The sequence below is a fragment of the Streptomyces poonensis genome (assembly GCF_014650915.1).
GTDB lineage: Bacteria > Actinomycetota > Actinomycetes > Streptomycetales > Streptomycetaceae > Streptomyces > Streptomyces poonensis.
Genome location: NZ_BMVW01000017.1, coordinates 166,306 through 212,793, shown reverse-complemented (window position 1 = coordinate 212,793; position 46,488 = coordinate 166,306). Strand labels below are relative to the sequence as shown.

At 70.9% G+C, this 46,488-nt stretch carries 46 protein-coding genes and 3 pseudogenes (1 of these 49 only partly in view); 20 read left to right on the top strand and 29 right to left on the bottom strand.

The genetic code is table 11. The features are described 5' to 3' along the window. Positions 1–316: 316 nt before the first annotated feature. A pseudogene (locus tag IE242_RS31460) lies at positions 317–718 on the bottom strand (DNA-3-methyladenine glycosylase); the annotation flags it as partial. 58 nt (positions 719–776) lie between these two features. Here IE242_RS31460 and IE242_RS38170 point away from each other — a divergent pair. Together IE242_RS38170 and IE242_RS38165 are read left to right on the top strand one after the other, a co-directional pair. Continuing rightward, positions 777–1,469 carry a recombinase family protein gene (locus IE242_RS38170; protein WP_229859687.1) on the top strand — a complete coding sequence of 231 codons (693 nt, stop codon included), beginning with the start codon at positions 777–779 and terminating at the stop codon, positions 1,467–1,469. After that, positions 1,361–2,242 carry a recombinase family protein gene (locus tag IE242_RS38165; protein ID WP_308436796.1) on the top strand — a complete coding sequence of 294 codons (882 nt, stop codon included), beginning with the start codon at positions 1,361–1,363 and terminating at the stop codon, positions 2,240–2,242. The genes IE242_RS38170 and IE242_RS38165 overlap by 109 nt, the downstream gene beginning before the upstream one ends. Before the next feature lie 14 nt (positions 2,243–2,256). Here IE242_RS38165 and IE242_RS31450 read toward each other — a convergent pair whose 3' ends face one another. The 5 genes and pseudogenes from IE242_RS31450 to IE242_RS31435 all read right to left on the bottom strand — a co-directional run. Next, positions 2,257–2,931 (bottom strand): recombinase family protein, encoded by a 675-nt coding sequence (locus IE242_RS31450; RefSeq protein WP_229859685.1) that lies wholly within the window; start codon positions 2,929–2,931, stop codon positions 2,257–2,259. 119 nt (positions 2,932–3,050) lie between these two features. Continuing rightward, positions 3,051–3,173 carry a hypothetical protein gene (locus IE242_RS38705; RefSeq protein WP_268249514.1) on the bottom strand — a complete coding sequence of 41 codons (123 nt, stop codon included), beginning with the start codon at positions 3,171–3,173 and terminating at the stop codon, positions 3,051–3,053. A gap of 1,083 nt (positions 3,174–4,256) precedes the next feature. Continuing rightward, a complete protein-coding gene (locus IE242_RS38160) occupies positions 4,257–4,607 on the bottom strand; it encodes a hypothetical protein (protein ID WP_229859683.1) in 351 nt (116 codons plus the stop codon). Between the two features lie 418 nt (positions 4,608–5,025). After that, positions 5,026–5,637 carry a DNA-3-methyladenine glycosylase gene (locus IE242_RS31440; RefSeq protein WP_189865392.1) on the bottom strand — a complete coding sequence of 204 codons (612 nt, stop codon included), beginning with the start codon at positions 5,635–5,637 and terminating at the stop codon, positions 5,026–5,028. 14 nt (positions 5,638–5,651) lie between these two features. Beyond that, a pseudogene (locus IE242_RS31435) lies at positions 5,652–5,909 on the bottom strand (DNA-3-methyladenine glycosylase); the annotation flags it as partial. A 185-nt stretch (positions 5,910–6,094) separates the two neighbouring features. Between IE242_RS31435 and IE242_RS31430 the strand changes: the two are divergent. The 3 genes from IE242_RS31430 (at position 6,095) to IE242_RS31420 (ending at position 8,155) form a co-directional block, all read left to right on the top strand. Then, complete coding sequence (locus IE242_RS31430) at positions 6,095–6,877, top strand: sporulation protein (RefSeq protein ID WP_189865390.1); 783 nt, start codon at positions 6,095–6,097, stop codon at positions 6,875–6,877. Positions 6,878–6,922: 45 nt separating this feature from the next. Then, positions 6,923–7,462 (top strand): YbhB/YbcL family Raf kinase inhibitor-like protein, encoded by a 540-nt coding sequence (locus IE242_RS31425; protein WP_189865388.1) that lies wholly within the window; start codon positions 6,923–6,925, stop codon positions 7,460–7,462. A 186-nt stretch (positions 7,463–7,648) separates the two neighbouring features. Beyond that, complete coding sequence (locus IE242_RS31420) at positions 7,649–8,155, top strand: HNH endonuclease (RefSeq protein ID WP_189865386.1); 507 nt, start codon at positions 7,649–7,651, stop codon at positions 8,153–8,155. 89 nt (positions 8,156–8,244) lie between these two features. Here the strand turns inward: IE242_RS31420 and IE242_RS31415 are convergent, their stop codons facing one another. From IE242_RS31415 to IE242_RS31405, 3 genes are all read right to left on the bottom strand, one after another. Continuing rightward, positions 8,245–9,192, bottom strand: coding sequence for an SPFH domain-containing protein (locus IE242_RS31415; protein WP_189865384.1), 948 nt, complete (start codon positions 9,190–9,192; stop codon positions 8,245–8,247). Between the two features lie 139 nt (positions 9,193–9,331). Continuing rightward, positions 9,332–9,763, bottom strand: coding sequence for an NfeD family protein (locus tag IE242_RS31410; protein WP_189865382.1), 432 nt, complete (start codon positions 9,761–9,763; stop codon positions 9,332–9,334). A gap of 119 nt (positions 9,764–9,882) precedes the next feature. Then, complete coding sequence (locus IE242_RS31405) at positions 9,883–10,680, bottom strand: ABC transporter ATP-binding protein (RefSeq protein WP_189865380.1); 798 nt, start codon at positions 10,678–10,680, stop codon at positions 9,883–9,885. A 150-nt stretch (positions 10,681–10,830) separates the two neighbouring features. On the opposite strand from IE242_RS31405, the gene IE242_RS31400 reads away from it, so the two are divergent. Then, entirely contained in the window at positions 10,831–11,619 is a 789-nt protein-coding gene (locus IE242_RS31400) for an Rv1486c family protein (protein ID WP_189865378.1), read from the top strand. A gap of 152 nt (positions 11,620–11,771) precedes the next feature. Here the strand turns inward: IE242_RS31400 and IE242_RS31395 are convergent, their stop codons facing one another. The 3 genes from IE242_RS31395 to IE242_RS31385 all read right to left on the bottom strand — a co-directional run bounded on the left by IE242_RS31395 (position 11,772) and on the right by IE242_RS31385 (position 13,981). Then, on the bottom strand, positions 11,772–12,011 hold the full coding sequence (locus IE242_RS31395) for a chaplin (RefSeq protein WP_189865376.1): 240 nt from the start codon (positions 12,009–12,011) through the stop codon (positions 11,772–11,774). A gap of 190 nt (positions 12,012–12,201) precedes the next feature. After that, positions 12,202–12,843: a response regulator gene (locus tag IE242_RS31390; RefSeq protein ID WP_189865374.1), complete on the bottom strand. Its 642-nt coding sequence runs from the start codon at positions 12,841–12,843 to the stop codon at positions 12,202–12,204. Continuing rightward, entirely contained in the window at positions 12,836–13,981 is a 1,146-nt protein-coding gene (locus IE242_RS31385) for a GAF domain-containing sensor histidine kinase (protein ID WP_189865372.1), read from the bottom strand. Before IE242_RS31385 ends, IE242_RS31390 begins: the two co-directional genes overlap by 8 nt. A gap of 243 nt (positions 13,982–14,224) precedes the next feature. On the opposite strand from IE242_RS31385, the gene IE242_RS31380 reads away from it, so the two are divergent. From IE242_RS31380 to IE242_RS31370, 3 genes are all read left to right on the top strand, one after another. After that, positions 14,225–14,920, top strand: a complete 696-nt coding sequence (locus IE242_RS31380; RefSeq protein WP_189865370.1) for an SDR family NAD(P)-dependent oxidoreductase — start codon at positions 14,225–14,227, stop codon at positions 14,918–14,920. Then, on the top strand, positions 14,917–16,047 hold the full coding sequence (locus IE242_RS31375) for an S-adenosylmethionine:tRNA ribosyltransferase-isomerase (RefSeq protein ID WP_189865345.1): 1,131 nt from the start codon (positions 14,917–14,919) through the stop codon (positions 16,045–16,047). The genes IE242_RS31380 and IE242_RS31375 overlap by 4 nt, the downstream gene beginning before the upstream one ends. A 361-nt stretch (positions 16,048–16,408) precedes the next feature. Further along, on the top strand, positions 16,409–17,122 hold the full coding sequence (locus IE242_RS31370; protein ID WP_189865343.1) for a transglycosylase SLT domain-containing protein: 714 nt from the start codon (positions 16,409–16,411) through the stop codon (positions 17,120–17,122). 106 nt (positions 17,123–17,228) lie between these two features. Here the strand turns inward: IE242_RS31370 and IE242_RS31365 are convergent, their stop codons facing one another. Further along, positions 17,229–19,832, bottom strand: a complete 2,604-nt coding sequence (locus IE242_RS31365; protein WP_189865341.1) for an FHA domain-containing protein — start codon at positions 19,830–19,832, stop codon at positions 17,229–17,231. A gap of 261 nt (positions 19,833–20,093) precedes the next feature. On the opposite strand from IE242_RS31365, the gene IE242_RS31360 reads away from it, so the two are divergent. Both IE242_RS31360 and serB read left to right on the top strand, forming a co-directional pair. Further along, entirely contained in the window at positions 20,094–21,983 is a 1,890-nt protein-coding gene (locus IE242_RS31360) for a streptophobe family protein (RefSeq protein WP_189865339.1), read from the top strand. Positions 21,984–22,168: 185 nt separating this feature from the next. Further along, on the top strand, positions 22,169–23,377 hold the full coding sequence (gene serB, locus IE242_RS31355; RefSeq protein WP_189865337.1) for a phosphoserine phosphatase SerB: 1,209 nt from the start codon (positions 22,169–22,171) through the stop codon (positions 23,375–23,377). Between the two features lie 115 nt (positions 23,378–23,492). Here serB and IE242_RS31350 read toward each other — a convergent pair whose 3' ends face one another. The 4 genes from IE242_RS31350 to IE242_RS31340 all read right to left on the bottom strand — a co-directional run bounded on the left by IE242_RS31350 (position 23,493) and on the right by IE242_RS31340 (position 26,313). After that, positions 23,493–24,011 carry a SixA phosphatase family protein gene (locus tag IE242_RS31350; protein ID WP_189865335.1) on the bottom strand — a complete coding sequence of 173 codons (519 nt, stop codon included), beginning with the start codon at positions 24,009–24,011 and terminating at the stop codon, positions 23,493–23,495. 128 nt (positions 24,012–24,139) lie between these two features. Beyond that, positions 24,140–24,361, bottom strand: coding sequence for a hypothetical protein (locus IE242_RS31345; protein WP_189865334.1), 222 nt, complete (start codon positions 24,359–24,361; stop codon positions 24,140–24,142). 161 nt (positions 24,362–24,522) lie between these two features. After that, entirely contained in the window at positions 24,523–24,639 is a 117-nt protein-coding gene (locus IE242_RS38700) for an SGM_5486 family transporter-associated protein (protein ID WP_268249513.1), read from the bottom strand. A 216-nt stretch (positions 24,640–24,855) separates the two neighbouring features. Beyond that, the gene (locus IE242_RS31340; RefSeq protein ID WP_373299630.1) at positions 24,856–26,313 is read right to left on the bottom strand and encodes a CynX/NimT family MFS transporter; all 1,458 of its coding nucleotides are present in this window, start codon (positions 26,311–26,313) and stop codon (positions 24,856–24,858) included. A gap of 70 nt (positions 26,314–26,383) precedes the next feature. Here IE242_RS31340 and IE242_RS31335 point away from each other — a divergent pair, with 70 nt between their 5' ends. Next, positions 26,384–27,076, top strand: a complete 693-nt coding sequence (locus tag IE242_RS31335) for a FadR/GntR family transcriptional regulator (protein ID WP_189865332.1) — start codon at positions 26,384–26,386, stop codon at positions 27,074–27,076. 23 nt (positions 27,077–27,099) lie between these two features. On the opposite strand, the gene IE242_RS31330 is transcribed toward IE242_RS31335, so the two are convergent. The 3 genes from IE242_RS31330 to fabG form a co-directional block, all read right to left on the bottom strand. Beyond that, on the bottom strand, positions 27,100–27,555 hold the full coding sequence (locus IE242_RS31330; protein ID WP_189865330.1) for a hypothetical protein: 456 nt from the start codon (positions 27,553–27,555) through the stop codon (positions 27,100–27,102). Between the two features lie 180 nt (positions 27,556–27,735). Further along, positions 27,736–28,503: an enoyl-ACP reductase FabI gene (fabI, locus tag IE242_RS31325; RefSeq protein ID WP_189865327.1), complete on the bottom strand. Its 768-nt coding sequence runs from the start codon at positions 28,501–28,503 to the stop codon at positions 27,736–27,738. Between the two features lie 5 nt (positions 28,504–28,508). After that, positions 28,509–29,213, bottom strand: a complete 705-nt coding sequence (gene fabG / locus IE242_RS31320; RefSeq protein ID WP_189865325.1) for a 3-oxoacyl-[acyl-carrier-protein] reductase — start codon at positions 29,211–29,213, stop codon at positions 28,509–28,511. Positions 29,214–29,530: 317 nt separating this feature from the next. Here fabG and IE242_RS31315 point away from each other — a divergent pair, with 317 nt between their 5' ends. From IE242_RS31315 to tyrS, 3 genes are all read left to right on the top strand, one after another. Next, positions 29,531–31,054, top strand: a complete 1,524-nt coding sequence (locus tag IE242_RS31315) for a TldD/PmbA family protein (RefSeq protein ID WP_189865323.1) — start codon at positions 29,531–29,533, stop codon at positions 31,052–31,054. Next, positions 31,051–32,445, top strand: a complete 1,395-nt coding sequence (locus IE242_RS31310) for a metallopeptidase TldD-related protein (protein WP_189865321.1) — start codon at positions 31,051–31,053, stop codon at positions 32,443–32,445. Before IE242_RS31315 ends, IE242_RS31310 begins: the two co-directional genes overlap by 4 nt. Positions 32,446–32,606: 161 nt before the next feature. Next, positions 32,607–33,875, top strand: coding sequence for a tyrosine--tRNA ligase (gene tyrS / locus IE242_RS31305; protein ID WP_189865319.1), 1,269 nt, complete (start codon positions 32,607–32,609; stop codon positions 33,873–33,875). 142 nt (positions 33,876–34,017) lie between these two features. Here the strand turns inward: tyrS and IE242_RS31300 are convergent, their stop codons facing one another. Continuing rightward, complete coding sequence (locus tag IE242_RS31300) at positions 34,018–34,293, bottom strand: GlsB/YeaQ/YmgE family stress response membrane protein (protein ID WP_189865317.1); 276 nt, start codon at positions 34,291–34,293, stop codon at positions 34,018–34,020. Positions 34,294–34,540: 247 nt separating this feature from the next. Between IE242_RS31300 and IE242_RS31295 the strand changes: the two genes are divergently transcribed. Next, positions 34,541–34,924 (top strand): DUF3099 domain-containing protein, encoded by a 384-nt coding sequence (locus IE242_RS31295; RefSeq protein WP_189865315.1) that lies wholly within the window; start codon positions 34,541–34,543, stop codon positions 34,922–34,924. A 244-nt stretch (positions 34,925–35,168) separates the two neighbouring features. Further along, a complete protein-coding gene (locus IE242_RS31290; protein WP_189865313.1) occupies positions 35,169–35,417 on the top strand; it encodes a hypothetical protein in 249 nt (82 codons plus the stop codon). 1 nt (position 35,418) lies between these two features. Here IE242_RS31290 and moaA read toward each other — a convergent pair whose 3' ends face one another. The 3 genes from moaA to IE242_RS31275 form a co-directional block, all read right to left on the bottom strand. Next, positions 35,419–36,408: a GTP 3',8-cyclase MoaA gene (moaA, locus tag IE242_RS31285; RefSeq protein ID WP_229859678.1), complete on the bottom strand. Its 990-nt coding sequence runs from the start codon at positions 36,406–36,408 to the stop codon at positions 35,419–35,421. 212 nt (positions 36,409–36,620) lie between these two features. Continuing rightward, positions 36,621–38,255, bottom strand: coding sequence for a monocarboxylic acid transporter (locus tag IE242_RS31280; RefSeq protein ID WP_189865311.1), 1,635 nt, complete (start codon positions 38,253–38,255; stop codon positions 36,621–36,623). Beyond that, positions 38,252–38,608 carry a DUF485 domain-containing protein gene (locus IE242_RS31275; RefSeq protein WP_189865309.1) on the bottom strand — a complete coding sequence of 119 codons (357 nt, stop codon included), beginning with the start codon at positions 38,606–38,608 and terminating at the stop codon, positions 38,252–38,254. Before IE242_RS31275 ends, IE242_RS31280 begins: the two co-directional genes overlap by 4 nt. A 474-nt stretch (positions 38,609–39,082) precedes the next feature. Between IE242_RS31275 and IE242_RS31270 the strand changes: the two genes are divergently transcribed. The 3 genes from IE242_RS31270 (at position 39,083) to IE242_RS31260 (ending at position 43,302) form a co-directional block, all read left to right on the top strand. Continuing rightward, entirely contained in the window at positions 39,083–40,621 is a 1,539-nt protein-coding gene (locus IE242_RS31270; RefSeq protein WP_189865307.1) for a S8 family serine peptidase, read from the top strand. A gap of 122 nt (positions 40,622–40,743) precedes the next feature. After that, the gene (locus IE242_RS31265; protein ID WP_189865305.1) at positions 40,744–42,126 is read left to right on the top strand and encodes a CoA transferase; all 1,383 of its coding nucleotides are present in this window, start codon (positions 40,744–40,746) and stop codon (positions 42,124–42,126) included. A gap of 99 nt (positions 42,127–42,225) precedes the next feature. Continuing rightward, the gene (locus tag IE242_RS31260) at positions 42,226–43,302 is read left to right on the top strand and encodes a CopD family protein (RefSeq protein ID WP_229859677.1); all 1,077 of its coding nucleotides are present in this window, start codon (positions 42,226–42,228) and stop codon (positions 43,300–43,302) included. Here the strand turns inward: IE242_RS31260 and IE242_RS31255 are convergent. The 5 genes and pseudogenes from IE242_RS31255 to IE242_RS31235 all read right to left on the bottom strand — a co-directional run. Further along, positions 43,202–44,080, bottom strand: a pseudogene (locus tag IE242_RS31255) (lysoplasmalogenase). The gene IE242_RS31260 and the pseudogene IE242_RS31255 sit on opposite strands and share 101 nt — an antisense overlap. Then, positions 43,966–44,856, bottom strand: coding sequence for a sterol desaturase family protein (locus tag IE242_RS31250; RefSeq protein ID WP_189865302.1), 891 nt, complete (start codon positions 44,854–44,856; stop codon positions 43,966–43,968). The pseudogene IE242_RS31255 and the gene IE242_RS31250 overlap by 115 nt, the downstream one beginning before the upstream one ends. 129 nt (positions 44,857–44,985) lie before the next feature. After that, positions 44,986–45,660: a hypothetical protein gene (locus IE242_RS31245; RefSeq protein WP_189865300.1), complete on the bottom strand. Its 675-nt coding sequence runs from the start codon at positions 45,658–45,660 to the stop codon at positions 44,986–44,988. Continuing rightward, complete coding sequence (locus tag IE242_RS31240) at positions 45,657–46,010, bottom strand: hypothetical protein (RefSeq protein WP_189865298.1); 354 nt, start codon at positions 46,008–46,010, stop codon at positions 45,657–45,659. Before IE242_RS31240 ends, IE242_RS31245 begins: the two co-directional genes overlap by 4 nt. An 8-nt stretch (positions 46,011–46,018) precedes the next feature. Continuing rightward, positions 46,019–46,488, bottom strand: partial view of an HD domain-containing protein gene (locus tag IE242_RS31235; protein WP_189865296.1) — the 3' portion only. The gene runs 4,774 nt beyond the window's last position; the window shows 470 of its 5,244 coding nt (coding positions 4,775–5,244); its start codon lies off the right edge, out of view; its stop codon occupies positions 46,019–46,021.

Below are 46,488 nucleotides of genomic sequence, written 5' to 3'. Positions count from 1 at the left end.
CTCGCGTTTCCCTTTCCGGCGGTTCCGACTCTATCAGATCCTTTCGGGCCTGATTCCCAGTCAGCGGGCTTTGCCTTTCGGCCGTCTACTGGTCGGAGGTTTTCCCTCGCGGCCTTTCGACATTCACTACGTTAACCGTTTCCCGCGCCAACTCATAATCGAGTTCGCGGATCCGGATTTCAGGCATGCGGACACGCCGAAACCCGCCCCGCTGGGGGTAAGGATCAGGTAGTGGGTTGGCCGCTTCCGGCTGCAGGCTGATAGCCGTACCCGGTTCAAGCGGCTCGGGCTACGTTACGGAGTCTTCAGGGTCGCGTCAAGTGCGTCGCCGACGCGGCGCGTGGGCGCGGTACGGGCTCACCGTCGGGTCGTCCGCGATCCAGAAGCGCCACGGGTGGACGCCTCCCTCGCCGGCGACACCAGTGCGCGGGCCGCTGCGTACCTGGTCGAATCTCACGGGAGTGCCGTGCAGGACGGCGAAGGGACTGTCGGGGCCGGCGCAGGCGTCCGCGCCGTCCATGGCCCGGTCCACTCCCAGTGCCGTGGCGAGGCGGGCCGGACCTTTGGCCAGTTCTTTGTCGCTCCGGGCCGAGATCCGTCGCTTGCGGGCCTGCTCGACGCCCTCCACGACCTCACCGGCCCTCAGCAGGACTCCGCTCGCCCGGCCCTCCGGTCCGCACACCAGGTTCATGCAGTGCCACATGCCGTAGGTGACGTACTGAGCATGTATGTCGTTGCATCATCGAGCAAGACGACAAGCAGGAGAGAGACAGTCAGTGCGAGCGATCATCTACGCCAGGCTTAGCCCAACGCCGAGGGGTGAGGAGTCCAAGGGTGGGAACCTCACACAACAGGTCAAACTGAGCCAAGCACTCTGCGACCGCAACGGCTGGACCGTCATAGAGGTCATCACGGAGAAGGATTCTTCGGCATCGAAGTTCCGCACCGTTGAGGGCCGCAAGGTATCGGCGCGCGGTGAAGGCTGGAGACACGTGGTCGAGCTGGTTCGCGCAGGTAAGGCCGACGTCGTCGTAGCCAGACACTACGACCGCCTCTACCGCACAACACGGGACCTGGTCGAGCTGGTCGACCTGGCAGAGGAGACCGGCGTTCATCTGGCCGCCGCACAGGCTCAGGGAGTCCTGGACTTGGCGACCCCTTCGGGTCGCCTGGCTGCGCGTATCGGCGCTGCGGTCGCCGAGAACGAAACCGAGATGCGAGTAGAGCGTCAGGTGCTCGGTCATCAGCGCCGCAGGGAATCGGGCAGGCCCTTCTGGAGCACCCGCCCCTTCGGCTTCGAGCGCGACGGCACCCATCGCGAGGAGGAGGCGGAAGCTCTGCGGCAGGCTTCCGAGATGTTCTGGCTGGAGTCTCCCTGTGGTCCATCGCAAAGGACTGGAACGCTCGCGAGCTGCTTTCGCCACACGGCAAGGAGTGGCGTAGCTCGAACCTCCGGGGCGTCCTCTTGAAGCCAAGGAACGCCGGCCTGCAGACGTACTCCCAGTGGGTCGAGAAGCCGGACGGGAGACGCGTACGTGTGACTGAGGAGACCGGCACAGGCAACTGGGAGCCGATCATCTCCGAGAGCATGTTCCGTGCCCTGGCTCGCTACCTAAGCGACCCTGAGCGCAACACGGGCGGCGGAGGAGAGCGCAAGGCTCTGCTGTCCGGCGTGGTCCGTTGCTCGAAGTGTCAGGCCGTCGTGACGCAGGGGTGGAGCAAGAAGAACGCGGCAGGTGAGCGATACAGGATCTACACCTGTTCAGGTGGCCGGTGCATCACGTGCCCGGCGGACCCTCTTGACTCCTTCGTTGTACGGGAGGTCATCGACAAGGCCGAGAAGTGGAACAAGGCTCCGGCCACGGATGCCGTAGACGAGGAGCGCGAGGCCGAGCTACTGGCCCAGGAGGTGGCTACCTCCGAGAGGCGTACCGCCCTGGCGGAGATGTTCGCTGTAGGAGACATCGACGCATCGACCATGCGGGCAGGCATCGGCAGGTGTGATGCCGACCTGGCGAAGATTCGGACTGAACTGGCAGACCTGGCAGCGAAGCGAGTGCGGGTAGACCTGGGGGACGTCGAGTACTTGTGGGAGGAGCTGGACTACGAAGACCCCGACCGGATCGACTACGCACGGACGGTCGTCATGCAGGTTTGCGAACTCGTCGAGCTGATGCCGAGAGGTCGAGGAGTCCGAGAGTTCAAGCCGGACCACTGCCGGATCTCCTTCCGGAACCCGTAAGTTCTGCGCCTGTCTCAGGTGGTCTCACCGATGTGCCGGTACAGGGTGGCCCGTGAGATTCCCAGGGCCTCAGCGATCGCTGTGACACTCTCACCCTTGGCATGACGAGCTCGGGCTATGGCCAGCTTGTCTTCATCGACCACTGACGGACGGCCGCCGTGTCGGCCCTGTCGGGCCGCAGCGTCCAGCCCTTCCAACGTCTTCTCCCGAATGCCTTCCCGCTCCACCTCGGCGGCCACGGCCAGCACGGCGAAGACGATGGCGCCTGCACCGTTCGGGTCGTACACGCCCTGGAGCGGACCGGACAGGAGCTTCAGTTGGATACCGTCCGCCTGGAGAGCGGCGGACAGAGTCATCAGCTCGGCAGCGTTGCGGGCAAGACGCTTCATCTCGACCACGGTCAGGATGACCGGCTGGCCCGGAGCTGCCGCCCTTATCTCCCGCGCCAGGGTGAGCGCCTTGTCCAGCTCCGGCCGTTCCTTCACACGGGTACTGATCTTTTCGGAGAACACGCGCGTGCACTGTGCTGCGGCCAGCGCATCCAACTGCGACTGAAGTTCCTGTCCGACCGTGGAGCACCGGGCGTAACCGATGCGGATCGCTGTGCCCGGCGTCGCCTCTACGGCTTTCGGCACAACGGGGCCGGCGGCCCAGGGCTTGCACAGGTTGCGGTCGGCGGGAGTCTTCACCGTTAGTTCGGCCTTCAGTGCGGGGACCAGAGTTGAAGCGGCCCGTGTGGTAGCTCGCTGCCACCTTGCCTGCGCCGGTACGGCAGGGGCTACCGGCGGGGGCCTGACACTTCGGGCAGTCATGACGCCGTGTCGACCGCGGCCCACACCTTGGCTTCCAGGATGACTGCGCCTTGCTCTGCGTCCGGTCCTGACCACTCGTCTACATGCTCGGCTATCAGCGCCCAAGAGATATTGATCATGTGTCGGATCGTAAGGCCAGCGGCGAACACGGAGCCGGTCGGAGGGTGGGGGTATGACCCCCTCGAATCGGGCGCCTGACCGCCGTGTCTTAGCTGCTCAAATCCTGCCACGGTTTCGGGGGCCTCTTTGGCGCGAGGAACGTGCTTTCATCTGCGGGAACGCGTCACGAAGTATGTGAAGATCGCGGCGATCACGGAAGCAAGTGACACCAAGGCGATTACCTCAGCACCGCCAGTGCTGACTGCAGTGGCGAGGGCGAAGGCCAAGCAGACGAACGACACTGCCTGTAACCTCCGCCGCACCGCGCTGGTGCGTGCGCGTGGTGGACGTTCCTGGTCGCCCTGGGCCGGCGGGGGTGGCGGGGGTGGCGGGGATTCTGGACGCTGCCGATGTGGAGCGTCTGAGGGCTCGCCCTCGACTCGGCGATCCTCAGTTCGAGGTGTCTGTCGCGGCTGTGGGGGGCGGTAGTAGGCAAGTATCTGGAAGAACGCACCGGTGGCCGTAAGCAGGACGGTGAGCAACTCCATCTGCTCAGGATGGGCCTTCACTGTCCAAATTTGAACGTGAATGCCAGGTTCCGTATCGGTGCGTTGCAGTTTTGCGCGAAGCGCCATCCCTCGTGCAGCGGCGGAAGACGTAGCACGGTCTTTGGGACGCGGCAGCGCCCCGTACTTCGTGAAGGGTTTAGCTCTGTCGGGCCCTTCCGGGGACGCCTTACCGAAGCCGCTTCGGGCTGTGGCGGCCGCCGGCCGCCCCTCTCCTGCTCACCTCTTCGCCGCTGTTCCTGGTTGTGGGGGCGCTTCCGCGCTTCCTGCTCCGCTCGCCGTTGCTCGAGGCCGTCTGGCTCTGTCAACTCCTTTGGGGCCACTCTTGCCCTTCCGCCTGCCAGCCTTGCTCTAGCCGAGAGACGGTGCGCGGCAGCGCCCCACTGGCCTCGAACGTAGGTAGGTGGCTTCCTTTATGGCCCCTGCGGGGCCGCACTGTGAAGGAGACAGACAGATAAGAGGACGCGAATGTTTTCACAGGTCATCACCTATGTCGGTACACGTGAGACGTGTGCTGGCTACACGTCCAGCATGTAGTCAACGGTCTAGGCGGACACGGCACGGTACCGGCACACCCTTGCCCGCCTGGAACATGTGAGAGCCGAGCACGAGACAGGCAGCCCCCGAGTAAGGAGAGACGAGGCTCAGCGCCTTGGCGCGGGCTATCGCGTTGTTGGTGCTCTGTTCGGACAAGGGCTTGCCATCCTTGCTCAACAGGCTGGCGAGCTTCCCGGCATCGAAAGCTGCATGCCCCTGGCAGTCAGCCCACCCGAGTGCAGCGAAGTGCACACGGTAGGCAAGCTGGAGTCGAGCTTCCTTCGCCATGCGCCGGTACTCCACCTGCGAGACCCCGCCCCACGGGCGGTCATGGCCGAAGCTGATAGCCACTGGTTGCGGCTCCTTCCTGTGAGGCGCACACGAGTGCGCCAGTGCTCCCCGCCTGACGGCGGGACATGGATCTCCCTTCTTCGCGGGGGCGGATCGGCCATGGTTGGCGCGATCCTTCTTCACAGGTGACGCCCTAGGCTTCGGGCCTGGACTCGGTCTCGTGCGGTCGGGAGCGACGGCGGTGACCTGGCCGACGCACGTTACACGAGGAAGGGAGGACCCCAGTAAGGAGCCCTCCCGTGTGGTGTTTGGAGAACACACCAAGGGGTGTCATCCCTCCGGCCCCGAATCGGCGCACGCCAGCAGTCACAGACCGGCCAAGAACGCGTCACGCGCCACGCTCGCGAGCCATCACGCATCTGCGGCCCAACACCACCCGCCGACCGGCCGGCGAGCCGCGAGCGAGGCGCACAGCGGCTCAGGCTCCGGCGGACGGCTTGGCTCTCGGGCTCAGTCGGTACGCCGAGACCGTTGGATCACCGGCGAGGTGGAAGCGGTGCTGCCAGTCGTGGGCTTTGCTCACGCCTACCCGAGGACCAACGCGGATGAGGGCGGCGGGTACCGGCTCGCCCTCGGACAGCGTGACCGAGGCGCCCGCCAGGAGATGTGCGCCGTTGTGCTCTGCTGTGATGCCGAGCGCCTGGCAGAAGTTCCCCGGCCCTCGCGCCAGACGTGAACTCTCGGCCATGCCCCCTCGCCGCTTGCGCGCCAGATCCTCCCCTTCGATGATCCTGCCTGCCCGGACGAGGACGGCTGAAGCGATACCGTCTGTCCCGGTGACGATGTTGGCGCACCAGTGGAGACCGTGAGACCGGTATACGTACAGGTGTCCTGCCGGTCCGAACATGACGGCGTTGCGGGGTGTTCTGCCCCGGTAGGCGTGGGAGGCTGGGTCGGCCGCACCAGAGTACGCCTCGGTCTCCGTGATGGTGATGCTCACGGTTCCCTCGGGTGCCTCGTGAGTGAGGACGGCACCGAGCAGCTTGGGGGCGACTTCTTCAGCGGGGTGAGCGAGGTCGGCGAGGTTCATGCTGACTGCCTTGACATGCCATAGGTGAAGTAGACGTAGACGTGTCCGGGCGGGCCGAACATCACCCCGTTGCGGGCGGTGCGGCCGCGATAGGCGTGGGATCCCGGATCGTTCGTGCCGTCGTACGCCTCGACCTCCGTGAGGCGGAGCTCGATCGGGCCGTCCGGAGTGGTGTGCACCAGGACGCGGCCCAGGAGGTCTCGTGCCACCTCCAGAACGGGGCGGTCGAAGAAGTGCCGAGGTAGGGGCGTACGGTCAGGGGTCGCGATCATGCCGTACGAGCGTACTGCAGACGGGTGGCTGTCCCTTGCTACGCCCATGGGTGGCCGGGAGGCCCCCGCCTTGGGAGGGTGAGGGCACGGAACCGGTCACGGCCGGATCGCGTTGGTAGGGATCAAGGGTCCGTACGGTGCGGAGCTGCACACAGAGCACAGGCGTTGCCTGGGGAGGAAGAGTCATGGGGTTCAAGCGACTGCTCGCGAGCCTGGGGGCCGGTGGCGCTTCGGTCGAGACGGTGCTGACCGAGGTCAATGTCGTCCCGGGTGGTGTCGTCCAGGGCGAGGTGCGGATCCAGGGCGGCTCCGTGGATCAGCAGATCGAGGGGCTGTCGGTCGGTCTTCAGGCCAAGGTCGAGGTGGAGAGCGGCGACCAGGAGTACAAGCAGGACATCGAGTTCCACAAGGTGCGGCTCGGTGGTGCCTTCGAGCTGAAGGCCGAGGCGATCCACGCGGTGCCGTTCGGGCTGGAGATCCCCTGGGAGACGCCGCTCACGATGATCGAGGGGCAGCCGCTGCGCGGGATGAACATCGGTGTCACGACCGAGCTGGCCATCGCGCGCGCGGTGGACTCCGGTGACCTCGACCCGGTCAACGTGCACCCGCTGCCCGCGCAGCAGGCCATCCTGGACGCCTTCATCCAGCTGGGCTTCCGGTTCAAGAACGCCGACCTGGAGCGCGGCCACATCCGGGGTACGCGGCAGCAGCTGCCGTTCTACCAGGAGATCGAGTTCTTCCCGCCGCAGCAGTACCGCGGGCTCAACCAGGTGGAGCTGAGCTTCGTCGCGGACCAGAACGAGATGGATGTCGTACTGGAGATGGACAAGCGGCCGGGGCTGTTCAGCGAGGGCAGTGACTCCTTCCGCGCCTTCAAGGTGGGGCTGAACGGCTACCAGCAGACCGACTGGGCGGCGTATCTGAACCAGTGGCTGTCCGAGGTCGGCAGCAAGCGCAGCTGGTTCTAGGCTCGACTCCGGAACAGGTCATTCCAATTCACCAGGAGGTACGAGGTGACCGAGGTCAAGCGGCCCCCGCTTCCCCATGACTTCCACCCGGCCGTGCCGTCGTTCACGGTCACGAGCGAGGATGTCCAGGAGGGCGCGACCCTCAAGGACGCTCAGGTCCACGCGGAGGGCAACACCTCGCCGCAGCTGCGCTGGGAGGGCTTCCCGCCGGAGACCAGGAGCTTCGCCGTGACGTGCTACGACCCGGACGCCCCGACGGGGAGCGGGTTCTGGCACTGGGTCGTGTTCGACATCCCGGCCTCGGTGACCGAGCTGCCGGCGGGCGCGGGCACGGCCACGTTCGAGGGGCTGCCCGAGGGCGCGGTCCAGGCGCGCAACGACTACGGGACGAAGGACTTCGGAGGTGCCGCTCCGCCCGCCGGGGACCCGGCGCACCGCTATGTGTTCACGGTGTACGCCGTGGACCAGGAGAAGCTCGGCGTGGACTCGGACGCCTCGCCCGCGGTGGTGGGCTTCAACCTGCGGTTCCACACGCTCGCGCGTGCGCAGCTGATCGGTGAGTACGCGGCTTCCGCGGAGAGCTGATCGGGAACTGACGGAAAGTCGACGCGAATTGGCGCATCCCGACGTTCATTGAACGTTTGCCCGCCTCTGGTCATGGAAGTGATCGGAGGCGGGCATTTTTTATTGCGTTGTCCATCTCGGCGTGCCCGGCCAGAGTTGATCCAGCCCGCCAGGGGGTGGGCCGGTGCACATGGGAGGTGGGCTGGAGTGCGGGACACGCTGGTACTCAACGCGAGCTTCGAGCCGCTGTCGACGGTGACGCTGAACCGCGCCGTCGTGCTGGTGCTGCAGGACAAGGCCGTTGTCGAGCAGGCTCACCCCGAACTGCGCATGCGCGGCGCCGCGGTGGACATACCGGCGCCCCGGGTGATCAGGCTCTGCAGATACGTACGGGTGCCGTTCCGACAACGGGCTCCGTGGTCGAGGCGAGGTGTCCTGGTACGTGACCGGCACAGGTGCGCGTACTGCGGCAGAAGGGCGACGACCGTGGACCATGTGGTGCCGCGGTCGCGAGGCGGCGGGGACACCTGGCTGAACACCGTGGCGTCGTGCGCGGAGGACAATCACCGCAAGGCGGACCGTACGCCCGAGCAGGCGGGTATGCCGCTGCTGCGGGAGCCGTTCGAGCCGACGCCCGCGGACGCGATGTTGCTGGCGCTGGCGCAGGACGACTTCGAGGCACTGCCGGAGTGGCTGGCGCAGAGCGCGGCCTGAGGCATCGCCCACAGCAGTAGACGTGATGCGGCTGGGGGCCGCCTTCCGTTGGAAGGCGGCCCCCAGCCGCATCACGTCTGCCGGTCGTGTCAGTCGGTGACCGACGGCTTCTCGCGGCGCTCCGTGCCGCCGGAGGGAGCCGCGCCGCCCGGACCGCCGCCCATGAGGCCGAAGTTGCCGACGGCGCCGGAAAGGCCCTTGAGGGCGTCGCCGATCTCGCTGGGAACGATCCAGAGCTTGTTGGCGTCGCCCTCGGCGATCTTCGGGAGCATCTGGAGGTACTGGTACGAGAGCAGCTTCTGGTCGGGGTCTCCGGCGTGGATGGACTCGAAGACCGTACGGATCGCCTGGGCCTCGCCCTCGGCGCGCAGGGCGGCGGCCTTGGCCTCACCCTCGGCACGCAGGATCGCGGACTGCTTCTCGCCCTCGGCGGTGAGGATCTGCGACTGGCGGATACCTTCGGCGGTGAGGATCGCGGCGCGCTTGTCACGGTCGGCGCGCATCTGCTTCTCCATCGAGTCCTGGATGGAGGTCGGCGGCTCGATGGCCTTGAGTTCGACGCGGTTGACGCGGATGCCCCACTTGCCGGTGGCCTCGTCGAGGACACCGCGCAGCGCCGCGTTGATCTCCTCACGCGAGGTGAGGGTCCGCTCCAGGTCCATGCCGCCGATGATGTTGCGGAGCGTGGTGACGGTGAGCTGCTCGATCGCCTGGATGTAGCTGGCGACCTCGTACGTCGCGGCGCGGGCGTCGGTGACCTGGTAGTAGATGACCGTGTCGATGTTGACGACCAGGTTGTCCTGGGTGATCACCGGCTGGGGCGGAAAGGGCACGACCTGTTCGCGCAGGTCGATGCGGTTGCGGATGGTGTCGATGAACGGGACGACGATGTTCAGGCCCGCGTTCAGCGTCCGTGTGTAGCGGCCGAAGCGCTCCACGATGGCGGCGCTGGCCTGGGGGATGACCTGAATGGTTTTGATCAGGGCGATGAAGACCAGCACCACCAGAATGATCAGGACGATGATGATCGGTTCCATCGGCTCCCCGTACCCTTCTCCGCCTCGGCGCTTTCGGAGGATCTTATGGTTGTCGAAGATCTTGCTGGTCGAGTCTGTCAGACCGCCGACTGCCGGGTGGGGCGTTCGGCGCAGTTGGGTCCCACGAGCTCCCGGGAGGTCACATGACGATCGCCGTGGCCCCGTCGATCTCCACGACATCCACTTCCTGGCCCACTTCGTAGACCTGTCCCGCGTCGAGGGAGCGCGCCGACCAGATCTCACCGGCGAGCTTGATGCGACCGCCCCTGCCGTCGACCCGTTCCAGTACGACGGCGTGCTTGCCCTTCAGCGCGTCCACACCGCTGGCGAGCTGCGGCCGCTGGGCACGCTGCCGGGCCACGAGGGGCCGTACGACGGCGATGCCCGCGACGGAGACGGCGGCGAAGACGAGCACTTGCGCCACGGCGCCACCACCGAGGGCCGCGGTCAGGGCACCCGCGCCGGCGCCCACGGCGAGCATGCCGAACTCCGGCATCGCGGTCAGGACGAGCGGGATTCCGAGCCCGACCGCGACGATCAGCCACCACACCCATGCGTCGATGCTGTCCACATGGTCATGGTAGGACCGCGATCCTTCCGCCGACAGGGCGCACGATCAAGTGGAAGGGTCCGCGCCCCTGTTGCGTGGCCGGCCGGCCCAACTCACGGAGCGCCGGACGGCCTTAACCGTCAGGACAGCGGAAGGCCCTGGGCGGTCCAGCGGTCGCCCATCTGTTCGACGACAAGCGGCAGGCCGAAGCAGTGGGAGAGGTTGCGCGAGGTGAGCTCGAGCTCCAGCGGGCCTGCTGCGAGGACCTTGCCCTGGCGGATCATGAGGACGTGGGTGAAGCCCGGCGGGATCTCCTCCACGTGGTGCGTGACCATGATCATGGACGGGGCGATCGGGTCACGGGCGAGGCGGCCGAGGCGGCGTACGAGGTCCTCGCGGCCGCCCAGGTCGAGGCCGGCCGCGGGCTCGTCCAGGAGCAGCAGCTCCGGATCGGACATCAGGGCACGGGCGATGAGGGTGCGCTTGCGCTCGCCCTCGGAGAGGGTGCCGAACTTCCGGTCGAGGTACTCGCTCATGCCGAGGCGGTCGAGGAAGGCGCGGGCGCGCTGCTCGTCGATCTCCTCGTAGTCCTCGTTCCAGGTGGCCGTCATGCCGTACGCGGCGGTCAGCACGGTCTGCAGGACGGTCTGGCGCTTGGGGAGCTTCTCGGTCATGGCGATGCCGGCCACGCCGATGCGCGGGCGCAGCTCGAAGACGTCGGTGCCGGGCCGGCCGAGGGTCTCGCCGAGGATGGTGGCCGTGCCGCTGCTCGGGAAGAGGTAGCTGGAGGCGACGTTCAGGAGGGTCGTCTTGCCGGCGCCGTTGGGGCCGAGGATGACCCAGCGCTCGCCCTCCTTGACCGACCAGGAGACCTGATCCACCAGAGCGCGGCCCTCGCGGACCACGGATACGTCCTCCAGCTCCAGAACATCGCTCATGAGCGCGCTGTCTCCCCTTGCAGTGTCGGCCGGTCTCGGCTGTCGCGTACGCCTGTGGGCGCGACCCTCGCCTGTGGACGAAAGCCCTCTAGGAAATCTACGCCACCGGCCAGGCGGACCATTCCATCGGCCGGTCCTTAGGGTGGGTACATGCTCTCCGAACCACGCTCAGGACGCCTCGCCGCATGGGGTAATGCCCTGATTACCGGACTTGTCCCACCTGATGACGCGGTGCTCGCGATCGTCGGGGAGGACGCCGTGCACCGGGTGGAGGGGCTGCCCGGGGAGGCGGGGCCCGTCGGTCTCTCGCTCGCCCTGGGGCGGCTGCGCGCGCTCGGCACGACCGGGCTGCGGGTGGCGCTGCCCCAGCCCGGGCATCCGCTCGGTCTGAGCGGTCCGCCCGAGTTCAACAAGCGGGCGATCGACGCGGAGGAGGCCGTGGTGTGCCACGGCGCCGCGCTGGGGCTGGTGCCGGAGGTGTACGAGGCGGGGCCCGCCGGGGATGTCCACGTGGAGGTCGTCTGGCACTGCCTGCCGGTACGGGAGGCGCCGGCGGCCGACGTGCCGTCCCTGGGCGAGGCCGAGCGGGAGCTGGCGGAGGCGTTGCGGGAAGCCACGGAGGTGCTCTCGCGGCTGGACGTGGCGGCCTCGGGGCCGGTGGCGGAGGCGGCGATCGACGCCTACCGGGCGCGGGCCGAAGGGGGGCGCGAGGTGCTGGCGCCCGGATATCCGCCGCGTGCGGTGCGGGTGCTGGAGCTGGCCCAGCGGGTGGGGCTGCTGATCTCGCTGGCTTACGAGAACGGGCACGGGGGCGCGGTGAGCGCGTCGGAGATGGCCACGCGGGCGGCGGCGCTGCGCCCCGTGGAGCGGACGGCACGGCGGGCGCAGGTGGCGGCGTACAACGCCGTGGTGGAGGAGCGGGAGAAGAGGATGCGCTGAGGCCCGGTGCTGTGCGTCGTCGGGTGGTGGCCCTACGGCGCCGCTCCGGCCTCGGTGCACGGCGGAGCCCCGCGAACCGTTCCGCTCGCGGGGCTCCGTGACGGCCTCGTGGGTGTCCGGGAGGCCGGTGGTCACCGGTCGTACGGAGGGCGTCAGTGGTTGACACCCTTGTTGCCGAAGGCGGGGTTCATGACGCCGACGACCTTGACGGTGTTGCCGACCACGTTGAGGGGGACGTGGACCGGGACCTGGACGAGGTTGCCCGCGACCACGCCCGGCGAGTGCAGGGCCGCGCCGCTCGCGCCGGAGCTCGCGGAGGCCGTGCCCGCTCCGGCGGCGGCCAGACCGCCGGCCAGCAGCGTGACGGCGGCGGCCTTCTTGAGGTTCTTCACTTCTCAGTCCTCCCTCGGGAACCACTGCGGCGATCTGCGCAGCACGCCCTGGGGAACGGCCCGGAACCGGTCAGGGTGCGCCATCCGGGGGACATCCACACGACTGTGTGTATCTCGGTCCGGGACAGAACCTTTCGAGTGGTCCGTCATTCCGTCGCACCGGCTTTGATCAGCCCGTCATCCGATGCGATCACCCTGTCACACCGTGCCGCACCGCCCACAGCGCGGCCTGGGTCCGGTCCGCGAGGTCGAGCTTCATCAGGATGTTGGAGACATGGGTCTTGACCGTCTTCTCGGAGAGGACGAGTGCGCGGGCGATCTCACGGTTCGAGCGGCCGTCCGCGATCAGGCCGAGCACCTCGCGCTCCCGTTCGGTGAGCGAGCCGCCCCTCCCCTGGCCCGAGGTGCTCTCCTCCTGGGACAGGAGGGCGCCGGCGACCTCGGCCTGGAGCAGGATGTGCCCGGCGTGCACGGAGCGGATGGCTCCGGCGAGGGCGTCCGGGTCCACGTCCTTGTAGACGTATCCGGCGGCTCCCGCGCGCAGGGCCGGGACCACCGTCCGCTGCTCGGTGAAGCTGGTGACGATCAGCACGCGCGCGGGGTTGCCGAGTTCGCGGAGTCTGCGCAGCGCGTCGACGCCGTCCATGCCCGGCATCTTGATGTCCATGAGGACGACGTCCGGGCGGAGCTCCTCGGCGCGGGCGACTCCCTCGGCGCCGTCCGACGCCTCCCCCACGACCTCGATGTCGTCCTGCACCTCCAGGAAGGTGCGCAGGCCCCGGCGGACCACTTGGTGGTCGTCGACGAGCAGCACTTCGATTGCGTCAGCCACCAGGGACCTCCATCTCGATCGTGGTGCCCTTGCCGGGCGCCGATTCCACGGTCAGCCGGCCCCCGACCCCGCTCGCCCGGTCCCGCATGGAGACCAGGCCGAGGTGGCGTCCAGCGCGGCGTACCGACCGCGGGTCGAAGCCGTCGCCGTCGTCGGTGACGCGCAGCACCGCCGCGCCGCCGTGCCGCTCCAGGGTGACGTCGACCCGCTCGGCGCCCGAGTGCCGCAGCGCGTTGTGCAGGGCCTCCTGGGCGACGCGGAGCAGCGCCTCCTCCTGGGCGGCGGGCAGGGCGCGGATTCCCTGGGCGGTGAAGGTCACGCGCGCGGTGTGGGCGCGGTCGAGGACCTGGACCTGGGTGCGCAGGGTGGCGACCAGTCCGTCGTCGTCGAGGGCGGCGGGGCGCAGCTCGACGACGGCGGCGCGCAGCTCGTCGGCCGCCTCGGCGGCGAGCGCGGCGACCTGCTGGAGCTCTCCCTTGGCGCGGGACGGGTCGCGGTCGACCAGGGCGGCGGCGGCCTGGGCGGTCAGCCGCAGGGAGAAGAGCTTCTGGCTGACGGCGTCGTGCAGCTCGTGGGCGAGGCGGGAGCGCTCCTGGGCGATGGTGAGCTCGCGGCTGCGCTCGTAGAGGCGGGCGTTGGTCAGGGCGATCGCGGCGTGCTGGGCGAGGATCGCGAGCAGTTCCTCGTCGTCCTCGGTGAAGCCGCAGCCTCCGCCCGGCTTGGGGCAGTCCTTGTTCGCCAGGAACAGTGCGCCGATGACCTCGTCGCCGTCGCGGATGGGCAGGCCCAGGAAGTCGACGAGGTCGGGGTGGGCGTTCGGCCAGCCTCCGAAGCGGGGGTCCTTGCGGACGTCGGCCAGGCGCTCCCGCTTCGCGTCGTGCAGCATCGCGGCGAGGATGCCGTGCTGGCGCGGGAGCGGGCCGATGGCCTTCCACTGCTCGTCGCTGACGCCGTCGACGACGAACTGGGCGAAGCCGCCGTGGTCGTCGGGGACGCCGAGCGCCGCGTACTGGGCGTCGAGCAGCTCGCGCGCCGAGGCGACGATCGTCTTCAGGACGTCGCGCACCTCGAGATGCCTGCTCATGGCCAGCAGCGCGGAGCTCACCGCGGCCAGGCCGGACCGTGGACCGTGACTCATGGCCTCACGGTACCCGCGGGGGGTGACAGCCCGGATCGGTCGCATGACGGGCCCGGCTAGGGCGCCGGGCCTAGGGCGAAGGGCCCCGGCGCTCTGCGGCCCGCGCACGAGGCGGCCGGGACGGCCGGATTCCTACGGTGAGGGCAGCCGCCGGGCGGGGCGGAGCCGTACGGGCCGTCCGCCGGGAGCGGCTGTCAGGGGACGGCCGGAGGCGGCCGTCGTGGCGACGAGGGGACGGACGTCATGCCGGTGGCGATCATCACGGGGGCTTCGAAGGGGCTGGGCAGGGCGCTCGGTGCGGCCCTGGCCCGGCGCGGCTGGGATTTGGTGCTGGACGCGAGAGGCGGCGAGGTGCTGCGGGGGACGGCGGACACGCTGGCCGCGTACGGCACGCGCGTGGAGGCCCTGCCCGGGGATGTCGCGGACGCCGGGCACCGGTCCGCCCTGGTGGCGGCGGCCCGCGGGCTGGGCGGCGTGGACCTGCTGGTGAACAACGCGAGCGCGCTGGGCGCCGAGCCCCTCGTACGGCTGGAGGGGCTGTCCCTGGACGGGCTGCGGCGGGCCCTGGAGGTGAACGTGGTGGCGGCGCTGGGGCTGGTGCAGGAGGCGCTGCCGCTGCTGCGGGCCTCGTCGGCGGGCGCGGTGATCGACGTGAGCTCGGACGCGGCCGCGGAGGCGTACGAGACGTGGGGCGGGTACGGCGCCTCGAAGGCGGCCCTCGATCATCTGTCGGCGGTCCTCGCCGTGGAGGAGCCGGGGCTGCGCGTGTGGGCGGTCGATCCCGGGGACATGGCGACGGACCTGTACGCGGCGGCCGTACCGGACGACGACGGGTCGCGGCCGGCGCCGGACCGTGCCGTCCCGGGCTTCCTGCGGCTGCTCGACGAGCGTCCCGCCAGTGGCCGTTACGGCGCGCCGTCCCTGCTGGAGGGGCGATGACCACCGCGGTGGGGGTTTCGCCGCCCGTGTACGGACGCGCGTGGGGGAAGGTGCCGGAGGAGCTGTCGGCCCGGGTGCCCGCCGAGCAGCGGGGGCCGGCCCGGGACCGTGACGCGGTGCGGCTGCTGGTGTCGTGCGGTACGGAGGTGTCGCATCACGCGTTTCCGGAGCTGCCCCGGCTGCTGCGGGCCGGTGACCTGCTCGTGGTCAACACCTCCCCCACGCTGGCGGCCGCCGTGGACGGCCGGGTCGGGCACGCGCGCGTGGTGGTGCATTTCTCCACCCTGGGTGACGACGGGCGCTGGGCCGTCGAGCTGCGCGAACCCGACGGAAGGGGCACCACACGCGCGCGTGCGGGCGCGCCCGCGGGAAAGGAGGTGCGCCTGCCCGGTGACGTACGGCTCGTGCTGGAGGAGCCGCTGAGCGCGGAGGGCGTCCGGCTGTGGTGGGCTCGGGTGGTGGGCGCCGACGTACCGGAGCTGCTGCGGGTCCACGGGCGGCCCATTCGCTACTCGTACACGGAGCGGGACCAGCCGCTGTCCGCGTACCAGACGGTGTTCGCGCTGCCGTCGGCCGACGGGACGGGCAGCGCGGAGATGCCGAGCGCGGCCCGGCCCTTCACCGCGCGGCTGGTGGCGGAGCTGGTGAGCCGGGGCGTGCAGTTCGCGCCCGTCACGCTGCACACCGGTGTGGCGTCGGCGGAGGCGCACGAGCCACCGTATCCGGAGCGCTTCGCCGTGCCGGAGGCGTCGGCGCGGCTGATCAACGCGGTGAGGGCCGGACGGAGAGGACGCGCAGCACTTCCTCGGCAGGGTGGTGGTGAGCCACAGGAAGGCGGCCGGGTCGTCGCGGTCGGTACGACGGCGGTGCGGGCCGTGGAGTCGGCCACCGGGCGCGACGGGGTGGTGCGCGCCGCGCGGGGCTGGACCGATCTGGTGGTCACCCCGCAGCGCGGGGTGCGGGCGGTGGACGGGCTGCTGACCGGGCTGCACGAGCCGGAGGCCTCGCACCTGATGATGCTGGACGCGGTCGCGGGGCGGACGGCGGTGGACCACGCGTACCGGGAGGCGCTGCGCGGGCGCTACCTCTGGCACGAGTTCGGCGACGTGCATCTCCTCCTCGCGTAGGGCCCTCGTAGGCCCTCCCCCGGAAAGCCCTCACAGAGAGCATTGCTCTAGCAACTCTAGGTCAGAACGCAGTGCGCTTCATGTGAGGCCGCGCATAGGGTGCGCATCACGTACGAAGGCCGCTAGGAGAGCCAAAAGACTCCGGTGAGCGGGGCAGACATACCTGTTTGCCCCGTTTCGCCATACCGGTCTCCACTACCCCGGATCGTACGTCACACCTTTGCCACGCAATTTTGCGGCCGCTAACAATGGCTGACGTCGCTCGGCAAGCCGCGGCTTCTACCCGCAGCGCTTGTGCCGGAAACCTCATGTCCTTCCCGGTCTCGGAGCGGCCTCCGCTATTCGAAGAGGTCCATCAGTCATGCCCCAGAACACCCCCGTCCAGGGTCATGGTCGCCTGACCAAGGCTCACAAGCTCTCGCTCGCCGGTGTCGCCGGCCTCGGTGCCGCCGCTGTCGCGATCAGCCTGGTGCCCGGTGGTGGTCAGACCACGGCCGCGGACTCCGCGACCGCTCCGGTGGTGTACAGCGAGCAGCAGATCAAGGACGTCAAGGCCAGCGTCACCGACCAGCTCGCCGGTGCGAGCCTGAAGGCCGAGACCGCCAAGGCGAAGCAGCAGGCCGCGGCCGGGACGTCCGAGAAGAAGACGGCCTCCGAGTCCGCCGAGAAGAAGGCCGCCGAGGAGCGCGGGCAGGAGACGGCCAGCCGGTCCGCCGAGCGCGTGGCGGTCCAGCAGGTCGCCGCCAAGACGTACCCGGACAACCTCGACGGCTGGATCCGCGAGGCGCTCGACATCATGAAGAAGCACGACATCCCGGGTTCGTACTACTGGCTGCACAAGAACATCATGCGGGAGTCCTCGGGCAACCCGAACGCGATCAACAACTGGGACATCAACGCCATCAACGGCGTGCCGTCCAAGGGCCTGCTCCAGGTGATCCCGCCGACCTTCGAGGCGTACCACGTCGAGGGCACCTCGAAGAACATCTACGACCCGGTGGCGAACATCGTGGCCGCCGCGAACTACGCGGCCGACCGGTACGGCTCGATCGACAACGTCAACGGCCCGTACTGAGCCACTGCGAGGCACTCGGTAGCGCGCAGTAGCGTCCAGTAGCGCTGAAGGGCGGCACCCCCTGGAGGGTGCCGCCCTTCGCGCGTTCCGTGCGCCGGTCGCGGGACTACTTCCGCATGACCTCCGGCTCGTGGCGGCGCAGGAAGCGGGCCACGAGGAAGGCGCAGACGGCGGCGAGGGCGAGCAGGGCCGCCATGTCGATGAGGTACGCCGACGCCTCGTGGTCCCAGAGCGGGTCCGTGCCGGCCGGGTCCTCGGTGTTCGGGCTGATCCGGTTGAAGTCCAGCGTGGTGCCGGCGGCGGCGACGGCCCAGCGGGACGGCATCAGATACGAGACCTCGTTGACGCCCGGGGTGCCGTGCAGGATGAACAGGCAGCCCGTGAACACGACCTGGATGATCGCGAACATCACCAGCAACGGCATGGTCGGCTCGGGTGTCCGCACCAGCGAGGAGATCACCAGGCCGACCATCATCGAGGTGAAGCCGAGCGCCATGAGCGGGATCGACAGTTCGATCATGACGGCGGCCTTGCCGCTGCCGAGGATGAGGCCCTCTGGGGGGATCTCACGGTTGGCGAAGCCGATCACGCCGACGATCGCACCCTGCAGCACCGTGATCGCGCCGAGGACGATCACCTTGGACATCAGATAGGCCGAACGTGACAGGCCGGTCGCCCGCTCCCGCTCGTAGATGACCCGTTCCTTGATCAGCTCGCGGACGGAGTTGGCGGCGCCCGCGAAGCACGCGCCGACCGCGAGGATCAGCAGCACGGTGGTGGCGGTGCTGTTGGGCTTGACCCCGCCGGTCCTCTCGTCCACCTGGACCAGCAGGGTCTTGTCCGGGTCGATGAGCAGGCTCACCGCGCCGATGACCGCCGGCAGAAGCACCGACAGGGCCAGGAAACCCTTGTCGGAGGCGATGACCGAAACGTACCGCCGGACCAGGGTGCCCAGCTGCGAGGCCCAGCCCTGCGGCTTCGGTGGCCGCATCGCCTGCGGCGGCGGCATGTGCGCCGACTGCGGGGCGACCGCGTCGATGTCCGCGGCATACATCTGGTAGTGCTGGGAGCCCTTCCAGCGGCCCGCCCAGTCGTAGTCGCGGTAGTTCTCGAACGCGGAGAAGACATCGGCCCAGGAGGGATAGCCGAAGAAGTTGAGGGCCTCCTCCGGCGGGCCGAAATAGGCGACGGACCCGCCGGGCGCCATCACCAGGATGCGGTCGCACAGCGCGAGCTCGGCCACGGAGTGGGTGACCACCAGGACGGTGCGGCCGTCGTCGGCGAGGCCGCGCAGCAGCTGCATCACGTCGCGGTCCATGCCCGGGTCGAGGCCGGAGGTCGGCTCGTCCAGGAAGATCAGCGACGGCTTGGTGAGCAGCTCCAGGGCCACGGAGACCCGCTTGCGCTGGCCGCCGGACAAGGAGGTGACCTTCTTGTCCTTGTGGATGTCCAGCTTGAGCTCGCGCAGCACCTCGTCGATCCGGGCGTCGCGCTCGGCGGCGGTGGTGTCGGCGGGGAAGCGCAGTTTGGCCGCGTACTTCAGTGCCCTGCTGACCGTGAGCTCCTTGTGCAGGATGTCGTCCTGCGGAACCAGGCCGATGCGCCGGCGCAGCTCGGCGAACTGCTTGTACAGGTTCCGGTTGTCGTAGAGGACGTCGCCCTCATCGGCCGGGCGGTAGCCGGTCAGGGCCTTCAGGAGCGTGGACTTGCCGGAGCCGGACGGGCCGATGACCGCGACGAGCGACTTCTCGGAGACGCCGAAGGAGACATCCTTGAGGATCTGCTTGCCGCCGTCGACCGTGACGGTGAGGTGACGGGCCGAGAAGGACACCTCACCGGTGTCGACGAACTCCTCGAGCCGGTCGCCGACGAGGCGGAAGGTGGAGTGGCCGACACCGACGATGTCGTTCGGGCCGAGCAGCGCGGAACCGCCCTTGGCCATCGGTATGCCGTTGACGAACGTGCCGTTGTGCGAGCCGAGGTCCCGGATCTCGAAGCGGCCGTCGGGCGTGGCGTGGAACTCGGCGTGCCGGCGCGAGACCTGCAGATCGGAGACGACCAGCTCGTTGTCGAGCGCCCGGCCGATGCGCATGACCCGGCCGAGAGCCACCTGGTGGAACGTGGTCGGGCTGCGGTCGCCGTACACCGGCGGCACCCCCGCGCCACCACCGGGACCCTGCTGCTCCGGGATCGACTGCTCCGGGATCGGCTGCTGCGGGACCGACGCCGCCTGAGGTGCCTCTTTCCGCCCGCCCGGCCGGGACGCGGCCTGCTGCGGTACGGCTGCCTGGTGGGGTACGGCCTGCTGAGGTGCCGCCTGCTGGGCCGCCCAGCCGGGGGTCGCGCCCTGCGCCACGTACGGTTGCTGGGGGCCCTGCTGAGGCTTCGGCTGTGCGTGCGGTGAGGCGACGGCGGGGGTGGCGGACGAGAGACTCAGCCGCGGGCCGTCCGTCGCGTTGCCGAGGTGGATGGCGGAACCGGGGCCGATCTCCAGGTGATGGATCCGGTGCCCCTGCACGAACGTGCCGTTGGTGCTGCCGTGGTCCTCGATGACCCAGCTGCGGCCGGTCCAGCTGATCGTGGCGTGCCGCCAGGACACTCTGGCGTCGTCGAACACGATGTCCCCCTGCGGATCACGCCCGAGGGTGTAGGTCCTGGACGCATCGAGCGTCCAGGTTCGTCCGTTGGATTCGAGTACGAGTTCCGGCACTCCACGCCCCACTGAGTCGTCCCCCGGGATACCCCGTTGTCCCCCGAGGTACCCCGCTCACAGGGAGTCTAGGGATGTCGCACATCGTGGGGAACCATTCCGGAATTCGCACACTCCGACCGGAAGCCGGACCTTGCGCCGCGTGGGCACCGGGGCCGCGGCCGACCCCGTTGACGGGGTGGAAACCCGGCCGGAGAGTGGTCATTCACCGCGAGGGGGACATACCCGCGGGAAGGCCGCGACGCGGACTGGGGGCTGACCATGAGGACCGACACCGCGCAGCAGCGCAGGAGGGTGCCCTGGGGGGACGTCCTGTTCTCCGCGATCGCGGCGGTGAGCTGGGCGTTGATCGGTATGGCAGGGACGGCCGCACTCGGTCTGCATCTGCTCGGGGCCGACGCGGCGGGTTCGCTCGGGCCCATGACCGCGGCCGTGGTGGCCCTGGGCGCGGGCGGTTCGGTCAGGCCGTCCGGTGACGTCTCGGTCTTCGGCCTGGAGGGTGCGCAGGCCACGACCGCCGTACAGATCACGCCCCTGGGTGTGGGGCTGGTCGGGGCGCTGCTGCTGTCCTGGTTCTTCCTGCGGTCGCTGCGCGGGGCGGGAGCCCTGGTGGCGCCCGCCGAACTCCTCGCGCGCGCGGGAGCGGTGCTCGCGCTGTTCGTCGCCCTGATGGGCGGGCTCTCCTGGGCCGGTCACAGCGTCATCACCCTCGACGGCGGCGGCCTGGGGCTCGACGACCTGCCCGGCGGGGGCGGCGCGAACGGCATCGAGGTACCGGGGCTCGGTGATCTCGGGAACATCGGCGGGCAGCTGCCGGACCGGCTCGGGGACCTCGCCGACGCGAACGCGAGAGTCGGCTTCACCGTCGACACGGCCGCCACGCTGCTCGGCGGTCTGCTCTGGTGCGCCGGCGTCCTGCTGATCGCCCTGCTGGCCTCGCGCCGCACTCCCCTGCCGCCCGGCTGGGCCGCGGTGCACCGGGTGGTACGGCCCGCCGTGTCCGCGCTGGTCACCGTGTTGCTGACGGCAGTGCTGGCCGGGCTCGTGGCGGCGGCGTACGCGGCGATCGGCGACGCCCACCCGAGGCGGATCGCGGGCGCGGCGCTGCTCGGTGCGCCCAACGGGGTCTGGCTGGGCGCCGCGGTCGGCCTCCTCGTGCCCTGGGACGGCTCGGCGACCGGGGTACTGGCCCGGCTGCTGCCCGACCCGCTCGACGACCTGCTCCGCGGCGGCATTGGAGAGCCCGTCACGCTCGGCCGCCTCGCCGAACTGGACGGCCGTGTCTGGCTGCTGGGGGCCGCGGCCGCGCTCATGATGCTCTGCGCGGGGGTGCTGACCGCCGTACGTACGCCGTTCGTACGAGGACGGGGTGGCCCTTCCGCCGGTCGGTCGGCCGGTGCCGATGCACGAGGCCCCAATCCGCTCGGTTTCGCGGGGCGCTGTGCCCTTCGGCTCGGGGTGGTGACGGCTCTGGCGCTGCCGCTGCTGGTCCGGCTGACGGAGGTGTCGGTGGACGCCTCGCTGTCGGTGTTCGGTCTCGACGCGTTCGGGGCGGAGGCCGAGTTGCGCGGGCACATGGGGGCGGCCCTGCTTCTGGGCGCGCTGTGGGGCGTGGGGGCGGGGGCCGCCGGGGCCTTGCTGGCCTGCGTGAGCGGGGCGGCGGGTCGCCGGGCCACGGCGTTGGCGCGCGGTGCCGCGGGAACGGCGCGGGGCGTCGGCACCCACGCCGGAGCGTGGAGCGAGGAGGTGCGGTCGGGACCGTACACGCCGGGTACGCCGTACCGACCGCCGAACCCGGCCACGAACCCCTATCTGCGACTGCCGGACGGACTCGGGGAACCGGAGGATGCGCGTCCGGCCATGAGCGGGGACAGGGGGTACGGGGAGAAGGGGGACTGGGGCAGAGGGGACGGAGACAGAGGAGACGGGAGTGGGGCTGGACATGGGACAGGGGGTGCGGGTGGTCCCGATGTGTACGGTGCGCCCACCGTGGACAAGCCGATCGCTCCGCCCCCGAGGCGCCCCTCGCAGCCGCCGAGGCGCGGGGCCCGGGACTGGTGGGTGCCGCCACCTCCACCGGACGACGAGCCTCCGCCCCCTCCGCCTCCGCCCCCGCCGCCCCCGCCTCCGACGAGGCCGCCGGGACGGTGAGACTCGGTGGCGTACGGGACGTTCGGCGGCGTACGGGATGTAGGGGTCATACGTGATGTACGGGGGCGCTCGAAGCGTCCTTCGCGATCAAGGTGGACGTCACTGGAGCGTCATGCAGTGTTCTCTGTCCGCCAGGCGGACCTGAGGGGCCAAAGAAACGGGGTGCCGGATACGGTGGGAGCACCATGAGCGCTTCGCAGACCTCTGACGTCCCCACTCTTCTCGTCAAGATCTTCGGCAAGGACCGGCCGGGCATCACGGCCGGCCTGTTCGACACCCTCGCCGCCTACTCCGTCGACGTGGTCGACATCGAGCAGGTCGTCACCCGTGGCCGGATCGTGCTGTGCGCGCTCGTGACCGCGCCACCCGGTGGACTCGAGGGGGATCTCCGGGCGACCGTCCACAGCTGGGCCGAGTCGATGAAGATGCAGGCGGAGATCATCTCCGGCATCGGGGACAACCGGCCGCGCGGCCTGGGGCGGTCGCTCGTCACCGTGCTCGGTCACCCGCTGACCGCGGAGTCGACGGCCAGGATCGCGGCCCGGATCACGGCGACCGGCGGCAACATCGACCGGATCTTCCGGCTCGCCAAGTACCCGGTGACGGCGGTGGAGTTCGCGGTGTCGGGCGCGGAGCCGGAGACGCTGCGGACCGCCCTGGTGACCGAGTCGGCCGCGCTGGGTGTCGACGTGGCGGTGGTCGCGGCGGGGCTGCACCGGCGGGCCCAGCGGCTGGTCGTGATGGACGTGGACTCCACGCTCATCCAGGACGAGGTGATCGAGCTCTTCGCCGCGCACGCCGGGTGCGAGAAGGAGGTCGCCGAGGTGACCGAGGCCGCGATGCGCGGGGAGCTGGACTTCGAGCAGTCGCTGCACGCGCGTGTGGCCCTGCTGAAGGGGCTCGACGCCTCGGTGGTCGACAAGGTGCGCAGTGAGGTGCGGCTGACGCCGGGGGCGCGCACGCTGATCCGTACGCTGAAGCGGCTCGGTTTCCAGGTCGGCGTCGTCTCGGGCGGCTTCACCCAGGTCACGGACGATCTCAAGGAGCGGCTCGGCCTGGACTTCGCGCAGGCCAACACGCTGGAGATCGTCGACGGCAAGCTCACCGGACGGGTCACCGGCGAGATCGTGGACCGCGCGGGCAAGGCCCGGCTGCTGCGCCGGTTCGCCGCCGAGGCCGGGGTGCCGCTGGCCCAGACCGTGGCGATCGGCGACGGCGCCAATGACCTCGACATGCTGAACGCGGCCGGTCTGGGCGTCGCCTTCAACGCCAAGCCCGTCGTACGGGAGGCCGCGCACACCGCCGTGAACTTCCCCTTCCTCGACACGGTCCTCTATCTGCTCGGGGTGACCCGCGAGGAGGTCGAGGCGGCGGACATGCACGAGGACCGGTGAGCCGCCGGCAGCGGACAGGGCGGAGCCCGACAGCGGACGGCACACAGCAGGGCCCGGCGCCGGGAGCGGTGCCGGGCCCTGCCGGTGCCCGGCAGCGTACGGGGTGCGGCGGGGTCTACTCCGTGGGCGCCCAGTAGTCGAGCAGGGTGGCCACCGCCGGCTCCAGGCTCTTCCAGGAGCCGTCGAAGGAGAGCACCGCGAAGGCGGCGGCCGGGAAACCGCGGCGGTTCATACGCTCGCGGGCGTCGCCCTCGGACCGGCCGGGCAGGATGTCGGCCAGGCCCTGGACGCCGGGGTTGTGGCCGATCATGATGACGCTCCGTGCGTCGTCGGGCAGCTCGTTGAGCACGGCGATCAGCTCGCCGGGCGAGGCCTCGTAGAGCCGCTCCTCGTACACCGTCTTCGGCCGCTGCGGCAGCTCCTGAACGGCGAGCTTCCACGTCTCGCGGGTCCGGGTCGCGGTGGAGCAGAGAGCCAGATCGAAGGGAACGCCGGAGTCGGCGAGCTTGCGCCCGGCGACGGCGGCGTCCTTGCGGCCCCGGTCGGCGAGCGGCCGCTCATGGTCGGAAACCTGTGGCCAGTCGGCCTTCGCATGCCGGAAGAGAACAATCCTGCGGGGTTCTGCGACGCTCATGGGTCCCAGCTTCGCACGAAACACGCCAGGGGGCGCAGGGAGTTGGAGTCACCGCACCGGCTGCCGCACCGGGTGTGCGCACCGAATGCGCCGTTCTCCGCTCCTCCGTGCCGCGATCTTCACTCCTCCTACGGAATCGCGTGCAGCAGTACGTGCACCACGTGCTGCAGGCCCACGATGAACTGCGGTATCGCCGGGTCGCTCGCCGCACGGGCGTTCGCCGGGTCGAGCATCAGGAGCAGGAGGGTGACGAAGGCGAACGAGGGCAGGGCGAGCGCCCACCAGGGCAGCCGGGTGCCGACGCCGCCCGTGGTCGCCGAGTGGGGCCGGGGGTGCGTTCGGGCCGACATGGCCGCCTCCATGGGGCTTCGCGGGGTCCGTGGCCCGCTTCTCGCGGCCACACCTAGAAGCTACGGAACACGGGCCGCGCACCCCATCCGGTGATCCACCCACTTCACCCTGAGCCTCACCCCCTAGGGGATGGGGGGCCAGCACCACCATGGGGGTGCCGTCAGGGCGAGGCGATCGCCGCGATGACGCCGATGATCACGAAGATGGCGAGGAAGGACCCGAAGACGAGCAGCATCTTCTTCTGGCCGTTCTTGGGATTGGGGTCGAGCACAGGCATGCCGTCAGTGTCCCATCCCCACGGCCCGCTCCCGCCGCAGGGGGCCGGACTCGCCCGTCCCGCCCACGGTCGGAGTGGCACCGGTGGCCCCTCGGCCCCATCCGCAGCGGTCAGCTGACCGCCCCGTGAGGAAGTGATCAGCCGACCGCTGGACAGGCAGTGGCCAGTCGGCTGCCCCGTAAGGAAGTGGCCATCCGGCCGCCCCAGCGATAGCGGTCAGCCCGCCGCCTCGTCCTCCACCGTGCGGTCGCGGCCGGCCAGGATCCCCATCACGGTCTGCGGGATCATCAGGACCGCCATGAGCGCGAGCGGCAGACCCCAGCCGCCGCTGTGCTGGTAGAGGACACCGACCAGGAGCGGACCGGGGATCGAGATCAGGTAGCCGGTGCTCTGGGCGAACGCGGAGAGCTGGGCGACGCCCGCCCCGGTCCTCGCCCGCATGCCGACCATGGTGAGGGCCAGCGGGAAGGCGCAGTTGGCGACGCCGAGCAGGAAGGCCCACAGCCAGGCGCCGCCCGCCGGGGCCAGGTACAGGCCCGCGTACCCGGCGAGCCCGCAGACGCCCAGCACGACGACGATCGGCCCCTGTTGGGGCAGGCGCGAGGCGAGCCGCGGGATCACGAAGGCCAGCGGCACGCCCATCACCATGGTGAAGGCGAGCAGCAGCCCCGCGGTACCGGCCGACAGGCCCGCGTCGCGGTAGATCTGGGCCATCCACCCCATCGTGATGTACGCGGCGGTGGCCTGGAGCCCGAAGAAGACGGCGAGCGCCCAGGCTGTACGGCTACGGGTCATGCGCAGCGCCCGGGGCTGCTCCTGGGGTGCCTCCTCGCCCGGCGCGGCACCGGCCTCACCGGTGCTCCCGGGCCCGCTCTTCCCGGAGCGGGCGGCACCCTCCGGGCGGTCCTCGCCGCCCCGCGCGCGTACCACCGGTATCCACGGCAGCACGGCCGCCGCTCCGAGCCCGGCCCAGACGACGAGGCCGGACTGCCAGTCGCCGCCCAGGGCCTCGGTCACGGGGACGGTGATCGCCGCCGCGGTCGAGGTGCCCAGGGCGAGCGCCATGGAGTACAGGCCGGTCATGGATCCGACGCGGTCCGGGAACCAGCGCTTGACGATGACCGGCATCAGGACGTTACTGACGGCGATGCCCATGAGGGCCAGCGCGCTGGCGACGAGGAAGCCCACGGTGGACCCGGCGTAGGGCCGGACCACCAGTCCGATGGCGATCGCGAGCATGCCGGCGCACACCACGGCGCCGGGCCCGAAGCGGCGGGCGAGGCGCGGCGCCATGACCCCGAAGACGGCGAAGCACAGCGGCGGCACCGAGGTGAGCAGTCCGGCGACGCTGCCGCTCATCCCGAGCCCGTCGCGCACCTCTTCGAGGAGGGCGCCGAGGCTGGTGATGGCGGGGCGGAGGTTGAGAGCCGTGAGGACGATGCCCACGACCACCAGACGCGTCGTCCACGCGCGCGTGGACGACGTCGCGGCCGGTGTCGGTGTCACCGCAGGTACCGCGGCCGGTGTCGCCTCAGCCACCGCGGTCGCCGTCACGGAGGGCGCCGTGGACGGCGTCTCACCCGCCGGCTCCGCGGCGGCCGAGCCGCCTGCCGGGTGGTGGACCGGTGCGGACGTCCCCGTCCGTGTCTCCTCGCTTGCCATGAGACCCATCATAGAATCATGGGATGAATGACGGTCCACTCCCGGTGCACCGCTTCCCCACGCCCTGTGCGAAGGTGTCGCCATGCCGCTGAGCCACCCCCGCCGTTCGGCCCTGTCCGAGCAGGTCATCGCCGCGCTGCGGAACCAGATCACCTCGGGCGAGTGGCCGGTCGGCTCCCGTATCCCCACCGAGCCCGAGCTGGTCGAACAGCTGGGCGTGGCCCGCAACACGGTCCGCGAGGCGGTCCGGGCGCTGGCGCACAACGGCCTGCTGGACATCCGGCAGGGCTCCGGCACGTTCGTCGTGGCGACCAGCGAGCTGGCCGGCGTGATGCACCGCCGCTTCGCGGACGCCGACCCCAACGACATCGCCGAGCTGCGGTCCGCCCTGGAGTCGAGCGCCGCGAAGCTGGCGGCGGCGCGGCGCACGGAGAAGGACCTCAAACAGCTCGACGCGCTTCTCGTCCGGCGCGACCAGGCGTGGGAGTCGGGCGACCGGGAGGCCTTCGTGGCAGCCGACGCGACCTTCCACATGGCGGTGGTGGCCGCGTCCCACAACGACGCCATGACAGCGATGTACGCCGACCTGGGCGAGGTTCTGCGGGACTGGCTGCGCGGGGACGTCGGCGAGCGGCTGGCACCGGAGACGTACATGGAGCACGCCCTGCTGGTCGACGCGATCCGCGCGGGTGACGCGGAGGCCGCCGCCGCCCGGGCCGCGGGCTATCCGCTCGTCTGCCGTCCGGGCCGCCCGCAGGGCACCGCCACCGGCTGACGCGCTGTCGCCGCGGCGCGCCGCTACCGCTGCCGCTGCCGCTGCCGCTCGTGGCTGACCCATACCGAGCGGACCTCCTGCCAGCAGCGCCCGGTCAGCCGTACGGTGCGGGCCGGGCCCGCCTCGGCCGGCGGGCCGTCGGTGTCGATGTCCCACCAGCGCTCGCACTCCACGTGGAGACGGACGCGATCGGCGTCCGCATGGGGGTTGTGGCAGTACGCCACCGCACGGGAGCCGTCGACAGCGGTCCGGCACTCCGCCCCGAACGGCTTCGGCCGGACACGCGGCCCGTCCACCACGCGCGCGTACGGCGGCCCCTCCACGAGACGGGCCTGCGGCGGCCCGTCCACCACGCGCGCGTGCCACTCGCCGTGCCCCGCGCGCGCGTGGGGCACGGCCGCGCACGGCAGGGTCATCAGGAGGAGCAGGGGAAGCGCGGCGGCCGCGGAGACCGGGGCGAGGCTGCGGGACGGGCGCACAACGGGACCTCCTGGGCCGTACGGCTGCGGGGCGGTGCGTGTCTCCAGCGTGCGTGGTAGAGGGGGCCGGACGCCCGGTCTGCTGCTCCGAACGGGTGACGCCCCGCTTCCGCACGCTGCGGAAACGGGGCGTCGAGGGCGTACGGCCGATCCGGCGCCGTACGCGGAGATCTGCGGCGGTCAGGCGCCGATCGCGTGCAGGCCGCCGTCCACGTGGATGATCTCGCCGGTGGTCTTCGGGAACCAGTCGCTCAGCAGGGCGACGATGCCGCGGCCGGCCGGCTCGGGGTCCTTGAGGTCCCACTCCAGCGGGGAGCGGCTGTCCCACACGGAGGCCAGCTCACTGAAGCCCGGGATGGACTTGGCGGCCATGGAGCCGAGGGGACCGGCGGAGATGAGGTTGCAGCGGATGTTCTGCTTGCCCAGGTCGCGCGCGATGTAGCGGCTGGTGGCCTCCAGGGCGGCCTTGGCCGGGCCCATCCAGTCGTACTGCGGCCAGGCGAACTGCGCGTCGAAGGTGAGGCCGACGACCGAGCCGCCGTTCTGCATCAGCGGCAGGCAGGCCATGGTCAGCGACTTCAGCGAGAACGCCGAGACGTGCATGGCGGTCGCCACCGACTCGAACGGCGTGTTGAGGAAGTTGCCGCCGAGCGCGTCCTGCGGGGCGAAGCCGATGGAGTGCACGACGCCGTCGAGGCCGCCGAGCTCCTCGCCGACGATGTCGGCCAGGCGCCCGAGGTGCTCGTCATTGCTCACGTCGAGCTCGACGACCTTGGTGGGCTTGGGCAGCTTCTTGGCGATGCGCTCGGTCAGCGTGGGCCGCGGGAACGCGGTCAGGATGATCTCCGCACCCTGCTCCTGGGCCAGCTTCGCGGCGTGGAAGGCGATGGAGGACTCCATCAGCACACCGGAGATCAGGACGCGCTTGCCCTCGAGAATTCCGCTCATGGTGATCAGTGACCCATTCCCAGTCCGCCGTCAACGGGGATGACGGCTCCAGTGATGTACGAAGCGTCGTCCGAGGCGAGGAACCGCACCGTCGCGGCGATCTCCTCGGGCTGCGCGTACCGGCCGAGCGGCACCTGCGACACGATCTTCGACCGCTGCTCCTCGGTGAGCACCTTGGTCATGTCGGTGTCGACGAAGCCGGGGGCGACGACGTTGAAGGTGATGTTGCGAGAGCCGAGCTCGCGGGCCAGGGAGCGCGCGAAGCCGACGAGCCCGGCCTTGGAGGCGGCGTAGTTGGCCTGCCCGGCCGAGCCGAGGAGCCCCACCACCGAGGAGATCAGGACGACGCGGCCCTTCTTGGCCCGCAGCATGGCGCGGTTGGCGCGCTTGACCACCCGGAAGGTGCCGGTGAGGTTGGTCTCGAGGACGGACGTGAAGTCGTCCTCGCTCATCCGCATCAGGAGCTGGTCCTTGGTGACGCCGGCGTTGGCGACGAGGACCTCGACCGGGCCGTGCTCGGCCTCGATCTCCTTGTAGGCCTGCTCCACCTGCTCGGTGTCGGTGATGTCGCACTTGACGGCCAGGAAGCCCGCCGGGGGCTCGCCCGAACGGTACGTGATCGCGACCTTGTCGCCGGCGTCGGCGAACGCCCGGGCGATGGCGAGGCCGATGCCCCGGTTTCCTCCGGTGACGAGAACCGAGCGGCTCAACGGATCACCCTTTCGATAGCGGTCTGCCCGCCTGCGACGGCCACCCGGCCGTACGGCGGTTTCCCCGAAAACCTATCGGTCCGCCCAGCCGTCCGGACAATCGGGCACCGACAGTGGCACAGGGGACTCACTGTCGGGTCCCTACAGTCGACGCGCCCGGACCGGCCCGCCCTGACGAGGCCCGCCCGTACCTCCGCGACGCTGCCGCGCCCGCCTTGTGCGCTTTTCCGATCGACGCGGCCCCGGGACATGATTCACTGCGCTCGACGGCCACAAGAGGGCCACAAGAGGCGGACACCGCGAAGGGAATGTCACCCGTGCCCCATGAGATCGATCAGTCATTTCTGGCACTGCCGCTGAGGGCCCTGGCCGACGCCGCACTCGCCCGCGCGCGGGCGCTCGGGGCCGAGCACGCGGACTTCCGTCTCGAGCGGGTGCGCAGCGCCTCGTGGCGGCTCAGGGACGCCCGGCCGGCCGCGTCGTCGGACACGACCGATCTGGGGTACGCGGTGCGCGTGGTGCACGGCGGGGCATGGGGCTTCGCGTCCGGCGTGGACCCGACCATGGACGGCGCCGCGAAGGTCGCCTCGCAGGCGGTGGCCATGGCCAAGCTCTCCGCGCAGGTCATCAAGGCGGCGGGGTCCGACGAGCGCGTGGAGCTGGCCGACGAGCCCGTGCACGCCGAGAAGACCTGGGTGTCGTCGTACGAGATCGACCCGTTCACCGTGCCCGACGAGGAGAAGGCGGGGCTGCTGGCCGAGTGGAGCGCGCGGCTGCTCGCGGCCGACGGGATCAGTCATGTGGACGCCTCGCTGCTCACCGTGCACGAGAACAAGTTCTACGCCGACACCGCCGGCACCGTGACCACCCAGCAGCGCGTCCGGCTGCACCCGCAGCTGACCGCGGTGGCGGTCGACGGGGCCAGCGGCGAGTTCGACTCCATGCGGACCCTCGCGCCGCCGGTCGGCCGCGGCTGGGAGTACCTCAGGGGCACCGGCTGGGACTGGGACAGCGAGCTCGAACAGATCCCGGAACTGCTCGCCGGGAAGATGCGCGCGCCGAGCGTCGAGGCGGGCGTGTACGACCTGGTCGTCGACCCGTCCAACCTGTGGCTGACCATCCACGAGTCCATCGGCCACGCCACGGAGCTGGACCGGGCGCTGGGCTACGAGGCCGCGTACGCGGGCACCTCCTTCGCCACCTTCGACCAGCTCGGCAAGCTGCGGTACGGCTCGGAGCTGATGAACGTCACCGGTGACCGCACCGCCGAGCACGGGCTGGCGACCGTCGGGTACGACGACGAGGGCGTCGAGGGGCAGAGCTGGGACCTCGTGAAGGACGGGACCCTGGTCGGCTACCAGCTCGACCGCCGTATCGCGAAGCTGACGGGCTTCGAGCGGTCCAACGGGTGCGCCTTCGCCGACTCCCCCGCCCATGTGCCGGTGCAGCGCATGGCCAACGTCTCCCTGCGGCCCGATCCGGGCGGGCTGTCGACCGAGGACCTGATCGGGGGCGTCGACCGCGGCATCTACGTCGTCGGTGACCGGTCGTGGTCCATCGACATGCAGAGGTACAACTTCCAGTTCACGGGGCAACGTTTCTTCCGGATCGAGAAGGGGCGGATCACCGGTCAGCTGAGGGACGTCGCGTACCAGGCGACGACCACCGACTTCTGGGGCTCGATGGCGGCGGTCGGCGGCCCGCAGACGTACGTCCTGGGCGGCGCCTTCAACTGCGGCAAGGCCCAGCCGGGCCAGGTCGCCGCCGTGTCCCACGGCTGCCCGTCGGCCCTCTTCAAGGGCGTCAACATACTGAACACCACGCAGGAGGCGGGCCGATGACCGCGCGTACGAACAAGCCGCACGAGATCGTCGAGCGCGCCCTCGAACTGTCCCGGGCCGACGGCTGCGTGGTGATCGCCGACGAGCACTCGACGGCCAATCTGCGCTGGGCGGGCAACGCGCTGACCACCAACGGCGTCACGCGCGGACGCACGCTGACGGTCGTCGCGACCGTCGACGGCAAGGAGGGGACGGCCTCCGGAGTGGTGTCCCGGTCCGGCGTCACCGCCGACGAGCTGGAGCCGCTGGTACGGGCCGCGGAGGACGCCGCGCGCGCGGCCGGGCCCGCCGAGGACGCGCAGCCCCTCGTCACCGAAGTGCCCCGGTCGCCCGGCTTCACGGACGCGCCCGCCGAGACGTCCTCCGCCGTGTTCGCGGACTTCGCGCCCGCGCTGGGCGAGGCGTTCGCCCGCGCGCGGGAGGGCGGCCGGGAGCTGTACGGGTTCGCCCTGCACGAGATGGTCTCCAGCTACCTGGGGACGTCGACGGGGCTGCGTCTGCGCCACGACCAGCCGAAGGGGACGCTGGAGGTCAACGCCAAGTCCCCGGACCGTACGCGCTCGGCGTGGGCCGGGCGCTCGACGCGGGACTTCAAGGACGTCGACCCGGGAGCGCTGGACACCGAGCTGGCCCGGCGGCTGGCGTGGGCCGAGCGCCGGATCGAACTGCCCGCCGGGCGGTACGAGACGCTGCTGCCGCCGAGCGCCGTGGCGGACCTGCTCATCTACCAGATGTGGTCGGCGGCGGCCCGGGACGCGGCCGAGGGCCGGACGGTGTTCTCCAAGCCGGGCGGCGGGACGCGCATCGGCGAGAAGCTGACCGCGCTGCCGCTGACCCTGCGCAGCGACCCGTACGAGCCGGGGCTGGAGTCGTCCCCCTTCCTGCTCGCCCACTCCTCCGGCGACGACGCCTCGGTGTTCGACAACGGGCTGCCCTTGGGGGCCACCGAGTGGATCGCCGAGGGCGTGCTGAAGCACCTGACGACCACCCGGCACAGCGCGGCGCTGACCGGGCTGCCGGTGGCGCCCGGGTTCGGCAACCTCGTCCTCGAGGGCGGCGAGGACCGCTCCCTGGAGGAGATGGTCGCGAACACCGAGCGCGGGCTGCTGCTGACCTGCCTGTGGTACATCCGCGAGGTGGACCCCGCCACGCTGCTGCTGACCGGGCTGACCCGCGACGGCGTGTACCTGGTGGAGAACGGCGAGGTCGTCGGCGAGGTGAACAACTTCCGGTTCAACGAGTCGCCGGTCGACCTGCTGGGCCGGGCGACGGAGGCCGGGCGCTCCGAGAAGACGCTGCCGCGCGAGTGGAGCGACTGGTTCACCCGGGCCGCGATGCCGCCGCTGCGCGTGCCGGACTTCAACATGAGCTCGGTGAGCCAGGGCGTGTGACGCGGGCTTCCGCCGGCCGGGGCACGGGTGCCCCGGCCGCGTGACGGGTCCGGCCGGTCGCCGGGCCGATAACGCCGTGAGCTCTGTCGGCGGTGGCGTATAACCTCGTAGGCGGTGGTCATGCAGACCGCCTCGAAGATCATCCAAGGAGAACGAGAACCGTGACGGACATCGTCGACGACCTGAAGTGGCGCGGGCTCTTCGCCCAGTCCACCGACGAGGACGCTTTGCGCAAGGCGCTCGCGGACGGTCCCGTCACGTTCTATTGCGGCTTCGACCCGACCGCGGCGTCCCTGCACGTGGGCCACCTGGTGCAGGTGCTCACCGTGCGCCGGCTCCAGCAGGCCGGTCACCGGCCGCTGGCGCTGGTGGGCGGCGCGACGGGGCAGATCGGCGACCCGCGCCCGACCGCGGAGCGCACGCTGAACTCGCCGGAGACGGTCGCCGGCTGGGTCGGGCGGCTGCGCAGCCAGATCGAGCCGTTCCTGTCCTTCGAGGGCGAGAACGCCGCGGTCATGGTCAACAACCTCGACTGGACGCAGGGCCTCTCCGCGATCGAGTTCCTCCGCGACATCGGCAAGCACTTCCGCGTCAACAAGATGCTGACGAAAGAGTCGGTCGCCCGGCGCCTGGAGTCCTCCGAGGGCATCAGCTACACGGAGTTCAGCTACCAGCTCCTCCAGGCCATGGACTTCCTCCAGCTCTACCGGCGGTACGGCTGCACGCTCCAGCAGGGCGGCAGCGACCAGTGGGGCAACCTCACGGCCGGCCTGGACCTGATCCACCGGCTGGAGCCGGACGCCACGGTGCACGCGCTGGCGACGCCTCTGATGACCAAGGCGGACGGCACCAAGTTCGGCAAGAGCGAGAGCGGCGCCGTCTGGCTCGACCCCGAGATGACGACGCCGTACGCGTTCTACCAGTTCTGGCTGAACACGGACGACCGGGACGTCTCCCGCTACCTGCGCATCCTGTCCTTCAGGTCCCGTGAGGAGCTGGAGGAGCTGGAGCGGCAGACCGAGGAGCGTCCGCAGGCCCGCGCCGCGCAGCGCGCGCTCGCCGAGGAGCTGACGACCCTGGTGCACGGTGCCGACCAGACGGCCGCCGTGATCGCCGCGTCCAAGGCCCTCTTCGGCCAGGGCGAGCTCGCGGAGCTCGACGACCGGACGCTGGCGGCCGCGCTCTCCGAGGTGCCGCACATCCAGGTCACCGAGCTCGCGCCCGTGGTGGACCTCCTCGCGGAGACCGGCCTGGCGCCCAGCAAGTCGGCCGCGCGACGGACGGTGAAGGAGGGCGGCGCCTACGTGAACAACGCGAAGGTCACCGCCGAGGACGCCGTCCCCGCCCGGGAGGACCTGCTGCACGGCCGCTGGCTGGTGCTGCGCCGGGGCAAGAAGAACCTGGCGGCGGTGGAGGTCGCCGGAGCGTAGGCGCTCCGCTGGGTTCGCCGGTGTGGGCCCGCGCCGTTTCCGTGCGCGGGCCCACATCCGTCACCGTACGCGGGGCGCCCTGGCGCAGCTGGGCCGCGCAAGGTCACAGCCCGCACCCCGGAAGGGGCGCGGGCTGTTCGTTTCAGGCTCGCTGCCTGTTGCCCCGCAGCGCCATGTACGCCATGTCGCCCAGGAACACGATGACGACGGCCGCGACGAGTTGGAGCACATGGCGGCCCCAGTCGATGCCCGGGGTGGCCGCGATGCCGAAGGCCCGGGCGAGCGCGTTGCCGATGATGCCTCCGATGATGCCGAAGACGGTGGTCAGCCAGAGCGGACTGTGCTGCTTGCCCGGGATGATCGCCTTGGCCAGCAGGCCCAGCACGAATCCGACGATGATCGCCCACAACCAGCCCATGGTTGCCTCCTCGTACTGCTCGAAGTGAGCATCAGGTCCAGTGTGGGCCGGTGCGCGGAACGGCGCACGTCGGGCGGTCCCTGCGCGGTGCGGCGCGGCACTTCCGCTCCTGGTGGGAGGTGCCCCGGTCTCGTGGGCGGCTGAGGCGCGGCGTAACGTGGTGTTCGTCCGGACCTGTCTCCCCGACCGGGTTCGGACCGGTTCACGGGGCGGGGAGTGTCCGACGCGGGGCGGGTGGTGGAACGTGATGCGGAAGCAGAGCAACGGCCAGGTCTTCCGGATCACCGGGGCCCGGCAGGGGCTGGCCGACGATGTGCGCGGCAGGCAGCGGCGGTACGTCATCTCGATGTCGGTCCGTACCCTGTCGGTGATCGCGGCGGCCCTCCTGTGGAACGTCGAACGGCACGTCTCGATCGTCGCCCTGGTGCTCGGGATGATCCTCCCCTATGTCGCCGTGGTGATCGCCAACGCGGGCCGGGAGAATGTGCCCTCCCTTCCGTCCACATTCGTGTCGGCACCCATGCGTCCGATGATCGCGCCGACGCAGGCGGACGATCACGCGGAATCCGCTCCGGAGGACCTGACGGCCGACCCGAAAGCCGGATCCGGCGAGCCGAGGGAGCGCGCCTGACCTCCGGCGATCCGGCGGAAACGGAATCGGGCCGCACGCGGAGCTCAAGAAAAGCTCAGATCAATCATGCTGTTCCGGTCCCGGGCAGCGGGTTCCCCGTGACATACTTCGTAGGCGCTCCGCATCCCCCGTCGGAGCGACAAGACCGACGCCGGGCAGCTCCCCCCGTGGCTGCTCGGCGTCGCCTTTTGGGGCGGGTCCGGGGCAGGGACCGACCGGCTCCCGCGCGCGTTAGGGTCGAGGTGTGAACCTCCTCAACGTCCCCGGCTCCGACCCTTCCTCCCCCATCTGTTCCGCCAAGGGCTGCCGCGCCGACGCCGTCTGGGTGCTCGCGTGGAACAACCCGAAGCTGCACACCCCGGAGCGCCGCAAGACGTGGCTCGCGTGCGAGGAGCACCGGGAGCACCTGTCGCAGTTCCTGGGTGTACGGGGCTTCCTGAAGGACGTCGTGAAGCTCACGGAGTGGCAGACGCCCGAGGAGGACCGGGCGTAGCTCAGCCCCCGATCGCCGACATGGGCCGGTCCGGCTGGACGAAGGAGGGGTCGTCCAGCCCGGCGCCCGCCTTCTTGCCCCACATCGCGAGCCGCCAGATGCGGGCGATCTCCTCGTCGGGGGCGCCCGAACGCAGCGCCGCCCTCAGGTCGGTCTCCTCGCGGGCGAACAGGCAGGTGCGTATCTGGCCGTCGGCCGTGAGCCGCGTACGGTCGCAGGCCGCGCAGAACGGGCGGGTGACCGAGGCGATCACCCCGACGCGGTGCGGGCCGCCGTCCACCAGCCAGCGCTCGGCGGGGGCGGAGCCGCGCTCGCCGGCGCCCTCCTCGGTGAGGTGGAAGCGGGTGCGCAGCGAGGTGAGGATGTCTCCGGCGGTGACCATGCCGTCGCGCTTCCAGCCGTGCTGGGCGTCCAGCGGCATCTGCTCGATGAAGCGCAGCTCGTAGTCGTGCTGGACGGCCCAGGCGAGCAGGTCGGGGGCCTCGTCGGCGTTGAGGCCGGGCATGAGGACCGAGTTGACCTTGACGGGGGTCAGGCCGGCGTCGCGGGCGGCCTCCAGTCCCTCGAGGACGTCGTGGTGGCGGTCCCGGCGGGTGAGGGTCTTGAAGACGTCGGGGCGCAGGGTGTCCAGGGAGACGTTCACCCGGTCCAGGCCGGCCGCCTTCAGGGCCGTCGCCGTGCGCTTGAGGCCGATGCCGTTGGTGGTGAGGGACATCTGGGGGCGCGGCTGAAGGGCGGCGACCCGCTCCACGATGCCCACCAGGCCGGGGCGGAGCAGGGGCTCACCGCCCGTGAAGCGGACCTCCTCGACGCCGAGGGACGTCACCGCGATGCCGATCAGGCGGACGATCTCGTCGTCGGTGAGCAGCTCGGACTTGGCCAGCCACTGCAGGCCCTCCTCTGGCATGCAGTACGTGCAGCGCAGATTGCATCGGTCGGTGAGCGAGACCCGCAGGTCGGTGGCCACCCGGCCGTAGGTGTCGATGAGCACGTCGGCCCCCTCCCTCGGAGTGATCGGAGCGGATCATCTGTTCTCCGGCACTTGCGAGCCTACGCGACGGGACCGACAACGCCCGCGGCCCGATCCCACGAGACACGGCACGGCCGTGTCGTAGGGACGTACGACGCCGTACCGCGGGGTGCGGCGTCGTACGGGAGCCTGCGACACGGCCGTTGGCCGCCGGAGCACCGGTGGGATCGGGCTCAGTGGGCGCCGGTGCCCGTGAGGGAACGCACCTCCAGCTCGGCGTACTTGCCGGAGTCCGGCTCCTCCTTGGACAGGATCGTGCCGAGCCAGCCCATCAGGAAGCCGAACGGGATGGAGATGATGCCCGGGTTCTTCAGCGGGAACCAGGCGAAGTCGACGTCGGGGAACATCGCCTTGGGGTCGCCCGAGACGACCGGCGAGAAGAGCACCAGGCCGACCGCCACGATCAGGCCGCCGTAGATCGACCACAGCGCGCCCTGGGTGGTGAACCGCTTCCAGAACAGGCTGTAGAGGATGGTCGGCAGGTTGGCGGAGGCGGCGACCGCGAAGGCGAGGGCCACCAGGCCGGCCACGTTGAGGTCGCGGGCGAGGGCGCCGAGCGCGATGGAGACGATGCCGATGAACACGGTCGCCCAGCGGGCCGCGCGGACCTCCTCGGCGCCGGTGGCCTGCCCCTTGCGGATGACGTTGGCGTAGATGTCGTGGGCGAAGGACGAGGACGAGGCGAGGGTGAGGCCGGCGACGACGGCGAGGATCGTCGCGAAGGCCACCGCCGAGATGGTGGCGAGCAGGGCCGCGCCCCACGCCGAGTCGACGCCGCCGAGGTGCAGGGCGAGCAGCGGGGCCGCCGTGTTGCCGGACGGGTTGGACTCGATGATCTCGTCCTGGGAGATCAGGGCGGCGGCGCCGAAGCCGAGGGCGATGGTCATCAGGTAGAAGGCGCCGATGATGCCGATGGCCCAGTTCACGGACTTCCGCGCGGCCTTGGCCGTGGGCACCGTGTAGAAGCGGATCAGGATGTGCGGCAGACCGGCGGTGCCGAGGACGAGGGCGATGCCGAGGGAGATGAAGTCGATCTTGGAGGTGGCGGTGGCGCCGTACTGGAGGCCGGGCTCCAGGAAGGCCGCGCCCTTGCCGCTGTTCTCGGCCGCGGTGCCGAGCAGATCGGAGATGTTGAAGTCGAACTTCAGCAGCACCAGGAAGGTGATCAGCAGGGTGCCGCCGATGAGCAGCACGGCCTTGACCATCTGGACCCAGGTGGTGCCCTTCATCCCGCCGATGGAGACGTACACGATCATCAGGACGCCGACGAGGGCGACGATGAGGATCTTGCCCGCGTCGGAGGTGATGCCGAGCAGCAGCGAAACGAGGACGCCCGCGCCCGCCATCTGGGCCAGCAGGTAGAAGATCGAGACGACGATCGTGGAGGTGCCGGCCGCGGTGCGCACCGGGCGCTGGCGCATGCGGTACGCGAGGACGTCGCCCATGGTGTACCGGCCGGAGTTCCTGAGCGGCTCGGCCACCAGGAGCAGGGCCACCAGCCAGGCGACGAGGAAGCCGATGGAGTAGAGGAAGCCGTCGTAGCCGAAGATGGCGATGGCGCCCGCGATGCCGAGGAACGACGCGGCCGACATGTAGTCGCCGGAGACCGCGAGCCCGTTCTGGAAGGCGCTGAACTGGCGGCCGCCCGCGTAGAAGTCCGCTTCGTCCTTGGTCTGCCGGCCCGCCCAGATGGTGATGGCGAGGGTCGCGAGGACGAACGCCGCGAACAGCGAGATGATCAGCGTCCGGTGCTCGCTGGCCTCGTTCGCCGCGAGGAAGGTCTGCTGTACGTGCTGCACGGAACTCATGCGCCGTTCTCCATCCGGGACTTGATGGCCTCCGCCTTGGGGTCGAGCTTGGTCGCGGCGTGCCGCGAGTACCACCAGGCGATCAGGAACGTGGTGAGGAACTGGGCGAGGCCGAACACGAGGGCGACGTTGATGTTGCCGAAGAGCTTGGCGCCCATGAAGTCGCCCGCGAAGTTGGAGAGCAGGACGTACAGCAGGTACCAGGCGATGAAGGCGACGGTCAGCGGAAAGGCGAAGGACCGGTAGGAATGGCGCAGTTCACCGAATTCCGCGCTCTCCTGGACCCGGACGAACTCCTCCGTGGGAGGAAGCCGGTGCTCTGCCTTCGAAGGGGGCGGTGCGTCGGTTGCCACGGACTCTCCTCGCATTGCTGGTACGGCGGTCGCCCCCGTGGGCGGGGGCGTTCCCGGGGACGGGGACGGGGACGGGTCGGATACGGACATGACGGCTCAACATCCTCACGGTGATGTGGATCACATGCGCCGGGTGGCGATGGTAGGTGCCCGGGGCCTGATCCGACAGGGGCTCGACGGTGCTCGTGCTCCCTGCTCAACGTCACGGCGCGGCGCGCGGACCGGTTCAACCGCGCCACACTTCTTTCGCGAGTCGTCACAGGAGTCCTCACCGTGCCTCGCGCGAGTCCTCACCGGGTGGTCCCGTACGGGTGGGAGTGAGGGGTCTCCCTATTCTTCGGGCCGGGTCCCCGGAAATCATTGCTGGTCAGGGAGAACGAGAGATAGCTTCGGCCTGCACCACCCCGTCATGTACCTGCCCGGCCAGCCTCCGTGCCGCCGGCCGGTCCCCGTTCCGGATGATGTGGAGATCCCATGGCTCATCTGCCTTCCAGACGCCGTCTCGCCCTGGCCGTGCCGGTCGCGCTCTCGCTCACCGCCTCGCTCGGCTTCCTGCCGGGCATCGCCTCGGCCGCGCCGTCGGCCCCGGCCACCTCGTCCACCGCGGCGGCCGCGGACGGCTCGGAGCTCGCCTACGTCGTCAACACCAGGACGGACAAGCGCACCATCGCCTCCGTGAAGAAGGCGATAGCCAAGGCCGGCGGCACCGTCGTCACCACGTACGACAAGATCGGCGTGATCGTCGTCCACTCGGCGAACCCGGACTTCGGCCCGCAGATCCGCACGGCGCGCGGGGTGCAGTCCGCGGGCGCCACCCGGACCACGCCGCTGGTCGCCGCCGGGACGACGGACGAGGGCTCCGCGGACTACCTGACGGCCGCCGAAGCGGCCAAGGTCGAGGCCGCCTCGGCGAAGACGCCCGACAGCGAGCCGCTCGAGGCCGACCAGTGGGACCTGCGGGCGATCGGCGCCGACCAGGCCGCGAAGATCAACCCCGGCAGCAAGAAGGTCACCGTCGCCGTCATCGACACCGGCGTCGACGACACCCACCCGGACCTCACCGCGAACTTCTCCGCGTCCCAGTCGGCCAACTGCGTCGGCGGCGTCGCGGACACCAGCGAGGGCGCCTGGCGCCCGTACACCGCGGGCGACTACCACGGCACACACGTGGCCGGTGAGATCGCCGCGGCCCGCAACGGCGTCGGCGTGGCCGGTGTCGCCCCGGGCGTGAAGGTCTCCAGCATCAAGGTGAGCGACCCGGACAACGGGCTGTTCTACCCGGAGAACGTCGTCTGCGCGTTCATGTTCGCCGCCGACCACGGCGTGGAGATCACGAACAACAGCTACTACGTCGACCCGTGGCTCTACAACTGCATGGACGACCCCGACCAGCGGGCCATCGTCGACGCGGTGAACCGGGCCCAGCTGTACGGCCAGAAGAAGGGCCTGCTGCACGTTGCGGCGGCGGGCAACGAGTCCCACGACCTGGCCTCGGACGCGATCCTCGACGACACCAGCCCCGACGACAGCACGCCGGTCGAGCGCACCATCGACCCGAGCGAGTGCCTCGACCTGCCGACCCAGCTCCCGGGCGTCGTCACGGTCAGCTCGACGGGCGTGAAGAGCGAGAAGTCGTACTTCTCCACGTACGGCAACGGCGTCGTCGACGTCGCGGCGCCGGGCGGCGACGGGCGCTACCAGACCCCGGACACCCCGTCCAAGAACGGCCGCATCCTGTCCACGATGCCGAACAACGAGTACGCGTACCTCCAGGGCACCTCGATGGCGTCGCCGCACGCCGCGGCGGTGGCCGCGCTGCTGAAGTCCGAGCACCCGTGGGCGAGCGGCGCCGCGCTGCAGGCGCTGCTGAAGGCACAGGCCGACAACCCGGGCTGCCCGGAGTCGTACGACCAGAACGGCGACGGCACGCAGGACGCGGTGTGCGAGGGCGGCGACCGCGTGAACGGGTTCTACGGGTACGGCATCGTGAACGCGCTCAAGGCCGTCAAGTAGACGGAGCGGGACCATGATTGCGGGCCGGGCGGTGCATACCGTCCGGCCCGCTCGTGCAGTGCGTCCATGAGTGCTCCGAGTGCGCAGTGCGTCCATGACCGCTGTGAGTGCACAGTGCGTCCATGACCGCTGTGAGTACGGAGTACGCGTGGAAGGCGCTGGGCGGCGCGCCGGAGCTGCTCGCGCGGGTCTCGGTCGTCGCGCGGCACGGGGCACTGCCCGCGGTGCTGCCCGTCCGCGAGCTGGCACGGGCCTGTGTGGGGGCGTGCGGGCTGGCCGCGGCCGAACTGGGGGCGCGGCGGGCCGGGCGGGCGGAGGTGCCGGAGGTCCGGGTGGACGACGGGGCGGTCGCCACGGCCTTCGTGAGCGAACGGCACCTGACGGTCGACGGGCGGCGCACGGCCCCCTTCGCCCCGCTGTCGCGGTTCTGGCCGACGGCGGACGGCTGGGTACGGACGCACGCGAACTATCCCCACCACCAGGCACGGCTGCTGGGGGCGCTCGGGCTCGCCGCTGACGCGTCGGCCGAGGATCTCGGAAGGTGCCTGGCCGAGCGGTCCGCGCGGGAGACCGAGGACACCGTGCACGCCGCCGGAGGGCTCGCGGTGGCCGTGCGCACGCCCGGGGAGTGGGCCGGTCACGCGCAGGGGCGGGCGGCCGCCGCGGGGCCGCTGGTGCGCCGCGAGGTCATCGGTGAGGGTCCGGGCAGGCGGCTGACGGGGAGCGCGGGGCTGCCCGCGGCCGGCGTACGCGTCCTGGACCTGACCCGGGTGACCGCGGGCCCCGTCGCCACCCGGACCCTCGCCCTGCTGGGCGCCGACGTCCTGCGGGTGGACGCGCGCGGGCTGCCCGAACTGCCCGACCAGCACGCCGACACGGGCTTCGGCAAGCGGTCGGCCGTGCTGGACCTGGGCGACCGTACCGACCGGCGCACGTTCGAGGAGCTGCTCGCCGGGGCCGACGTCGTGGTCACCGGCTACCGGCCCGGCGCCCTGGACCGGTACGGGCTCGGTGCCGGGGCGCTGGCGGAACGCAGGCCCGGACTCGTGGTGGCGCAGCTGTCCGCGTGGGGCGCGGACGGTCCCTGGGCCGGACGGCGCGGCTTCGACAGCCTCGTGCAGGCCGCCACCGGGACAGCGGTCATCGAGGGGGCGCCCGGACGGCCGGGCGCGCTGCCCGCCCAGGCCCTGGACCACGGCACGGGTTACCTGCTGGCCGCAGCCGTGCTGCGGTGCCTCACCGAGCGGCTGGAGGAGGGCGGCACCCGGCTCGTCCGGCTGGCGCTGGCACGGACGGCGGCGTGGCTGACCTGCGGCGCCGTGGACGGTGCCGGGTTTTCCGGGCACGGCCTCGTGTACGACCGGCCCGACCCGTACCTCGCCGCCACCGACAGCCCGCTGGGGCGGCTGCGGTACGCGCTGCCGCCCGTGTCCTTCGCGGGAGGGCCGGGCGACTGGACGCGGCCACCCGGGCCCTGGGGGGCGGACGAGGCCCGCTGGGCCTGAGTGGTTCCCGCGGTCCGGCCCGTACCTCATGGATGGAATGGCGTACGTCCAGTTGTTTTCCGGGACTTGCCCGGTTCTGTGGCAACGTGAAGTGCTGGGGTGAGCCTGATGAGACCGACGGCCGACGCGGGCGGGGGTGACGGGAGCGCTTCCCGGGAGGACGGGGCGGCCGGTCCGGCCGCCACAGCCCCGGCCCGCGCCGCGCGCCGGGGCTTCACCCGGGCCGTCGCCGTACTCGTCCTGGTGACCGTCGCCGGGCTGATGTCGATGCTGGGGCCACGCGCCGCGCTGGACGGCACGGGAGAGGCGGCGGCCCCCGGCGCGGGCGGCACAGCCCTGCTGCGTACCGTCCTGTTCGCCGCCCTCTGCGTCCCGGCGGGCGAGCTGTTCGCGGCCCGGCTGGTGCGCCGCCTGCCGGGAGCGCCCCTCAGCACACCGCGCAGTTGGGCCCCTTGGGCGGCCGCCGCCGGATGCGTCGCCGCGCTCGGTCTCGCCTCGGTCGTGGCCACCGGCAACCTGGTGCCGGCCGACATCGCCGACATCGACGTGGGCGGCCTGTACGAGACCCGGGACGGCAGGCTCGCCCTCCTGGAGGTCGACGCCTTCGTCGCGGCGGGCCTGTGCGCCCTCTCGCGCCGCCCCGCCACGCAGGTGTGGCCGCTGGCCGCGATCGCCGTCGCGGAGGCGCTGCGGGCGCACCCCCCGACGGAGCACAGCCCGCTGGTGGGCAGCGGACTGACGTTCCTCCACGTCATGTGCGCCTCCCTGTGGGCGGGCGGGCTGCTGTACGTCCTGCGCACCCTGCACCACTGGCGCGGCACGCGCGGAGAGCACCCCCTTGAGGCAAGCGCCGCGCTGCTGGGGCTCTACGCGCGCGTGGCGGCCGTTCCGCTGGCCGCCCTCACCGCGACCGGACTGTGCAGCACGCTGCGCCGCATGCCGCCGGAGACGGTCCTGGAGCAGCTGACGACGACCGCGTACGGGCGTGCCCTGCTCGCCAAGGTGCTCCTGGTGGTCGTCGTCGCCGCGCTCGCGCTGGTGGCCCGCGTGCGCCTGAGCCGGGCGAGCGATCCGCTCACCGCCTGCTCCCCCGCGCGCGCGGAGGTCGTGGTGCTGGGGCTGGTCGTCGCGGTGTCGGCGGTGCTGACGACGCTGCCGGTACCGATCCGCTGGTGAGGTCCGCGCGCGGCACGGCCCGCGCGCCGAGGGTCCACAGCGCGCCCCGGGCCAGCAGGTACTGGGCCGCCAGGTAGGTCAGCATCACCCAGAGATCGGGCCGCGGGAGCCGCGGCCACTCGGCGACACCGGTCGCGATGAGCGTGTCGGACAGCAGGAAGAGAAAGCCGCCGAGGGCTGCCACGGGCCCGAGCCGGAGCGCCCCGAAGGCCACGGCCGTCAGCAGCAGGCTGTATCCGGCGACGGGAGACGCAGCCCCGCGGGCAGACCGGGCCACAGCAGGGCGACCGTCACGACGAGGGCCGTACCGTACGCGCCCCCGAGCAGTGCCGTACGCGCGCGGGGGAGGCGGGCCGAGCCGTACCGGCCGAAGAGCAGCAGGTAGCACCCGTGCCCGGCGGCGAAGCAGCCCATCCCGGCGAGGAACGCCGGTCCGGCGTCGGACAGCAGCAGGACGTCGCCGCCCCAGCCGCACAGCAGCGCCGCGACCAGTGGCCGGCCCGCCCCGGGCATGGACGTGGGCGGCCGGCAACGGCATCAGCAGCGGTTTGACGACGGCGTGGCCCGCCGCGGAACCGACGGCCCGGGAGCCCAGGTCGACGGCGGCGGCGAGGACGAAGAGGAGCAGCGTCACGCGCGCGGTGCCCGCCGTACCGACACCTTTCACACGACCGGTTCCGCGTCCGGCGGCACCGGCCGCTCGGACCGCTCTGGCGGCACCGGCCGTTCCGGCTGCCACCCGGGCCCGCGGAAGACATGTCCGACGCGCTCGCACCATGTCCCGGCGGCTCTCAGGTCCTTGGCGATGGCGACGTACTCGTGGGTGGCGACCTTCAGCGGGTTGTACGTGTCGATGTTCTTCGTCAGCCCGTAGACCGGCCGCTCGGTCTCCGCCACGAACGAGCCGAAGAGACGGTCCCAGACGATGAGGATCCCGCCGAAGTTGCGGTCCAGGTAGCTGCCCTGGGAGGCGTGGTGCACGCGGTGGTGGGAGGGCGTGTTGAAGACGAACTCGAAGGCACGGTGCAGCTTTCCGATGCGCTCGGTGTGGATCCAGAACTGGTACACGAGGTTCGCGGAGGAGCAGAACGCGAGCGCGGCGGGGTGCACGCCCAGGGCGACGAGCGGAACGTAGAACGGCCACACCGTCCAGCTCGTCCAGGGCTGCCGCAGCGCGGTGGTGAGGTTGAACCTGCGGCTGGAGTGGTGCACGACATGACAGGCCCACAGGATGCGGATCACATGGTGACCGCGGTGGGACCAGTAGTACAAGAAGTCCTGCGCGAGCAGCATCAGCGAAACGGTCCACCACAGCACGGGCACCCGCAGGGGCGTCAGCTCGTACACCGCCGTGTAGACGGCCACAATCGGAATCTTCCACAGGAAGTCGAAGAACAGGCTCCCCAGCCCCATGCCGACACTGGTCGCAGCGTCCTTCGCCTCGTACCCGGCCGCGTCCTCGTCGGGGTGGAGGCGCACGCTCACCATCTCGACGACGGTGAGCAGCACGAAGGCGGGTATCGACCACAGCACGACATCGGGCAGGTTCGGCATGGATGCACCGTAGGGCCGCCGTAGGGCTGCGGCCAGAGGCTGTTACCCACAAGTATTACCGGCGGTACGCGCTTGCTTGTTGGCGGTCTCCGCCAAGTGGGCCGGGGTCGTGTGCGCACCGGGTCAGCGTCAGCATCCGTCCGTCGGGACGACCGAGCGGACATCGTCGGCGGGGATCCGGTGCCACTGCCTGGCGTCGTCCAACGTGGTCTTCTGCGGCGCCTCCTTGTCCGACTCGGCCTTGGCCTTGGCCTGCTTGATGGTCACCGCCCCGGCATCCCCCACCACGAGCGTCCCGCACTCCGTCCCGCGGTCCGTGACGACCAGGACGTACGGCCCGTCCTTGCCGGACCCGGCCGGGTCCGCCGCGTTCTTCACGGGCACCAGCCAGGAGACCGCGATCGCGATGACGATCGCGCTCAGGCCCGCGATCGAGAGTCTGCGTGCCGTGATCACGGCACTCTGTGTGCGCTCCACCTCGTCGAGGACAGCCGCGAGCAGTCGTTCGCCGGACAGCCAGGTCCCCTGCCCCAGCTGGCCGTGCGCGGCCCGCACCGCGCACAGGGCTCCGGCGAGCAGCAAGACGAACGCCGCGACCAGCAGTAGGGCCGTGGTCCAGCGCCAGACGCCGGGCATGCCGGCGACGCTCTCCCGCCCCTTGAGCACGAAGACCACGCCGACCAGTCCGGTGAGGCCGGTGAGCCCGTTGCGCCAGCCCTCCGCCTGCCGTCGTACGGTGCTGAGTTGGTCGTACTGGAGCTGCTGGCCGAGCTGGGCGAACCGCTTCTTGGCGAGATCGGTCACGACGCCGCTCCCTGCCCGGCCCCGGTCCCGGACACCGGCACGTCCCAGAAGGCGCCGCACCCCGTGTCGGGCGACTCGGGCGGCCGCTCGGCATGCGGGTAGCCGCACTGGCAGAAGACCGTGACACTGCCGGTCAGCGGCTCCGGGCGGTGCGGGTCGCGCCCCCACAGCCGCTTGGACGGGCCGAGGACGCCGTACGCGACTCGGAAGACGACCGTCGCCCGGCACGTCGGGCACAGGCCGGTCACCGTGTACCAGCGGCCGTCGTCGGAGCGCACGACGTCGAACCGGTCATCGGGCCGGACGGCCGTCTCGTGCTCGTGGAAGTCGGTGGACGCGTGGTCGGGCACGGGTTTCCTCACTCGGTGGGCTCGGCGGGGGCCCGGAAGGGCTCGGGGGTCGGCGTCGCGGCCGGTTCGGCCGGGTAGTCGTCGGGCAGTTCGAGACCGAACAGCGGCGCGTACAGGCTGAGCCGGTGGTGCACCCAGCGCGTGGGCTGCTCCAGCTCCCTAGCCGTGACGGCAATGCGCTCGGGCGTCACCCGCCCACTCAGCGCCGGGGCGCCGCCCGTGTAGTGCTCGGTCAGGAGAATGAGATCCTGCCAGGTGGGAACGGCCTCGAACCCGGGTCGTTCCACGAGCAGTTTCAGGCCGAAGGGGCGGTACGGCGCGAGGCGGTCCCATGCCTGGTCGACGGGCCAGCCGAACCGGGCGGCGACGTGGAGGAGCTCGAGGGGGCCCGCGCGTAGTCCGCCGACAAGGTCCGGTTCGAAGAGGGCCCTGTCGTGGGGGGTGGGCCGGTGCTCGCGCCAGGCGCCGTGACCCGGGT

Bases quoted from the DNA above. Each gene is read 5' to 3' on its own strand.
- IE242_RS38705 (WP_268249514.1), bottom strand. From the start codon at position 3,173: ATGATCAATATCTCTTGGGCGCTGATAGCCGAGCATGTAGACGAGTGG.
- IE242_RS31440 (WP_189865392.1), bottom strand. From the start codon at position 5,637: ATGAACCTCGCCGACCTCGCTCACCCCGCTGAAGAAGTCGCCCCCAAG.
- IE242_RS31430 (WP_189865390.1), top strand. From the start codon at position 6,095: ATGGGGTTCAAGCGACTGCTCGCGAGCCTGGGGGCCGGTGGCGCTTCG.
- IE242_RS31415 (WP_189865384.1), bottom strand. From the start codon at position 9,192: ATGGAACCGATCATCATCGTCCTGATCATTCTGGTGGTGCTGGTCTTC.
- IE242_RS31405 (WP_189865380.1), bottom strand. From the start codon at position 10,680: ATGAGCGATGTTCTGGAGCTGGAGGACGTATCCGTGGTCCGCGAGGGC.
- IE242_RS31400 (WP_189865378.1), top strand. From the start codon at position 10,831: ATGCTCTCCGAACCACGCTCAGGACGCCTCGCCGCATGGGGTAATGCC.
- IE242_RS31385 (WP_189865372.1), bottom strand. From the start codon at position 13,981: ATGAGTCACGGTCCACGGTCCGGCCTGGCCGCGGTGAGCTCCGCGCTG.
- IE242_RS31380 (WP_189865370.1), top strand. From the start codon at position 14,225: ATGCCGGTGGCGATCATCACGGGGGCTTCGAAGGGGCTGGGCAGGGCG.
- IE242_RS31375 (WP_189865345.1), top strand. From the start codon at position 14,917: ATGACCACCGCGGTGGGGGTTTCGCCGCCCGTGTACGGACGCGCGTGG.
- IE242_RS31370 (WP_189865343.1), top strand. From the start codon at position 16,409: ATGCCCCAGAACACCCCCGTCCAGGGTCATGGTCGCCTGACCAAGGCT.
- IE242_RS31360 (WP_189865339.1), top strand. From the start codon at position 20,094: ATGAGGACCGACACCGCGCAGCAGCGCAGGAGGGTGCCCTGGGGGGAC.
- serB (WP_189865337.1), top strand. From the start codon at position 22,169: ATGAGCGCTTCGCAGACCTCTGACGTCCCCACTCTTCTCGTCAAGATC.
- IE242_RS31350 (WP_189865335.1), bottom strand. From the start codon at position 24,011: ATGAGCGTCGCAGAACCCCGCAGGATTGTTCTCTTCCGGCATGCGAAG.
- IE242_RS31345 (WP_189865334.1), bottom strand. From the start codon at position 24,361: ATGTCGGCCCGAACGCACCCCCGGCCCCACTCGGCGACCACGGGCGGC.
- IE242_RS38700 (WP_268249513.1), bottom strand. From the start codon at position 24,639: ATGCCTGTGCTCGACCCCAATCCCAAGAACGGCCAGAAGAAGATGCTG.
- IE242_RS31340 (WP_373299630.1), bottom strand. From the start codon at position 26,313: ATGATGGGTCTCATGGCAAGCGAGGAGACACGGACGGGGACGTCCGCA.
- IE242_RS31335 (WP_189865332.1), top strand. From the start codon at position 26,384: ATGCCGCTGAGCCACCCCCGCCGTTCGGCCCTGTCCGAGCAGGTCATC.
- fabI (WP_189865327.1), bottom strand. From the start codon at position 28,503: ATGAGCGGAATTCTCGAGGGCAAGCGCGTCCTGATCTCCGGTGTGCTG.
- IE242_RS31310 (WP_189865321.1), top strand. From the start codon at position 31,051: ATGACCGCGCGTACGAACAAGCCGCACGAGATCGTCGAGCGCGCCCTC.
- IE242_RS31300 (WP_189865317.1), bottom strand. From the start codon at position 34,293: ATGGGCTGGTTGTGGGCGATCATCGTCGGATTCGTGCTGGGCCTGCTG.
- IE242_RS31295 (WP_189865315.1), top strand. From the start codon at position 34,541: ATGCGGAAGCAGAGCAACGGCCAGGTCTTCCGGATCACCGGGGCCCGG.
- IE242_RS31280 (WP_189865311.1), bottom strand. From the start codon at position 38,255: ATGAGTTCCGTGCAGCACGTACAGCAGACCTTCCTCGCGGCGAACGAG.
- IE242_RS31270 (WP_189865307.1), top strand. From the start codon at position 39,083: ATGGCTCATCTGCCTTCCAGACGCCGTCTCGCCCTGGCCGTGCCGGTC.
- IE242_RS31265 (WP_189865305.1), top strand. From the start codon at position 40,744: ATGACCGCTGTGAGTACGGAGTACGCGTGGAAGGCGCTGGGCGGCGCG.
- IE242_RS31250 (WP_189865302.1), bottom strand. From the start codon at position 44,856: ATGCCGAACCTGCCCGATGTCGTGCTGTGGTCGATACCCGCCTTCGTG.